Source organism: Colwellia hornerae (assembly GCF_007954355.1).
Lineage (GTDB): Bacteria > Pseudomonadota > Gammaproteobacteria > Enterobacterales > Alteromonadaceae > Colwellia_A > Colwellia_A hornerae.
Genome location: NZ_VOLR01000002.1, coordinates 115,343 through 173,013 on the forward strand (window position 1 = coordinate 115,343; position 57,671 = coordinate 173,013).

At 38.6% G+C, this 57,671-nt stretch carries 45 protein-coding genes and 5 tRNA genes (2 of these 50 running past the window's edge); 10 read left to right on the forward strand and 40 right to left on the reverse strand.

Features of this window, described 5'->3' with window-relative positions; all coding sequences use genetic code 11:
• Nucleotides 1–311, forward strand: partial view of a DUF2947 domain-containing protein gene (locus tag ESZ26_RS01650; RefSeq protein WP_146797344.1) — the 3' portion only. It extends 163 nt beyond the left edge of the window; only the last 311 of its 474 coding nucleotides appear in the window; its start codon lies off the left edge, out of view; the stop codon is at nucleotides 309–311.
• A gap of 28 nt (nucleotides 312–339) precedes the next feature.
• On the opposite strand, the gene ESZ26_RS01655 is transcribed toward ESZ26_RS01650, so the two are convergent.
• The 3 genes from ESZ26_RS01655 to ESZ26_RS01665 all read right to left on the reverse strand — a co-directional run bounded on the left by ESZ26_RS01655 (nucleotide 340) and on the right by ESZ26_RS01665 (nucleotide 4,814).
• Nucleotides 340–1,398, reverse strand: a complete 1,059-nt coding sequence (locus ESZ26_RS01655) for an AI-2E family transporter (RefSeq protein WP_146797342.1) — start codon at nucleotides 1,396–1,398, stop codon at nucleotides 340–342.
• A gap of 108 nt (nucleotides 1,399–1,506) precedes the next feature.
• On the reverse strand, nucleotides 1,507–4,077 hold the full coding sequence (locus ESZ26_RS01660) for an ABC transporter permease (RefSeq protein WP_146797340.1): 2,571 nt from the start codon (nucleotides 4,075–4,077) through the stop codon (nucleotides 1,507–1,509).
• 2 nt (nucleotides 4,078–4,079) lie between these two features.
• Nucleotides 4,080–4,814 (reverse strand): ABC transporter ATP-binding protein, encoded by a 735-nt coding sequence (locus ESZ26_RS01665; RefSeq protein WP_146797339.1) that lies wholly within the window; start codon nucleotides 4,812–4,814, stop codon nucleotides 4,080–4,082.
• Here ESZ26_RS01665 and ESZ26_RS01670 point away from each other — a divergent pair.
• On the forward strand, nucleotides 4,813–5,451 hold the full coding sequence (locus ESZ26_RS01670) for an arylesterase (RefSeq protein ID WP_146797337.1): 639 nt from the start codon (nucleotides 4,813–4,815) through the stop codon (nucleotides 5,449–5,451). The genes ESZ26_RS01665 and ESZ26_RS01670 overlap by 2 nt on opposite strands.
• Nucleotide 5,452: 1 nt before the next feature.
• A complete protein-coding gene (locus tag ESZ26_RS01675; protein ID WP_146797335.1) occupies nucleotides 5,453–7,027 on the forward strand; it encodes a cation:proton antiporter family protein in 1,575 nt (524 codons plus the stop codon).
• Between the two features lie 374 nt (nucleotides 7,028–7,401).
• On the opposite strand, the gene ESZ26_RS01680 is transcribed toward ESZ26_RS01675, so the two are convergent.
• The 5 genes from ESZ26_RS01680 to ESZ26_RS01700 all read right to left on the reverse strand — a co-directional run bounded on the left by ESZ26_RS01680 (nucleotide 7,402) and on the right by ESZ26_RS01700 (nucleotide 8,611).
• Nucleotides 7,402–7,477, reverse strand: a tRNA-Glu gene (locus tag ESZ26_RS01680).
• A gap of 269 nt (nucleotides 7,478–7,746) precedes the next feature.
• Nucleotides 7,747–7,822, reverse strand: a tRNA-Glu gene (locus ESZ26_RS01685).
• A gap of 185 nt (nucleotides 7,823–8,007) precedes the next feature.
• Nucleotides 8,008–8,083 (reverse strand) — tRNA-Glu (locus ESZ26_RS01690).
• A 270-nt stretch (nucleotides 8,084–8,353) separates the two neighbouring features.
• Nucleotides 8,354–8,429: transfer RNA gene (locus tag ESZ26_RS01695), tRNA-Glu, on the reverse strand.
• A 106-nt stretch (nucleotides 8,430–8,535) separates the two neighbouring features.
• Nucleotides 8,536–8,611: transfer RNA gene (locus ESZ26_RS01700), tRNA-Ala, on the reverse strand.
• Nucleotides 8,612–9,023: 412 nt separating this feature from the next.
• Between ESZ26_RS01700 and ESZ26_RS01705 the strand changes: the two genes are divergently transcribed.
• Nucleotides 9,024–9,932, forward strand: coding sequence for a gluconeogenesis factor YvcK family protein (locus ESZ26_RS01705; protein ID WP_146797333.1), 909 nt, complete (start codon nucleotides 9,024–9,026; stop codon nucleotides 9,930–9,932).
• Between the two features lie 81 nt (nucleotides 9,933–10,013).
• Here ESZ26_RS01705 and dcd read toward each other — a convergent pair whose 3' ends face one another.
• Complete coding sequence (gene dcd, locus ESZ26_RS01710; RefSeq protein WP_070376602.1) at nucleotides 10,014–10,610, reverse strand: dCTP deaminase; 597 nt, start codon at nucleotides 10,608–10,610, stop codon at nucleotides 10,014–10,016.
• A gap of 51 nt (nucleotides 10,611–10,661) precedes the next feature.
• On the reverse strand, nucleotides 10,662–11,759 hold the full coding sequence (gene apbC, locus ESZ26_RS01715) for an iron-sulfur cluster carrier protein ApbC (RefSeq protein ID WP_146797329.1): 1,098 nt from the start codon (nucleotides 11,757–11,759) through the stop codon (nucleotides 10,662–10,664).
• 105 nt (nucleotides 11,760–11,864) lie between these two features.
• On the opposite strand from apbC, the gene metG reads away from it, so the two are divergent.
• From metG to tsaA, 4 genes are all read left to right on the forward strand, one after another.
• Nucleotides 11,865–13,982, forward strand: a complete 2,118-nt coding sequence (metG, locus tag ESZ26_RS01720) for a methionine--tRNA ligase (protein ID WP_146797326.1) — start codon at nucleotides 11,865–11,867, stop codon at nucleotides 13,980–13,982.
• A gap of 128 nt (nucleotides 13,983–14,110) precedes the next feature.
• Entirely contained in the window at nucleotides 14,111–16,234 is a 2,124-nt protein-coding gene (locus tag ESZ26_RS01725) for a cation:dicarboxylate symporter family transporter (protein WP_146797323.1), read from the forward strand.
• Between the two features lie 11 nt (nucleotides 16,235–16,245).
• Nucleotides 16,246–16,683 (forward strand): Rcs stress response system protein RcsF, encoded by a 438-nt coding sequence (gene rcsF / locus ESZ26_RS01730; RefSeq protein WP_146797320.1) that lies wholly within the window; start codon nucleotides 16,246–16,248, stop codon nucleotides 16,681–16,683.
• Complete coding sequence (gene tsaA / locus ESZ26_RS01735) at nucleotides 16,683–17,414, forward strand: tRNA (N6-threonylcarbamoyladenosine(37)-N6)-methyltransferase TrmO (protein ID WP_146797317.1); 732 nt, start codon at nucleotides 16,683–16,685, stop codon at nucleotides 17,412–17,414. The genes rcsF and tsaA overlap by 1 nt, the downstream gene beginning before the upstream one ends.
• Before the next feature lie 87 nt (nucleotides 17,415–17,501).
• Here tsaA and ESZ26_RS01740 read toward each other — a convergent pair whose 3' ends face one another.
• Together ESZ26_RS01740 and ESZ26_RS01745 are read right to left on the reverse strand one after the other, a co-directional pair.
• Complete coding sequence (locus ESZ26_RS01740) at nucleotides 17,502–17,993, reverse strand: FKBP-type peptidyl-prolyl cis-trans isomerase (RefSeq protein ID WP_146797314.1); 492 nt, start codon at nucleotides 17,991–17,993, stop codon at nucleotides 17,502–17,504.
• A gap of 66 nt (nucleotides 17,994–18,059) precedes the next feature.
• Entirely contained in the window at nucleotides 18,060–18,971 is a 912-nt protein-coding gene (locus tag ESZ26_RS01745; RefSeq protein ID WP_223271544.1) for a DMT family transporter, read from the reverse strand.
• A 133-nt stretch (nucleotides 18,972–19,104) separates the two neighbouring features.
• On the opposite strand from ESZ26_RS01745, the gene ESZ26_RS01750 reads away from it, so the two are divergent.
• Nucleotides 19,105–19,518 carry a hypothetical protein gene (locus ESZ26_RS01750; protein WP_146797312.1) on the forward strand — a complete coding sequence of 138 codons (414 nt, stop codon included), beginning with the start codon at nucleotides 19,105–19,107 and terminating at the stop codon, nucleotides 19,516–19,518.
• Nucleotides 19,519–19,550: 32 nt separating this feature from the next.
• On the opposite strand, the gene pyrD is transcribed toward ESZ26_RS01750, so the two are convergent.
• From pyrD to ESZ26_RS01850, 20 genes are all read right to left on the reverse strand, one after another.
• Nucleotides 19,551–20,561: a quinone-dependent dihydroorotate dehydrogenase gene (gene pyrD, locus ESZ26_RS01755; RefSeq protein ID WP_146797309.1), complete on the reverse strand. Its 1,011-nt coding sequence runs from the start codon at nucleotides 20,559–20,561 to the stop codon at nucleotides 19,551–19,553.
• A gap of 135 nt (nucleotides 20,562–20,696) precedes the next feature.
• Nucleotides 20,697–25,547: an NAD-glutamate dehydrogenase gene (locus ESZ26_RS01760; RefSeq protein WP_146797306.1), complete on the reverse strand. Its 4,851-nt coding sequence runs from the start codon at nucleotides 25,545–25,547 to the stop codon at nucleotides 20,697–20,699.
• Nucleotides 25,548–25,857: 310 nt separating this feature from the next.
• Nucleotides 25,858–28,167, reverse strand: a complete 2,310-nt coding sequence (locus ESZ26_RS01765) for an efflux RND transporter permease subunit (protein WP_190278367.1) — start codon at nucleotides 28,165–28,167, stop codon at nucleotides 25,858–25,860.
• A gap of 58 nt (nucleotides 28,168–28,225) precedes the next feature.
• Entirely contained in the window at nucleotides 28,226–29,236 is a 1,011-nt protein-coding gene (locus ESZ26_RS01770; protein WP_146797303.1) for a WD40/YVTN/BNR-like repeat-containing protein, read from the reverse strand.
• 135 nt (nucleotides 29,237–29,371) lie between these two features.
• Entirely contained in the window at nucleotides 29,372–30,748 is a 1,377-nt protein-coding gene (locus ESZ26_RS01775; RefSeq protein ID WP_146797300.1) for a DUF1329 domain-containing protein, read from the reverse strand.
• A 23-nt stretch (nucleotides 30,749–30,771) separates the two neighbouring features.
• Nucleotides 30,772–32,820, reverse strand: a complete 2,049-nt coding sequence (locus ESZ26_RS01780) for a DUF1302 domain-containing protein (protein ID WP_146797297.1) — start codon at nucleotides 32,818–32,820, stop codon at nucleotides 30,772–30,774.
• A 323-nt stretch (nucleotides 32,821–33,143) separates the two neighbouring features.
• Nucleotides 33,144–33,359, reverse strand: a complete 216-nt coding sequence (locus ESZ26_RS01785; protein ID WP_146797294.1) for a DUF2835 family protein — start codon at nucleotides 33,357–33,359, stop codon at nucleotides 33,144–33,146.
• Nucleotides 33,360–33,365: 6 nt separating this feature from the next.
• Nucleotides 33,366–35,930: an aminopeptidase N gene (pepN, locus tag ESZ26_RS01790; RefSeq protein ID WP_146797291.1), complete on the reverse strand. Its 2,565-nt coding sequence runs from the start codon at nucleotides 35,928–35,930 to the stop codon at nucleotides 33,366–33,368.
• Between the two features lie 113 nt (nucleotides 35,931–36,043).
• Entirely contained in the window at nucleotides 36,044–37,546 is a 1,503-nt protein-coding gene (nhaC, locus tag ESZ26_RS01795) for a Na+/H+ antiporter NhaC (RefSeq protein WP_146797288.1), read from the reverse strand.
• 236 nt (nucleotides 37,547–37,782) lie between these two features.
• On the reverse strand, nucleotides 37,783–39,819 hold the full coding sequence (prc, locus tag ESZ26_RS01800; RefSeq protein WP_146797286.1) for a carboxy terminal-processing peptidase: 2,037 nt from the start codon (nucleotides 39,817–39,819) through the stop codon (nucleotides 37,783–37,785).
• A gap of 17 nt (nucleotides 39,820–39,836) precedes the next feature.
• Nucleotides 39,837–40,640: an RNA chaperone ProQ gene (proQ, locus tag ESZ26_RS01805; RefSeq protein ID WP_223271545.1), complete on the reverse strand. Its 804-nt coding sequence runs from the start codon at nucleotides 40,638–40,640 to the stop codon at nucleotides 39,837–39,839.
• A gap of 28 nt (nucleotides 40,641–40,668) precedes the next feature.
• Complete coding sequence (locus ESZ26_RS01810) at nucleotides 40,669–40,959, reverse strand: hypothetical protein (protein ID WP_070376584.1); 291 nt, start codon at nucleotides 40,957–40,959, stop codon at nucleotides 40,669–40,671.
• Nucleotides 40,959–41,435, reverse strand: a complete 477-nt coding sequence (locus tag ESZ26_RS01815) for a GAF domain-containing protein (RefSeq protein ID WP_146797283.1) — start codon at nucleotides 41,433–41,435, stop codon at nucleotides 40,959–40,961. Before ESZ26_RS01815 ends, ESZ26_RS01810 begins: the two co-directional genes overlap by 1 nt.
• Before the next feature lie 145 nt (nucleotides 41,436–41,580).
• Complete coding sequence (locus ESZ26_RS01820) at nucleotides 41,581–42,369, reverse strand: SIMPL domain-containing protein (RefSeq protein ID WP_170246285.1); 789 nt, start codon at nucleotides 42,367–42,369, stop codon at nucleotides 41,581–41,583.
• A 46-nt stretch (nucleotides 42,370–42,415) separates the two neighbouring features.
• Nucleotides 42,416–43,033, reverse strand: coding sequence for a DUF2057 family protein (locus tag ESZ26_RS01825; protein WP_146797277.1), 618 nt, complete (start codon nucleotides 43,031–43,033; stop codon nucleotides 42,416–42,418).
• Between the two features lie 110 nt (nucleotides 43,034–43,143).
• Entirely contained in the window at nucleotides 43,144–44,040 is an 897-nt protein-coding gene (locus tag ESZ26_RS01830) for an FAD:protein FMN transferase (protein WP_223271546.1), read from the reverse strand.
• A 79-nt stretch (nucleotides 44,041–44,119) separates the two neighbouring features.
• On the reverse strand, nucleotides 44,120–45,445 hold the full coding sequence (locus ESZ26_RS01835; RefSeq protein WP_146797274.1) for a DUF3570 domain-containing protein: 1,326 nt from the start codon (nucleotides 45,443–45,445) through the stop codon (nucleotides 44,120–44,122).
• Nucleotides 45,436–45,660: a DUF4266 domain-containing protein gene (locus ESZ26_RS01840; RefSeq protein ID WP_146797271.1), complete on the reverse strand. Its 225-nt coding sequence runs from the start codon at nucleotides 45,658–45,660 to the stop codon at nucleotides 45,436–45,438. Before ESZ26_RS01840 ends, ESZ26_RS01835 begins: the two co-directional genes overlap by 10 nt.
• 32 nt (nucleotides 45,661–45,692) lie before the next feature.
• On the reverse strand, nucleotides 45,693–46,256 hold the full coding sequence (locus ESZ26_RS01845) for a TlpA disulfide reductase family protein (RefSeq protein ID WP_146797268.1): 564 nt from the start codon (nucleotides 46,254–46,256) through the stop codon (nucleotides 45,693–45,695).
• A 47-nt stretch (nucleotides 46,257–46,303) separates the two neighbouring features.
• The gene (locus ESZ26_RS01850) at nucleotides 46,304–46,984 is read right to left on the reverse strand and encodes a glutathione S-transferase (RefSeq protein WP_146797265.1); all 681 of its coding nucleotides are present in this window, start codon (nucleotides 46,982–46,984) and stop codon (nucleotides 46,304–46,306) included.
• 111 nt (nucleotides 46,985–47,095) lie between these two features.
• Between ESZ26_RS01850 and ESZ26_RS01855 the strand changes: the two genes are divergently transcribed.
• A complete protein-coding gene (locus ESZ26_RS01855; protein WP_146797262.1) occupies nucleotides 47,096–49,408 on the forward strand; it encodes a peptidase U32 family protein in 2,313 nt (770 codons plus the stop codon).
• Between the two features lie 104 nt (nucleotides 49,409–49,512).
• Here the strand turns inward: ESZ26_RS01855 and ESZ26_RS01860 are convergent, their stop codons facing one another.
• The 8 genes from ESZ26_RS01860 to ESZ26_RS19540 all read right to left on the reverse strand — a co-directional run.
• A complete protein-coding gene (locus ESZ26_RS01860) occupies nucleotides 49,513–50,142 on the reverse strand; it encodes an RDD family protein (RefSeq protein ID WP_146797259.1) in 630 nt (209 codons plus the stop codon).
• A gap of 18 nt (nucleotides 50,143–50,160) precedes the next feature.
• Nucleotides 50,161–50,700, reverse strand: coding sequence for a DUF924 family protein (locus ESZ26_RS01865; RefSeq protein ID WP_146797256.1), 540 nt, complete (start codon nucleotides 50,698–50,700; stop codon nucleotides 50,161–50,163).
• Between the two features lie 46 nt (nucleotides 50,701–50,746).
• Nucleotides 50,747–50,998 (reverse strand): hypothetical protein, encoded by a 252-nt coding sequence (locus ESZ26_RS01870; RefSeq protein ID WP_146797254.1) that lies wholly within the window; start codon nucleotides 50,996–50,998, stop codon nucleotides 50,747–50,749.
• A gap of 20 nt (nucleotides 50,999–51,018) precedes the next feature.
• Nucleotides 51,019–51,276, reverse strand: coding sequence for a DUF2999 family protein (locus ESZ26_RS01875; protein ID WP_146797251.1), 258 nt, complete (start codon nucleotides 51,274–51,276; stop codon nucleotides 51,019–51,021).
• 165 nt (nucleotides 51,277–51,441) lie between these two features.
• Nucleotides 51,442–52,356: a hypothetical protein gene (locus tag ESZ26_RS01880; protein WP_146797247.1), complete on the reverse strand. Its 915-nt coding sequence runs from the start codon at nucleotides 52,354–52,356 to the stop codon at nucleotides 51,442–51,444.
• A 255-nt stretch (nucleotides 52,357–52,611) separates the two neighbouring features.
• Nucleotides 52,612–53,073, reverse strand: a complete 462-nt coding sequence (locus tag ESZ26_RS01885) for a nuclear transport factor 2 family protein (RefSeq protein ID WP_170246286.1) — start codon at nucleotides 53,071–53,073, stop codon at nucleotides 52,612–52,614.
• Nucleotides 53,074–53,268: 195 nt separating this feature from the next.
• Nucleotides 53,269–55,938 carry an EAL domain-containing protein gene (locus ESZ26_RS01890; protein WP_146797241.1) on the reverse strand — a complete coding sequence of 890 codons (2,670 nt, stop codon included), beginning with the start codon at nucleotides 55,936–55,938 and terminating at the stop codon, nucleotides 53,269–53,271.
• Between the two features lie 269 nt (nucleotides 55,939–56,207).
• A protein-coding gene (locus ESZ26_RS19540) for a S8 family serine peptidase (RefSeq protein WP_146797238.1) crosses the window boundary here: on the reverse strand, nucleotides 56,208–57,671 show its 3' end. 2,079 nt of this gene lie beyond the right edge of the window; 1,464 of the gene's 3,543 nt are visible here — the last part of the coding sequence; the start codon falls outside the window, past its right edge; it ends in the stop codon at nucleotides 56,208–56,210.

Below are 57,671 nucleotides of genomic sequence, written 5' to 3' on the forward strand. Positions count from 1 at the left end.
TTTTCAAAAAAGGTGATTGGCCCTTTGAAGAAACAACTTGGCAGACAACGCTGGCCTGGGAAAGTATTTGGGATAGCGAGCAGGCAGAGTTGCCCACAGAAGTTATTGCTCATTTAGCATGGGACAATAATACCGTGGTTTATTTTTGTAGTGCTAAGAACAATGTTATTGAGACAACGTGGGCTGTTTTTCAACGTTGTTGGAAGAACTTTCTCTTTATGGATGATGGACCACTTCTTATTGGCAAAAAGCGTAAAGAAGCGGTGCAATTTTTATCTAATGGTCAGTGTAAACTGGGTTTAAAAAAGTAAAAACAGATGCGCTAAATTAAATTTAGGTTTAGCGCTCAACATGTTCAAGCTCGTTGATATCATCTTCACCTGATAATAAAATAGCAAACCAACGACCTTCTTCTGCGTTTTCTAAGCCAATTTTAATGATCATGGTTAATGGCACTGAAAGTAACATCCCCACGGAACCTAACAACCACCCCCAAAAGATTAATGACAGAAAAATAACCAAGGTTGATAGCCCTAAGCCTTTACCTAAATAACGGGGTTCAACAATATTTCCCATCACCATGTTAATGGTGACATACCCCAAGCCGATAAGGCCTGCCTCAGGAAGACTCAATTGCAATACTGCAAGCGACATTGCCGGAACTGCGGCGATAATGGAACCAATATTAGGAATATAGTTAAGCAGAAAAGCAAGTACCCCCCAAAGTAAGAAAAAGTCTAAGCCAAACGCCCAGAGCATTATTGACACGATAATACCGGTTGCAATACTCACTAAGGTTTTTATCGCTAAATAGTTATTTACCGAAGTAAGAAAGCGATCGATTTGCTTTAAGCGCATTTCGGGGTCCGCTAAGGCAAAATGTAATTTTTTAGGTAAAGACGATGCTTCAAAAAGCATAAAGATAACCGTGATGATAATAAGAAATAAATTAGCCATTACGCTGCCTAATCCACTCAGCATGTCTGCCGCTAAGCCCATTGCTGCTGCAGGGTCAAAGTATTCCATTAACAATGCTGATGATATTATAATATTTTTATCGGCTAACTGCTCTGTTACCCAAATAAACTGTACTCTTAATTGCTCGCGATATTCAGGTAGTTTAAGGGATAGTTCAGTGAGTGACTTTCCAACTAAACCCGCAAGAGATAAAGCAACAATAACAAACAAGGCTATCACTAAGAGTACTGCTACTACTTTTGGTATTTTATAACGGCTAGCGCGGGCAATAAGCGGGTTACAAATAATAGCAATGAAAACAGAAAGTAAAAAAGGCACCAAAATATTAGCCGCCGTTTTTATCCCTGCAAAAACAATAAACAGTGCTGCGGTGACTACCAGCATTTTTACTGCGCCGCCTGATTTTTCTATTAATCCCATAGTGCTAACTTTATCTTTTAAAAAACATTACTGTAATAATAACGATACCCGAAACTTAAATCTAGTATTGATAAACTTAAGTTTCGGTAAAGTCGAAGTAAACTGGGCTTACATTGTTCGACGGATCAAGGTCAAACTAGACATATTCAATAATCGCCAACAACTTAGCATGCCCATGATACCGACAAAACCCGCACCGGCAACGATACCCACTAACCAATAGCTGAAATGAAAGCTCGCAGACATTTCAAACACTTGCGTTTGCAAGAAAAACACCGCTATTTCCATCGCAATACTTGCCATTAACCCAGCAACAGCGCCAAGTGCAACAAACTCAAACAAGACACTGTTTCGCAGTAGTGAACCTTTTGCACCTAAGGTACGCAATATCGCTAACTCTCGCTCTCGCTCTTCCATACTTGCTTGCACTTGTGCAACCAACACTAGACTACCCGCTAAAATAACTAACACTAAAATAAGTTCAATCGCGATTGAAACCTGCTCAATCATGCTGGTCAGTTGTTTCATAATCGCACCAAAATCCATAATTGAAATCGTTGGATACTGGCTTAGAAAGCGATAAACTTCATTTTTTTGTTGGTCTGATATCATCCACGCCGAAATAGAAGTGGTTGCTATATCGATAACAGCGGCTTCATTGAAAATCATAATAAAGTTTAACTGTCGACTCTTCCAGTCAACATCGCGAATACTGGTAACCGGCACCGTAAACTCGTCAGTACCAATAGTAAAAGTTAATTCATCGCCAAGTTTAATATCTAAACGTTCAGCCATGCCCTTTTCCATAGAGACTTGCGGTAATGTCTCCTTTATTTGCCACCACTGCCCTTCGACAACTTCATTGGTTAAGGGCAATTGCTCTTGCCATGTTAGGCTTAATTCACGGCCAGCACCTTTACGCTCTTTCGGCTTATCTTGCTCTTCCTCCTTCGCTTCATCCGTTTCTGTAGTTGATGAACCTTTATCATCATCGTCAACACTGACTGTTTTTTCACCATTAATCGCGGATAAACGACCTCGAAAAATAGGATAAAATCCCTGATTATCGAGATTGAGTTCTTCAGCAAAAGCTTGCAGTGGTGCAATTTCTTCATTGGCAATATTAAGTAGATAATGATTAGGGGTGTTTTCAGGAAACTGTGCTTGCCATTCATCAATTATTGAACTTTTCATTACCGTTATCAGCAGTAATAACTGAATAGCAATGGTAAAACTAACTAATTGCACACTATTTTCATTGGCACGCCGTTTTAAGTTTGCTAAAGCCAAATGCCAAGCTTTACCCGCTTTAGCGCCAGCACTTCGACCCGCGCCCATAATTAATCGCCCTAACAGCAATAAAATACCTGAAACTAAAATGCCACCCAATAACAATGACAAGCTCATGATCAGATCGCGACTGAACAACATCAGCAGTGCAAAAAGTGCCAGTAAAGGAATAACTTGATGCCAACCAAAACGCGGTAATTTACTTTGGCTAAAACCGCGAATAACATCGAGCGGTTTAGTTGAAATTAATTCAGTGATCGGATGAATAGCAAAAGCAATCGCGCAAAGCAGGCCTGTTATTACTGCAGTAACAAATGGCTTAAACGTTAACTGACTTTCATCTAATGACAAATAGCTTTCTATAGCACTTACACCCGCAAGCATCAGCATATAACCAACAATAAGACCTACGATGATGCTAATTAAACTCAGTAAGCCCCAATGCAACATATATAATTTTTTTACGTGTGATGTTGAAGCGCCTAACGCTTTAAATACGGCAACCATAGGTTGATGGCGTTGCCCATATCGTCTACTTGCTACGGCAACAGCGACAGCAGCGAGTACAATACCTAACATACTGGCTAATGATAAAAATTTCTCTGAGCTATCTAAGACCTTTGATAAACGATTCTTCGCTGATTTAGCATCGTACCAATTTTGAGTTTCGTTAAGTTGCGGTTTTATCCATGTTTCAAATGTTTCAATATCATCGCGTTCTCCGGCAAATAAATATTGATAATAAACGCGACTACCTGGTTTTATTAACTGGGTTTTATCGATATCTTTAATATTAAAAAATATTGCGGGTCCAGCAACAAACATGCGATATGAACGGTCAGGGATCTCAACGATAACACCGGCAATAGTGAGCGGGAGAACACCCACTTCAATCGTACCACCAATTTTAACATTTAAACGACTGAGTATACTTTCTTCAACATAAGCTGTGCCTTGCTTCGGCGCACTAACAGAGGTCGGCACTTCTTGATCTAACGACATTTTAACCAGAAACTCGCCGCGCAAAGGATACTTTTCAGAAATAATATCAAGTTCAGATAACAGCATGTTATCGCCTGAAAACACCATAGAATCGAGTAATATTTTAGAAGCAACGTTCAGTGATAAACTGTCACTTTTATCAAGATATTCGGTCGGGATTGCTCGGCTCGAGCCCAGCACACGATCGGCCGCGATAGTATTAGCGCTGTTGGTGATAATGGCTTGTTTAATTTGTTCTGAAAAACCGGTTAATGAAAATACCGTGCCGACAGCGAGAACAATCGCTAAAAATATAATGGTTAATTCGCCGCGGCGAAACTCATGATGTAACAGACGTAATGATTGTTTAACCCAAGTCTTTGATGGTTTGATCCTTAATTCACTCATCGTTAACCTACTTTCATATGAGCAGGAAGTTCATCTTGATTGACATTATTGAGCTTAACTTCTTTTAGGACACCACTGTCCATTTCAACTTGACGCTGACAGCGCTGGGCTAATTTGGGATCGTGGGTAACCAAGACTAAGGTAGTGCCATGTTTTTCATTTAATTGAAAGAGTAGATCAGCAATGTGAACGCCTGTTTTGGTATCTAAATTCCCCGTGGGTTCGTCAGCAAATAATACATCGGGCTTAGTAATAAAAGCGCGAGCGATAGCAACCCGTTGTTGTTCACCACCCGATAATTGTGACGGATAGTGCTCAGCTCGTTCGCCCAGCCCTACAGCGTCGAGTAAGGCCAGTCCTTGCTGTTTCGCATCAGGTAGATTAGCCAATTCTGCGGGTAACATGACATTTTCAAGGGCAGTTAAACTACTAATTAATAAAAATTGCTGGAAAATAAATCCAACGTGATCTGCTCGTACTTGGCTACGTTGTTCTTCATTAAACTGGTGCAATGGGTGGTTTTTAAGATAAACTTCACCTGATGTAGGTAAATCTAAGCCAGCTAAGATAGATAACAAGGTTGTTTTACCTGAGCCTGATGAACCAACTATCGCTAAAGTTTCACCTGTATTGACCGTTAGGTTAACAGGTTGAAGTAGCTCAAGAGTTTTCTCTTCTAACTGCACAGATTTAGTTAACGCACTTACTTTTAATATGGCTTCGGAATTTGACTTCATGAATAAACATCCCATTTATATTTTATTTTTAAGCTTGATAGCTTTAATTTCTACATCTTTTTTGACATTGGCTAACCCTTCAGCCAAGCATGCTATTTTACTACTAGGTGATAGTGTTAGTGCAAGCTATGGAATGAAACAAAACCAAGGCTGGGTTCACCTATTAAATCAACAGTTAATTACGCAAAAAAGTACTTATAAGATCACTAATGCTAGCATTAGTGGTGAGACTACAACAGGCGGTTTATCAAGGTTACCGGGGATATTAGCCAAAGAAAAAGTGGATCATTTAGTGATAGAACTCGGTGGCAATGATGGCCTTAGAGGCTATGCGCCAACGAAAATTAAAAATAATTTGTTACAAATGATAAAGCTCGCTCAAGACAAAAAAATCCCCGTGACGCTCTATCAAATAAAAATCACGCCAAATTATGGGCCTCGCTATAATAAAATGTTTGAACAAGTTTTTATTGATGTTGCCACTGAAACTAACAGTAACTTGTTACCTTTTTTTGTTGAACCATTAGTCACCGATGCCAGTTTAATGCAAAAAGATGGCATTCACCCAAGCATTAAAGCTCAGCCTATTATTGCTGAATTTGTCGCTAAACAGTTTCAACAAATCATGGAAAATTAACATGGACTTTATTTGGATTTTATTTGCCTTCGGCTGTGGCATGGCGGCAAAATCATTTTCATTACCGCCTTCAATCGGTTATTTGTCTGCAGGGTTTTTATTAAATTTTTTAGGTTTTCAAGCAGACGACAGTATTAATACTTTAGCAAACTTAGGCATAACATTAATGTTATTTACTATTGGTTTAAAACTCAATGTTAAAGACTTATTAAAAAAAGAAGTTTGGTTAGGCAGTTTGTCTCATAGTGTCACTTGGGTATTGTTAGGCGCGCTGTTACTGAAATTATTCGCGCTTGCTGCTATTGGCTATTTTGCTGACTTATCTTTTTACACCTTAGGTTTAATTATTTTTGCCTTAAGCTTTAGTAGTACGGTTTGTGTGGTTAAGCTGATGGAAGATCACGGCGAAATGCGCACTCGTCACGGTAAATTAGCCGTGGGTATTTTAGTGATACAAGATATTGTCGCGGTAATATTTTTAGTGGTGGCGACCGGTAAATCTCCAACATTATGGGCTTTACTGCTGTTGAGCGCCTTTTTGATAAAACCGTTAATCAATAAACTTATCGACCAAGTAGGTCATGGCGAGCTTATTCCGCTAACCGGTTTTTTCTTAGCCTTTGGTGCCTATGAACTTTTTGAGTTAGTGAGTATTAAAGGCGATTTAGGCGCCCTGCTCGTTGGTATGTATTTAGCTTCGCACAGTAAAGCGAGTGAAATTAATAAATCGCTGATGGGCTTTAAAGACCTATTTTTAATTGGTTTTTTCTTATCTATTGGCTTTACCGCATTACCCACAATAGAAATGCTTGCTATGGCAGGTCTACTGACCTTACTTATCCCAGTAAAATTTTGTTTGTTCTTTTTCCTATTTACACAATTTAAATTACGTGGCAGAACCTCTTATTTAACCGCGCTAGCATTAAGTAACTTTAGTGAATTTGGTTTGATCATCGCTTCGCTATCAACAAAAAATGGCTGGTTAACCAATGATTGGTTGGTCATTTTATCTTTGGCTGTTTCTTTATCCTTTATTATTACCAATATCACTTATAACTATGCTCATCAGATTTTTACTCGACATAAATCGTTTATTTGTAAATACGAAAGAAAAAGTAAACTTAGCGAAGATAACTTCATACAACCTTGTGATGCACCTATCGTTGTTATTGGTATGGGACGTGTTGGTATGGGCGCTTATAAAGCTTTAGATAGCCAGGCTGCTGGTCAAGTATGGGGGTTAGATGCAGACCAAGGTAAAATCGCCTGGCTAAATGATAATAACGTGCAAGCATTTTGTGGTGATGCAGAGAACATAGATTTTTGGGAAAATATAGAAATAGAGAAACTAGAGTTAATCTTACTCGCTTTGCCACAAATTCAAGATATAAAAAATATAACCTTGCAATTAAGACATGCAAATTATCAGGGACAAATTGCGGCTATTGCACGATTTGATGATGAGCGCCAAGAAATTGAAACCTTTGGCGTAGATAAAGTATTTAACTTCTATACCGAGGCCGGTGTTGGTTTTGCTGAGGAGAGCTTAGCGATGATGAAACCCAATAAGCAGTAATACTCTGGCTTACTCTACAACTCAGGTCGCTAAATATTGAGAGCTAACAAGTAACAGGTATAAACTGTTACTTTGCTCTTACTATAACCTCTGGGATGATGAGCAAACTAATAACGTCGTCATATAACAAAATATACCTACCATCAACGCAAAAGGTAAAGCGCCTTAACAGACAAAACCTAGATAGGATAACACTTAGGTCACATTGTCTGTTCTAAGCTCAACAAAGTAACATTAGACAGCTTAGAATAGCCTTAAGGCAATGTTGTGATTGAAACATCAAATTTCAGGCATAAAAAAACCGACAATAGGTCGGTTTTTTTATATCACTTATAGCACTGACTCTTTAGTAAACTCGTTACATAAAAAATAAGTGGCATCCCTAAGGGGATTCGAACCCCTGTTACCGCCGTGAAAGGGCGGTGTCCTAGGCCTCTAGACGATAGGGACACTTAAACTCTATAACGGAATAAATTCCGTTGTTTCAGTGTTGAAGAGTCTTGAGCTTGTGAAAGCGAACGACCTACTCCAAATACTAAAACTATTCAGTAAGTGAACATTGAATAAACAAGGTTCAGCTACTTAGAAAAGCATCAAACAAGACTTTTATCTCGCTTTTATGATTGAAACGTTCTTCAATCAAAGGAAACAACAAGACCTAGTTTGTTATACCCTTTTTACTTATTTATTAACGTCCAATAAAGGAAATAAAAAATAAGTGGCATCCCTAAGGGGATTCGAACCCCTGTTACCGCCGTGAAAGGGCGGTGTCCTAGGCCTCTAGACGATAGGGACACTAAAACTATTGAGTAAATGAACATTGAATAAGCAAGGTTCAGCTACTTAGAAAAGCATCAAACAAGACTTTCATCTCGCTTTTATGATTGAAACGTTTTTCAACCAAAGGAAACAACAAGACCTAGTTTGTTATACCCTTTTTACTTATTCATTAACGTCCAATAAAGGAAATAAAAAATAAGTGGCATCCCTAAGGGGATTCGAACCCCTGTTACCGCCGTGAAAGGGCGGTGTCCTAGGCCTCTAGACGATAGGGACACTTAAACTCTATAACGGAATAAATTCCGTTGTTTCAGTGTTGGAGAGTCTTGAGCTTGCGAAAGCGAACGACCTACTCCAAATACTAAAACTATTTAGTAAGTGAACATTGAATAAACAAGGTTCAGCTACTTAGAAAAGCATCGGACAAGATTTACATCTTGTTTTTATCATTGAAAATATATTTCAACCAAAGGAGATAACAAGACCTAGTTTGTTATACCCTGTTTACTTATTTATCCACTTCCAATAAAGAAAACAAAAAATAAGTGGCATCCCTAAGGGGATTCGAACCCCTGTTACCGCCGTGAAAGGGCGGTGTCCTAGGCCTCTAGACGATAGGGACACAAATACTATCGTGAAAAGTAAACTTTTCTATTTTAAGTGATAAAAAAACACTTAAAACCAACATTGCTTAAATAAAGATTAACTTATTAAAACAACTTAAAACTTGGTGGAGCTATGCGGGATCGAACCGCAGACCTCTTCGCTGCCAGCGAAGCGCTCTCCCAGCTGAGCTATAGCCCCACTACAAATCAATAACATGGCCTAATATGCTACAAATTCATTGCCAAACAAATGATTAATCACTCGTTGAAAGCGAGGCGCATTCTAAGCACCCGTCCTAAAACTGTCAACTGTTATTTTAGATAAAAAGGTATTTTTTGCAAAGTTTTTAGTTAAGTGTTTACTTAAGCGTCAAGTTGACTATTTTTTGTTTAATCAGTGATTTATCAATACCAACTTTTTGAAAGCGCTTTCATTTATCTGCAATGAACCGATGTCACTAATGTTAAACGATTATTTATTTACCTGGTTATATTTATCAGCCAACTTTAGATAGTACATCTAGACAAGCTCAATGAATTAAGGGTTTATAGTTTCATTATGACCAGATTGGGGGTAAAGTTGTATTAAGATATAATAATAAGAATTTTTCATGCAGCTAGAAAAGCTAAATGTTGTCGCTATTGGTGGCGGACACGGTTTAGGTCGAGTGTTATCTACTCTTTCTTTTTTAAAGAAGCAGTTAACCGGCATAGTAACCACAACCGATAATGGTGGCTCTACTGGTCGCTTACGTAGACGAAGTAGCTCTATTGCTTGGGGCGATCTACGTAATTGCTTAACCTTACTTGTTGATGAGGATTCTGTTGGCAGTCAGTTGTTTGACTTTAGATTTGATGGCCAAGATGAACTCGGTGGTCACAACTTAGGTAATCTTATTTTATATGCGCTGGGGAAGCTACAATCTCGACCCCTTGATTCTATAAAGCTGGTTAGACGTTTATTAGGCGTTAGAACACCCTTGTATCCGATGTCAGAAACACCGACTGATTTAATGGCGTTTTATCCGAAAGGACGCTGTAAAGTCGGTGAGCTTTCAGTTGATAAAATGCCAATCATGCCAGAAAAATTATTGTTGGCTCCTTTGGTTAAAACTTTACCCTTATGTATTGAGTCAATAAGGTCTGCTGATTTGATTATCTTAGGTCCTGGGAGCTTTCTTACCAGCGTTATTCCACCACTGTTAGTGCGAGACATCACTAAAGCAATTCAAGCAAGCTCTGCTCATTGTGTGTTTATTGAGAATTTAGGCCCAGAAGACAGCCCCGCCGCTGCGCTTTCATTAGATGAGAAGCTCAATTGGATCAAAGAAAATATTGGCTGTTTACCTATTAACAGTGTGATTTGTCACGATGAAACAGTAACATCAACAATTTTACCTATTATTCACTGTGACCTTTCAGATGGTTCAGGCAGTCATTATCATGATAAAGAGAAACTGTTACAGGCATTAAAGCTTTGTATAAGTGGTATCGATAAACAAAACAGTATTTCTGCCTAGTTTTGACGTATCTGGATAAAAAGCCGTAAAATGATCGCTCATTTTACGGCTTTTTAGTTTTTAGTTTTTAGTTTTTAGTTTTTAGTTTTTAGAAGCCTCGTCTTGACTAATCCGGCTAGCAACTGCACCGGTTTGATTTTTATATTTAGCATCTTCACGTTTATTGTATGGGCGTGCCGCGCTTGAAGACATGGTTTCAAAATTTAGTGCCGCTATTTTCATTTTAGGACGAAGCGCTAAAGGAAGCTTGCCACTATTATAAAATTCTAAAACTATCTGTCCAGACCAACCGGGATCGATACGATGCGCCGTGACATGCACCATTAAACCCAAACGTGCTAATGATGAACGACCATCTAACCAACCGACGATATTATCAGGTAAAGTGACCGACTCATAAGTAACCGCTAGCGCTAATTCACCTGGGTGTAAAAAGAAAGCTTCGCCATCAGCGATAACAATCTCATCGCTCATCACTGAGTCCATCGCTTTTTGCATTTCAGCTTTGGGACCACTTAAATCAATGTAAGGTGCGGTGTGATCTTGAAAAACGCGAAATTCATTACCTAAACGAATATCAACACTTACCCCTGAAATCATACTGCTATCGGGTGCAGGTGTAATAATAATCTCACCTCTTTCAAGCGATGTTTCTATGTCTTTGTCGGACAATCTCATGTTAGTTCTTCTTACGTTATTACTTTAAGGTTAGGGAATTAACTATAAAAGCTAATCTTCAATCAATAGTTTTGCGGTATTTGGACTACGTGAATCCAACTGCAGATATAACTGTGCAGCGATAGTTCGCGCTATCTTACGGTATTGCTCACTAATGTTACTAGTGTTATCTGTTAATAATGGCGAAACCCCTTGGTCTGCATCGCGACGAATATTGACATCAAGCGGCAGTTGCCCTAGGAGTTGCGTGTCATATTTATCGGCAACACGTTGACCACCACCTTCACCAAACAAGTGTGAATGATGGCCACAATTTTCGCATTGGTGATAACTCATGTTTTCAATAATACCGAGCACCGGCACTTTGACTTGCTCAAACATCGCAAGACCCTTTATCGCGTCAGCCAGTGCGATATCTTGTGGTGTGGTAATAACAACAGCAGCAGCAACCGGTACTTGTTGCGACAACGTCAATTGAATATCACCAGTGCCTGGCGGCATATCGACAATTAAGTAATCTATGCCTTGCCAATCAGTTTCATTTAGTAATTGGCTAAAAGCTCTGCTAGCCATTGGGCCTCGCCAAACAGTTGCATCATCCTCATCAACTAAAAAACCCAGTGACATTGCGCTTAAACCGTTAGCATTTATCGGCGTGAGTAACTTACCATCATCAGAACTTGGCTTGGCTCCTTTTAAACCAAGTAAAGTTGGAATTGAAGGACCATAAATATCAGCATCTAAAATTCCAACTGAGGCTCCTTCGGCTATTAACGCATAAGCAAGATTTACTGCTGTTGTCGACTTCCCTACCCCCCCTTTTCCAGAAGCAATCGCGATAATGTTCTTTATACCAGCGAGTTCATGACGGCGAACCGGCTGAACATTGTACTTAATCGCAAAACGAACGGTTTGCTTAACTTCTTTAGTAAGTGCTTCACTTACTAAGTGTAATTCGCTGTTACAGGGAAAAGGTAAAGACAATTTAATCACAATATCATTACCTTTTTCTAAGGTAATTTCAGGGTCAATATCAGGATATAAGATTCCTTGTGGGAAAGTTTCACTGCGATAACGATTTAAGCTATCAACAAGTGTTTGTTTAGCGTCACTAGAGAGTGTTTTTGAGGAAAATATCTTTGAGAACATTTTAAAAGGCACTTTATCGCGTTTAGGCAATAATTATTAATGAAAAGTAGTTACAAATTCTGTACCATTCCCCCCATAATTACCACCAATAAATGTAAACTTTATATGTCGTTATCAGAGTCATCATCAACCGCTAAAAATAAACGTAAAATTCTTGTAACTTGTGCGCTGCCTTATGCCAATGGATCTATTCATTTAGGCCATTTACTTGAACATATTCAGACCGATATTTGGGTGCGTTTTCAACGTATGCGCGGCCATGAAACTTATTTTGTTTGTGCTGATGATGCCCATGGCACGCCTATTATGCTTAAAGCGCATGAGTTAGGGGTAACACCAGAAGAAATGATCAATGGTGTTCGTGAAGAGCATATGAAGGATTTTGCAGATTTTCATATTAGTTTCGATAACTATCATTCAACGCACAGCCCAGAAAATGAAGCGTTTGCTCACGAAATTTATAATCGTTTGCATGCTAAAGGTCATATTAAAACCAGAGTTATCTCTCAACTTTACGATCCAGAAAAAGGCATGTTTTTACCTGACCGTTTCGTAAAAGGCACTTGCCCTAAATGCCAAGCAGCCGATCAAAACGGCGATAGCTGTGACGAGTGTGGCGCGACGTATTCGCCAACAGAAGTACTTAACCCACGTTCAGTTGTTTCTGGCGCAACTCCGATATTAAAAGACTCTGAGCACTATTTCTTTGACTTACCTGCTTTTAGTGAGATGTTACAAGACTGGACACGTAGTGGCGCATTACAAGATGAAATGGCTAATAAGTTAGCGGAATGGTTTGAGTCTGGTTTACAACAATGGGATATCAGCCGCGACGCCCCTTATTTTGGCTTTGAAATACCCAACGCTCCGGGTAAATACTTTTATGTCTGGTTAGATGCTCCTATTGGTTACATGGGCAGTTTCAAAAACTTATGTGATAAAACCGGTATCGACTTTGATGCGTTTTGGGCGCTTGACTCGGCAGCTGAGCTTTACCATTTTATTGGCAAAGACATTATATATTTCCATAGTTTATTCTGGCCAGCCATGCTTGAAGGCGCAGGTTTTAGAAAACCAACAGCAGTGCACGCCCATGGTTTTGTTACCGTTAATGGCGCAAAAATGTCTAAGTCTAAAGGCACATTTATCAAAGGTCGCACTTATTTAGAACATTTAAACCCTGAATATTTACGTTATTACTATGCCGCTAAATTAACCCATAAAATTGATGATTTAGACTTAAATCTGGAAGATTTCGCGCAACGAGTCAATTCAGACTTAGTCGGTAAAGTGGTTAATATTGCCTCGCGTTGTGCCAGTTTTATCACTAAACGCTTTGACGGTATGTTGTCAGAAAACATCGATAACCCAGCTCTGGCTGAAGAAGTTATGGCAGCCGGTGACTCTATAGCCGCTCATTATGAAGCGCGTGACTTTGCGCGTGGTATGCGTGAAATAATGGCATTAGCCGACAAAGTTAACGAATATATCGCGGTAAAAGAACCTTGGCAGTTAGTCAAAGATGAAACTAAGCAGCAAGAAGTACAAGACATCTGCTCGCTAGGTATCAATATGTTCCGCACCTTAATGATTTATTTAAAACCAGTATTACCGGTATTAGCCGATAGCACAGCCACCTTTTTAAATGATGAATTAACTTGGGAAGGTCATAAAACGTTATTGACGAGCCATAAGATCAACAAATTTAAAGCCTTACTACAACGTGTCGACATGGATAAAGTTAACGCGATGACAGATGCTTCAAAAGACAATTTACTCGTTAAAGATGACGCTGAAAAACCCGCTAAAAAAGCGAAAAAAGAAAAAGTCGTCGATAATAGCGCGGCCCTCAATGATCCATTAGGGTGTGATCCTATTAGCGAAGAAATTCAATTTGACGATTTTGCTAAAATTGATTTGCGGATAGTAAAAATTATTAATGCCGAACATGTCGAGAAAGCGGATAAACTGATACGTTTAACCCTAGCACTTGATTCAAAAGAAGAAGGTGGTGAAACACGCCAAGTATTTGCCGGTATAAAGTCAGCCTATCAACCAGAAGATTTGATTGGTAAGCATACTGTGATGGTTGCTAATTTAGCACCAAGAAAAATGCGCTTTGGTATGTCTGAAGGCATGGTACTTGCCGCAGGGCCTGGTGGTAAAGATTTATGGATATTAAATCCTGAAGACGGTGCACAGCCTGGTATGCGAGTAAAATAATAACGCCAATCAGCTGTTAATATCGAAGAAAAAAAGCAGTGAACCTTCACTGCTTTTTGGTATTATAATTTTTAAATAGTTCGTTATAATTATTATCATGGTAAAAAACTTATGGGTACAATATTTTAATGTCGTTTGTTAAACCGCCGTTATTAGTACAAATTATCTTAGCGATGATTAGTGGCTTGCTGCTGGGTTATTACTTTTCAACCGCATATTCAGTGATAGATAACACCGCGAATGCTTTTGTTACTGCCCTACAAATGACCGTACTGCCTTATATTGTGCTGTCACTGGTTGTTGGCATTGGCGGGCTAACCCCCAGTAAAGCTAAAAAGGTCTCTCAGCAAAGTTTATTGATCATCTTAATGATGATAGCGATTGTGCTATTTTTTATTTTTAGCACCCCTTTATCCTTTCCTCATTGGCAACATGCCGAATTTTATTCTAATAACACTATACAATCTGTGCCTGAATTTAACTTGGTTGACTTATTTATCTCGGCTAACCCGTTTCATGCTTTAGCGAATACCTTAATTCCGGCGGTCGTTTTTTTTAGCATTTGTATGGGGCTTGGCCTAATGCAAATCAAATCTAAACGGCAAACCTTGTTAATGCTGACGAACTTACAACAAGCTACGGCAAATATTAACGGCTTTATTATGAAATTTGCCCCTTTGGGTATTTTTTGTATCGGTTGGCGTGCCGCTGTTACTTTAGATGCGAGCCAACTCGATGGCTTAGTGGTTTATATGCTTAGCGCGATTGTCTTGGTTATTCTGCTTTGTTTTGTGGTTTTTCCCGCTATTGTCGCCACGATAACGCCTTTTGGTTATCGAGAAATAGTTAGGGTGTCTCGCGAACCTATGATCACCGCTTTTGCTACCGGCAGTTTCTTTTCAGTGTTACCTGTTATTGTTGAAAACACTAAAAAATTACTCAAAAATAAGTATCCTCAAGATAACGATCTTGAAAAAATATCAGAGATTATTGTACCAATATCTTTTAGTTTACCGGTCGGCGGTAAGCTACTTGCGTTACTTTTTGTGCTCTTTGCTGCCTGGTTCTCTGGTGCTCATATTTCTTTTGCTGACCATGTCAATTTAGTTGTTGCTGGCTTGCCACAGTTATTTGGTAGCACCACATTAGCGATGCAAAACTTACTTGAACTGTTTAATGTTTCAGGGGCTATGTTCGACTTTTATTTAGTGGCAGAGAACCTGATTGGTGCTCGGCTAAGTGCTGTTTTTTCGGTGGTTTTTTCTAGCTGCTTACCGTTATTAATTGCCACCGCAATGTTAAAACGCTTTACTATAAAATGGCGTGCTCTGCTGAGAAATCTAGCGATAATTCCACTTGTTTCAGTACTGGCGTTTCTTTCATTACGTTTTAGTTTCGATTCTATAAGTCACCAGTATCAAGGATATACAAAGTTTATTGAACGTGACTTTTTGTTTAATGATGTAAAAAGTAGCCATCTTGAAAACAGTCCTAAAAACGTTGAGACTCGTCCATCATTTTCCCCGGTATTGAAACGAATTCAACAACGCGGTTTTATTAGAGTTGGTTATTTCAGAGATGACTTACCTTACGCCTTCCATAACAATAACGGTAAGTTGGTCGGTTTTGATATTGAAATAATGAACCAACTCGCCATTGACCTAAATGTCAGTGTTGAATTTGTAAGAATATTCCATCATCAAGCTGAAGCATTGTTACAATCAGGCTATTTAGATATCACTACAGGCATTCCGGTTATTCCTGACAATATGACTAAATTTACCCTGACGGTCCCCTACTCTCAGCAGTCTTTAGCTTTTATTGTTAAAGACGAACGCCGTATAGAGTTTAAGAAATGGTCAAAGATCATAGAGAATAAAACACTTATTATCGGCATCCCAGAAACTTTTTTCTACCAAACGGCGGTCGAGCGTAATTTTATTCATAATAAAGCCTGGGAAATTTCAACACCGAGATTATTTTTTAAAGAAAAGTATCAACATATTGATGGCATGCTATTTGGTGCGGCGGCAGCCTCTGCTTGGACATTGTTACATCCTGAATACACGGTTATTGTGCCTAAACCTGTGTTAGCACCGATATCCATGGCATTTCCAATTAATCATAACGATCAAGCTTTTGAACTGTTTATGCGTAATTGGATCAATATGAAACAGCAAAGTAATGTTATTGATAAATTATTTAATTATTGGATCAGTAATAAATCCCCCGTTAAAACAAATAATAAGTAAGTAACCTAGTGATGAAAAAGAATAAACAGACTACCGATAACAACGCCAACAATATATTAATGCGAATACTTACTCTGGTTTTAATTGGATTATCAGCCTGTTCATCTGATTACACGGTTTCGACAAATTTGGATAAAGAGAACTTTCAAACCTACTTTAGCCATGCGCAAGTCAAGGTTTTTCAAGATGACAGTGAGTTTCCTGGTCGTTATAAACTTATTGGCCCGGTTGAGGGGGAAGATTGCCAAGCAAAGAGCCATCATGCCGCACCGGATAAAATAGCGGCAAGAACTGAGGCGCGTAGACAGGCAGCTCAGCAACAGGGCAATGCGATAATTTTTAGCGGTTGTGCGCTGATTGATGACGACCAAGCAAATAAGCAATGTATCGCAACGGTTGTTTGCTATGGTATGGCTTATCAAGTTGAACCGCTGAAAAAGATTAACTAATGACTGTATCACCTGACAACCAAATCACCTTCAACTTTATCGGTCGTGTTAATTCTCCCTACAAAGAAAAATTTGCGATTCCTCGTCAACCCGGCTTGGTGAGTGCTGCAAAAGGCTCAATTTTACTGCTTGAAGATGCCAACAACGAAGAACTACTTCGTGGTATTGAGCAATTTAGTCATTTGTGGGTCTTGTTTATATTTCATGGTACTGAGCAGCAAGGTTGGAAACCGCTTGTTAGACCGCCTCGTTTAGGTGGAAATAAAAAACTGGGGGTATTAGCGACTCGTTCTACATTCAGGCCTAACCCCATTGGCATGTCGGTGGTTAAGCTTGAAGGTGTAGAGCAAAAAAACAAACAATTAATCATTAATATTTCAGGATTAGACTTACTTGATCAAACGCCGGTGGTTGATATTAAACCTTACCTTCCTTATTCTGACAGCATTGATGATGCTCGGGCAGGTTTTGCACAGCAACAACCTTATCAGGCGTTAACGACACGATTTTCTTCGCAAGCACAACAAGATGTGCAACAGTATCAACGAGAATATCTAGGGTTAGCCCTTTTTATTGAACAAGTGTTAGCTCAGGATCCGAGACCAGCTTACAAAAAACGACAAGATGATGATAAGATCTATGGTATGAAACTCTATGATTTAAATATACGTTGGCAAGCAATTTCAGATAATGAGCTCAAGGTACTGTCAATACATAGAGTTAATGATTAGCTTAAAAAATTGCCAAGCTAAATATAAAAAAGGTCAGCAGAGCTGACCTTAAACCTTCAAATAAATTACCGCTTAGATCAAGCGCGTTTAGTGGTGATGGCCGCCTGCACCATGTGCGTGACCATGTTCAACTTCTTCATCTGTGGCAGCGCGGACATCAATGACGTCTAAATCAAAGGTTAAAACCATACCAGCAAGCGGTGGATTAATATCAACTGTCACCATAAACTTGCCTGCTTTAACAATAGTCACTTGACGTTGACCTTGCTCTGTTTCCACGGAAGCTGTCATACCTGCTTGCCACTTAGTTGTCCCTTGCCCATCTTGTAGGTGTTTTGCCGGGACACGCTGGATCATGTCTTCTTTACGCTCACCATAAGTGTCTTCAGGTTGTAACGTTACTGAAAATTTATTACCCACTTCTTTATCAGCTAAAGCATTTTCAACACCGACTAACATATTTTTATAGCCGTGAAGATAGGCTAAAGGATCGCCCGCGTATGATGATTCAATTTCATTACCTACTTCATCTTTTAAGGTGTAGTGAAATTGAACAACGGTTTTATCTGCAATTTTCATTTTAAATCCAATTTAATTAATACAATAATAATTTTCTGCGAGTGTAGCAAAAACAGACGCTAGCCACTATGCCCAAAGCAATAAAATAACCACACTGACAATAATTAATAGCATGCCTAGATATTCAATTCGGCTGATACGTTCCTTAAAAATTCGGTAAGTTAACAATAAAGTAATAAAAAACTCTACTTGTCCCAATGCCTTCACATAGGCTGCATTTTGAAAACTTGCCGCTGTAAACCAACCAATTGAGCCAATGACACTGGTTATGCCAACAAATAAGCACAAACGCCAATGTTTAGCCATTAACGTTAATTGCCTGATATCTTGTATGCAAAGATAAATAATTGAAATCACGGATTGTACACCAATCATAAAAAACAAAGTAAAAGCGGCACTTACCATTAAATCTGTCTCTAGGGCTAAGCTTGATTCGCGAATTAATAAGGTAGTAATGGCAAGGGCTAAGCCTGATGCTAAACCAAAGCCGGCGCCAGGATTTTGGAAAACATCAGCGAAAGTAAACTTTACTCTTGAGACAATTAACACCCCAATCACGCCGATAAAAACAGAGAACCACGCTAACAGTGATAAAGAAACTGAAAAGAATAAGGCGCCAACGACAGCGACTTGAATAGCTTCAGTTTTTGCTAAACTGGTTGCCACCGCGAAATTTCGATATTTAAAGGCCGCCACTAAACAAAATGTACCGATTATCTGCATGACACAAGCAATGAGTGCGTACTGTAAGAACGTGGCATTAAGCCCAGGTAAAGTGACTGACTGTTGTTCGGTCATAACGAGTAAATATAAAAAAGCAAAAGGTAGCGCATAGATATAACGCACCCCTGTCGTTGCCATTGCACTTAAATGGGCCGATAGTTTTTTTTGTCCAGCGGTGCGAATAGCCTGCATAACAGCGGCGAGTATGGTGAAATAAATCCACACGTGTAAAGAAAAAGCAAAAGTGAAGTCCAAAAACAACCCCTAATATTAAAATGTGACCGATTGAAAATGATAGGAAACCACAATAAAAAAATCCATTATGCTTTATGTTATTAATTAATATTGATAATGTCTAAATACTGAAATTCAAAGTAATCTTAAAACTATGACAGAACAACTACCGATTTCTATTATGCCGAGTAACGATTTAATAGAAACATTTAATCAGATAAAGTCAGTGTGTAATAAGCTTGAAGCACAGTTTAATTTTCAAACATTGACAGCAAATTGGTATGGTGATGAAAATAATATTTTATTAATCAATCTCTACCTAGAAACTCAACAATTTGTTGATGAAGAGATAACTAAAGCGCATCAGGGAGAGATTAGCTATTTTGCTGATGATGTTTTTAGTGTTTACCAAAAAGAGCGTCAACAAATAACATGTTTTATCGCGGTAACGCCTACTGAGCTCACGCTATTACAACAAGAGAGAAAATTATTACCTAGCTATATTCAAGCAAAACTTCAAAAGGTACTTAATTTAATCGCCGATAAATTAACGCTATTTCCTATTTAAGCAAGGATAAAAAATAGCGTTAAACGATAAAATTAAAGTGTATTCACTATGTCTTTAACCAGCTCGGGACCTTGATAGATAAAACCGGTATAAACTTGCACTAATTTAGCACCGGCAGCAATTTTCTCTTGAGCATCACGGCCACTCGAAATACCACCAACACCGATAATAGGTAATTTATTATCTAACGCTATCGCCAACAAACGAATAACTTCGGTGCTTTTATCTTTTACTGGCTCGCCGCTCAGCCCGCCCTGCTCTTCACCGTGCTCGAGACCGACCACACCTTCACGTGAAAGTGTGGTATTGGTGGCAATAACGCCATCTATATCATTGCTAATCAAACACTGTGCTATCGACTCAATCTCTTCTTTACTTAAATCAGGTGCTATTTTAACGGCTAACGGCACATATTTACTGTGTTGCTTGGTCAGTACTTTCTGCTCAGCTTTAAGCACGGCTAACAGTTCATTTAATGCATCACCATATTGTAATGAACGTAAGCCTGGGGTATTGGGCGACGATATATTTATGGTGATGTACGTTGCGTAGTTATAAACCTTACGCATACAAATAAGGTAGTCGTCCTTAGCATGCTCATCTGGGGTATCTTTATTTTTACCAATATTAATACCGAGTACGCCTTTAAAGTTTGCTTTGCGCACTTGATCAATTAAGTAATCAACACCTTTGTTATTGAAGCCCATGCGGTTTATGACCGCATTCGCTGAGGGTAAACGAAAAATACGCGGCTTTGGATTACCCGGTTGTGGCTTAGGCGTCACGGTACCTATCTCAACAAAACCAAATCCCATGGCAGCAAAAGCATTAATACATTCGCCATTTTTGTCTAATCCAGCCGCTAAGCCAACAGGATTTGGAAAAGTAATCCCCATGGCTTCAACCGGTTTATCAGTAATGTTTTGCTTATAAAGTAAATTTAATGGTGTTGAACCCGAGGCTTTAAAGCCTTTAATCGTCAGTTCATGAATAGCTTCAGGATCAAACTTGAATAATACTTTACGAATTGCGGAATAAAACATATTGCCTCTGGACGGGTAAGTTAACACGAAAAAATTTTAATCAAAGTCGATAACGACCTAAAAAAAATCCCCACTTAATAGCGGGGATTTTATCAGTTAAATCAATCTCGTTAAAGCTTGATTAGTTGCTTTAAATTATTTTGCTGGATCGCAATTTAAGCTCAACAGCATTAACTCTCTTAGCGCCACAGAGAATTTTGCAAACTCATGCGTACGACCAATTCTAAAGTCAGCTAAAATTTGGTTCCAGCGCTCAAGTGGTTGGGCATTGGTCTCGATCCAGTTATTAAGTAAAGTTTCAATTTCAGGCTGTTCAACACTACAATCACAGCGTAAGACCACTTGTGCTAATGAGCGTTGCTGCCAATCAAGTTCTTCCCTAAATGAAGCTCTAGCAAGCGCTTGCCAATGATTAGATACCGGTTGGCTGGTGATCTGGTCTAAGAACCAATGTAAGTCTAAACGAACACCTAGCTTGAAGTATAAATCAGCAACTAATTCAATCGGACGGTCATCGGCGATTGAAATATCGGCAATATCCATCACTGGAAATAGTGAACTTAACTGTGAAATACGTTTAGCGATTTTAACCGGAACGCCCGTTCTGACTAAGTCTGTTTCAACACGTTGTAATTGCTCTACTTCTTCTGTAACTAATAATTTATCTAAATTATTGGCTAAATTTTCAAACGTTGGACGATACATAGCAATTGTTTCTGCAATACCTAAGGCTTTATTACGATGACGTAAGAACCAACGTGTTGCGCGTCTTACCGTACGGCGCATTTGAAATAACATTTCTGTTTGAATGGAGGTAGAAATTTTATTATCTAATTCGGTAATTTCGTTCCAAACAGTTGATAACTCAAAAACTTCACTGGCCATAACATAACAATTGGCAATTTCAGCAACCGTTGCACCTGTTTCTTCATGCATACGATTAACAAAATTGAAACCCATATCGTTGCCAATATCATTGGCTAGTTTTGTCGCTATAATTTCAGCACGCAATGGATGCAGTTGCATTTGGTCTTGATACTTAACCTGTAATTGTGGAGGAAAAGCCTCAAGTAATAATCGGTCGTGGTAAGGATTATCAGTAATACCAGGACAAACTAAGTCTTCTTTCAAAACCATTTTACCATAGGCAAGTAGCACTGAAAGTTCAGGACGAGTTAAGCCCTGCCCTTTAGATAAACGCTCAGAAATTTCGTCATCCGTTGGAATAAACTCTAAGGCACGATCTAATTTACCCGCTTTTTCTAAACCATGAATAAAGCGTTCTTGTTCTTTTAATTGTTTAACGCCACGCATTGCGGTAATTGACAATGAATGTGTTTGACGATAACAGTCTTCAATAACAATTTTGCCAACATCATCAGTCATATCATAAAGTAACTGGTTACGTTGTTTAACGGTTAAATCACCATTTTGTACTAGGCTATTCAATAATATTTTAATGTTGACTTCGTTATCAGAGCAATCAACACCACCGGCATTATCAACAGCATCGGTATTAATTCTTCCGCCACGTAAACCAAACTCAACACGGCCCAGTTGGGTGAAACCTAAGTTACCGCCTTCCCCAACAACTTTTGCTTGTAATTCTTTGCCATTAATACGCAATGAATCGTTCGCTCTATCACCAACATCAAGATGGCTTTCTTTAGAGCTTTTAACATACGTACCAATACCACCATTCCACAATAAATCCACTTTCATTTTTAAAATGGCTTGCATTAAGTCTATCGGTGACATGGTTTGTTTTTGCGTGCCAAGCATTTTCTTAATTTGTGGTGTTAACTTGATAGATTTAACATGACGACTGAAAATAGCGCCACCTTCAGAAATTAACTCTTTGTTATAATCTTCCCAAGTACAGCCCGGCATATTAAATAAACGTTCACGCTCTATATAAGAACTTGCTGCGTCAGGATTGGGGTCAATAAAAATGTTCATGTGATTAAATGCGGCTTGTAAACGGATATGCTTTGACAATAGCATACCATTACCAAATACATCGCCCGCCATATCACCAATAGCAATACAGGTAAAATCAGTTGTTTGACAATCAACATCCATTTCGCGGAAATGACGTTTAACAGACTCCCAAGCGCCTTTCGCTGTAATACCCATAGCTTTATGATCATAGCCAACACTACCACCAGAAGCGAACGCATCACCCATCCAGAAGTTATATTCGTCTGAGATGGCATTAGCAGTGTCTGAGAAAGTTGCGGTGCCTTTATCGGCTGCAACAACCAAATAAGGGTCATCTTCATCAAGACGGACCACATTGAGTGGTGGCACAATAACACCATCAATAATGTTGTCGGTAATATCTAACAAACCGCGAATGAAAGTGCGGTAACATTCTTTACCTGCTTCAAATATTTCTTGTCTAGTACCGCCTACAGGTAGTTGCTTACAAACAAAACCACCTTTAGCGCCAACAGGAACAATAACCGTATTTTTAACTTGTTGAGCTTTTACTAAGCCTAAAACCTCAGTGCGGAAATCTTCTTGTCTGTCTGACCAACGTAAACCACCACGCGCGACCTTACCGCCACGTAAATGAACACCTTCAAGTTGCGGTGAGTAAACGAAAATTTCAAATTCAGGCAATGGTAGTGGTACGTCACTGATCTGGCGAGGTAAAATCTTAAATGAGATGTAAGATTTTTGACCGGTTAGCGCATGAGGTTGGAAATAGTTAGTACGAATGGTGGCACTTATCATTTCAACAAAGCGGCGGATGATACGGTCATCATCTAAGTTGGCAACATTATCGAGAGACTTCTCAATATCCGCACTGACTTTATTCAAGGCTTTTTCTGAAATTTTCGTGGTTGGATCAAAACGGAAAATAAAGAATTTAATCAGTAATTCGGCAATATTAGGGTAGCGAGCAAAAGTATCTTCAATATAGCTTTGGCTAAAAGTACCACCGATTTGACGCTCGTAACGAGCATAAGCACGTATAATAGAGACTTCGCGACCACCGAGTTCAGCGCCTAAAATTAAACGGTTAAAACCATCGTCTTCTAAATCACCCGCCCAAACTTTTGCAAAGGCGTCTTGGAATAAGTTTTGTACTATTTCTAGGGTGAACTTACCTTGTCCAGTAAGTAACATCGAAAAGTCTAAGATCCAACAAGGTTCGCCGGTTGATGTTTTAACCAAATAAGGGCTTTCACCAATAACACGTAAACCAAAGTTTTCAAGAATAGGTAAAATATCTGATAAGTGGATTGGGTCGCCAGTATGAAACAGTTTTAATTTTACATGACGGCTGTCAGCACTTTCTTCTTGTGGTTGGTAAAACAACATTTCAAGCGGGTTTTCCGCTGATAGTGATTCAAGTTTTTCAATATCAACGATTGCAGTACCTGGTAACACTTCATCTTTGTAAGATTGTGGAAAACTACAATATTTGCGGCTTAACGTTTTACCTTTCGCTTCACCTTTATGAGAGTTCAGAGATGCTGCGAGTTTATCATCCCAGCTTCTTGCTGCTTCATTTAAGTTCTTTTCAATTTGTTTCACGTTGATATCTGCTTTAGTTGATTTAACACGAACAATATAATGCGTACGCGCTTGTGCTGATTCAGAAAAGTAAGTGGTAAACTCGACTTCTTGACCGCTACCAAATGCTTCTTTGAGTAACTTTTGGGTATTAACACGTAATTCGGTGTTGTAACGTTCTCTGGGCACATAAACCATGCAAGAGTAAAAACGATCAAAGGCATCTCGGCGAACAAAGAGTCCAGAGTAATCACGTTCTTGCATTTGAAAAATGCCTAAAACATTTTTTAATAATTCATCGGTACTACTTTGTAATATTTCATCACGTGGGTAGGTTTCTAAAATATTAATCATCGCTTTGTACGCGTGGGTACCACGAGCAAAACCAGAGCTTTCACATACGGTAGTCACTTTAGATTTTATTAACGGTAAATCTAAAGCACTGTTGGTGTAATAAGCAGAGCCAAATAAACCAACAAAGCGTTCTTCACCAATAACATTACCTTTAGCATCAAAACGTTTTACCCCGATGTAATCGAGATGAGCAGGACGGTGAACACGTGAACGAGAATTGGTTTTGGTCAAAATTAACGGATTAACCCCCAAAGCAAGCTCGCGAGCTGAACTAGATAAGGTTGAAATTAAACGTTCTACTGTACCATCAGAGCGCTTCATTAAGCCTAAACTTGATTCTACATTGGCGGATAAAGCCATATCACCGGTTAAGGTTTTAACATTGTATGAACGATAACCTAATAAAGTGAAGTTATCGTTTAACATCCATTTTAAGAACTCTAGTGCGTCATCATGATCATTAATGGAACAAGGTAACTTTGCTTCAGCTGTTTCAGTGATCACTTCGCCAAGGCGTGCGCGCATTGCTTGCCAATCGTCGACAGTTATCGCGATATCATTAACCACGGAATGTAACTCTTTAGTAATTTTATCAAGCACTTTTTGATCGGTTTGACGGTCAACTTCGATAAAAAAAACAGCGACAGCCGTTGCTGATTTTAATGATTTATTAGCGGCAGCGGCTAAACGAGTAATTTGATTTTTGTCATCACGAATAATATTAATCGGACTATTTAACATTAAATGTGGGGATAAACCTAAGCGGTTAAGGGCAATTCGCAATGAATCAACCAGAAATGGCATATCTGCAATAATGACTTCAATAATGGTATGACTTGATTTCCAGCCATGCTTAGAAACTTGTGGGTTAAAAACTTTGATCACCGGTGCATTATCTTGGTGACCGTTTAACGAATTCCACAAACTTAATGTCGCACCATACATATCACTATCGTTACGGTGGTCTAAATCAAGCGTGGAGATATTACTGTAAAGGAGATCTGCAAACTGCTCAACAAGAGGAGCTGTTTTAGCGGGAACTTTTTGCTGAATTAACTGTGCTACATTCGAGAGTATCACTGAGGGTAAACCGTCTACTAACGCCATGCCGTTTTCCTTTTTGGATAAAACGCTGTTGTAGTGAATCATTTCAAAATTGATTATTTAAAACAATTTACTGTCTAATTTGTATAATTTTTTATATAAATATTTATTATTGTCTAAAAGAATAGACTATATATGCGATTTTATTAAGAATTTTAGGCTATTGCGAGGAATATTTTACTATTTGTGGTGATTAATTATTTATTGTCGCTTGTCAAAATTACTGAGAGTAATTGTTTATTCACTTGTTATAAATAGAAAATGACCTTTCGGTCATTTTCTTGTTTATTTATGCAGGATTAACGTATTAACTTTATTTTTTATTAGGCCATAAAAAAGCAGCAATTGCTGGTAGGACCAGTACTGCAGCGATCATATTAACCAAAAACATAAAGGTTAACAGTATTCCCATATCAACTTGAAATTTCAAATCTGACCAAAACCAGGTCGAAACACCAATAGCTAAAGTAACACCGGTAATTAATACTGCACTGCCTCGTTCTTTTAAAGCGAGTAAATAAGCTTCTTGAACTTGATAACCCTCACGCAATTTTATGCTCATGGTTGATAAGATATAAATACCGTAATCAACACCAATACCAACACCTAAAGCGATAACAGGAAGAGTAGAAACCGTTAAGCCAATATCAAGTGCGGTCATTAACCATTGCGCCAACGTCGACACTACGTAAAGCGGTACAATAACAACAATCGTGGCACGAACACTTCTAAAACTAATGAAACACAATAAAGTTACCGCGCCATAAACGTAAAGCATCATCGGCGTTTGCGCTTCAGCAACCGCTTCATTAGTCGCTGCCATAACACCGACGGGTCCAGAAGCGAGTTTAAATTTAACCTCGTCTGTTTCCAATGCCTGAGCAACAACTTTTACTTTATCGACGACTCGGTTAATGGTTTCAGCTTTGTGATCTTCTAAAAACAAGATAACAGGCATAACACTACAATCACTGTTTAATAAGCCACTCGTTGAAGGTACGCGAGCAATTGATTGCACTAAAGTTTGTTGATTGCGTGATAAGACTCGCCATCTAGCGTTACCTTCGTTATAACCGGCATTAACAATTTTAGCGACTGACGCTAAACTGATAGCCGATTGCACACCAGCAGTATTTTCCATCTGCCATTGAAAGGTATCTATTAAGTCCATTGTCTCGTAAAAAGTACATGAATCAGCAGGGCTTTCAACGATCACTGACATATAATCAACGCTGATCGCATAACGGTCAGTAATTAAGAAAGTATCTTGGTTATAACGTGACGTTTCATGTAAAGAAGGAGCACCCGCATGAAGCTCTCCTATTTTCATATCTTGTGAGTAATAATAACCAGCAACATATAAAACAGCGGTTATTACCAGAATGACCGTCGCAATACGTTTGGTGGCAAATGAAGACATTACGTCCCAGACAGTGACCTTGTTTTTATCCGCTATCTTAGGCTCTACTTTAGCGACATGAATAAAGGAAACCAATAAAGGGAGTAAAATTAAATTGGTTAAAATAATCATCGCCACACCCAGAGATGCAGTGATAGCCAATTCACGAATAATACCAATATCAATAGAAAGTAATGTTAAGAAACCAACCGTATCAGAAAGCAAGGCGATACCGCCTGGTATCAATAACAAGCGAAAGCTCATTTGTGCGGCTTCTTTCGATGTTGCTCCCTTACTGACCAGTTTGGAGACCGAGTTAATCATCTGTACGCCATGGCTAACACCAATGGCAAACACTAAAAACGGCACCAAGATCGACATTGGATCGAGTCCAAAACCTAAGGTTGATAACATACCTAGCTGCCAAACAACGGCAACCAGCGAACAAGCTATCGGTAAAAGGGTCAAAGAAATAGAACGGCAAAACCAGAACACCATCAGCGTGGTAATAACAATCGCAATAGCAAAGAAAGCCACAACGCCTTTGGCGCCTTCTGCAACATCGCCAACCATCTTGCTAAAACCAATAATATGAATACTGATGTTATCTTTTTCGAATTTTCCTCTAATTTGCTGCTCAAGTTGCTCAGCAATCACAAGCGTATCTAAACGTGCACCCGTTTGTGGGTCAGTATCCATTAACGACGCTTTTACCATCGCACAACTGTAATCGTCTGCAACAATACTGCCAACGATACCGGCTTTCTCAATATTTGCTTTAACAACAGCTAAACCTTGCGGATCAGGCTGGAAATTGGCCGGGATAACCGGACCACCAGCAAAACCGTCTTCAACAATCTCAACAAAACGGGTACTAGGTGAATACAATGATTTAACTTGAATACGGTCAACACCAGGAATAAAAAACAACTGGTCATGAACCCCTTTTAGCGCGCTAAAGAAGGATTCATTAAAAATATCACCCTCTGTGTCACACACTGAGATGAGCACATTATTGGCGCCACCAAAGTTTTCTCGATATTCGAGATAGGTTTTCATGTAGGCATGATTAAGGGGAATATGCTTTTCAAAAGCCGCATCAAGCTTTATTTGGCTGGCTTGAAAAACAAGAAAAATACTCGCTAGTACGAAAGCAACAAGCACCATGATTCTTTTACGGAACATGGTGGCTTCGATAACATTAATAAGGGATTCTATTTTCATTTAGTTTACTTCATCTGCTTCAGTGGAATTGGCGGTAATGGTATCTATCGATTTACGTTTATTTTAACTTAGTCAGTGCAACGACTTTAAGACCAACTTCAGAAACGATGACCAGCTGATTATTAAACCAAACACCGCTAATTAACGCTTTACCGTCAGCTTGAATATTTAAAGAAAAGCTAACGCCGTCATCATCACTTTTTAAAATAACACCATTATTTCCTAAGACAAAAATACTACCGTTATCACCGAGCACTATCGAATTTAATAAGGCTTGGGTTTTGGTGTTAATATGTTGCCAAGGTGCGCCACTTTTTAAACTGCGAAAAATATTACCACGCAAGCCAACAACTAATAAATTTCCTTGCTGAGTACGAGCAATGTCATTAAATGAACCTTGATATATTTTATCAAACGGCAACCATTTTTCGGCAAAATCATTACTCTTGGCGATTAAGCCTACTTCGCCGACCATATAAAGGGTACGACCGTCTTTAAAGATACTGTTAAAGTGGGCAAGAATACTGCCTTGCTCATCGAGGTAAGCCTCTTCATCTTGTTCTTTTAATTCTTCGAGGTAAGCTAAGTCTTCGGGAAATAAAAACTCACCATGAAATTCAAAGGTCCAATTTTCACCACCATCATTGGTGCGGTATTGCTGACCATATGCGCCTATCGCTATGCCTTCATTTTTATCTTTGAAGGTTATATCAAGTAAAGGTTTTTGTTGCGCGGGTAAATATTGTTGTACTTGCCAGTTCTCACCGCCATCTCCAGAAAATAATATCGTCGCGTCATGCCCAACAGCCCAACCATGGGAAGCATCAATAAAATATACTGCAGTTAAGGTCGTCCGAACGGGAACATTAGCTTGACGCCAAGTAATTGCGTCATTTGAAAGTAAAATATGACCACGTTCACCTACAGCAACCAGCTGTTTATCGTTGATTTTAAAAATATCAAGCATAAGTGATTTACTGGCTAAGGGTGCTTGCATAGCAGGAAGTTGCTGTGAAAAAGCATTGAGGAAGAATAAAGCGCTAAAAAGGAAAGCCAACAAACGTTGCATAAAAAAGGTTTCTCATTCGTTAATAATTAAAGTGTTACTTTGCTCACATCATCCATGACATCGTTAAAGTTTCTTATCTCTTAATGTATAACGACTGACCGTTGTCAGCCGTTATAAGTTTTTAAAACCTAGCGGTTATCTACGCCCTTCACGTCTTAATGCTGAAGAAGTAAATGATATATCATCTAATTCAGCTGAGAAGTCATACATTTTAGCTTCATTATCTAAGCCCATAGCTATGTAGCGACGCGACTGTAAATCATGGAACACTTCAAGTGTAGACCATTGTGTAGGAACTTCGTAATAATTCAAACCATGAGCAACACCAACACGGTATAACTCGTCACGGTTATCATATATATCGGTTACCGCAATTTGCCAGCTATCTTCGTCAATAAAGAAAACACGTTTTTTGTAGGTATGACGTGTATCTGATTTCAAGTTAGCTTCGACAACCCATACACGATGTTTTTCATAACGAACATGTTCAGGGTTAATGTGACCTGGCATTAAGATATCAGCATATTTTAATGAATCACTGTGTAAACGGTAATCATTGTAAGGGATCAATAATTCTTGTTTCCCTTTTAATGTCCAGTTATAACGGTTAGGAGCGCCGTTAAACATATCGAAATCATCTGTGGTACGTAAGCCATCAGACGCTGTGCCTGGCGTGTCATAGGCAACATTTGGCGCACGACGAACACGACGTTGTCCGGTGTTATATGTCCAAGCTTGACGTGGTGTCTGTATTTGGTTCATTGTTTCATGAACTAATAATGCGGTACCCGCTAAACGTGCCGGCTCAGTCACTTTTTGCTTAAATTTAAACAAAATATTAGTTTCTTTAAGCTTATCTGCTGAAGCGCCTTTTACCCCATATGGGATCATTAGCTGATCATCAAAACCTAAATAAGTATAATCACCAGAAGCGGTAGGAGCTGCTTGACCACCTTCACGTGTCAAGGCTTCGCCACGATAACGTAAAATATGATTCCAAATAGCTTCCAAACCATCAGATGGGACCGGAAATGGGATACCAACAGCCGCGTTAACAATACCATTACCGCCTTCAACTAATTCTGTACGTCCGGCATTATCAATACTTGCTTGATAAACATGCTCAGGGTAAGAAGCTGAACGTCTTGATTGGTAAACGTGCATTTTATAAGTATCAGGATAAGTTTCAAACAATTTAACCTGACCTGGGGTTAACATCGCTTTATATTCACCGACGTTAGCCGCCGTAATGGTGTATTTAACTTTATCTGTTGAAAATGGATCAATGTGGTGATCACCCACAGTATATCCAGCAGGAACAGAGGTAATACCACCGTTCCACGCAGGAATAGAACCATCTTTATTAGCAGTACGAACTGCGCCAATTGGCGTTAATTCTTTACTTAACTTTGCGACCTCAGTCGGCGAAACTTTAGCTAAAGTTGCTGTTGACACCATAGCCAAACTTACTGCAACTGAGGCTAATGTTAATCTTTTAAGTGAAATTTTCATAATATTGCTCATTAACTTAGCCCTTATATTGAATATTTAATGCTGAATGAAATGTAATCGCGGTCTTCCATTTGATTGGTTGTACCTACGCCATCCCAAAAACCGTTATAGTTTATGTCTGCTGACCAGCGACTTTGATAATTAAAGTTAATACCTAAAGCGACTGACTTACGTTTTTCAACAAATAAGAATAATGGATCAGGTGTCGTACCTTTAACATCATGAGAAAAAACCACACGTGGCGAGATGTTAATACCGGCGATAACATTATTAAAGTCTAACTTAGCAATAGCGCGGTAACCCCAAGCAAATGCATCTGGGAACGGGTTAGTTTCAACACCGTCTTGTACAGCCATTTCTAAACCTTCTTTACCGGCAATGCCACCATTACGTGCAGTACCTGGACCATTTAATCGTAATACATCTTGGTCTGGCATATCTTGAATATTAATACCACCCACTTCAACTAAGGTAGTTAATTGACTGGCGCCAAATGTAGGACCCCAAAGATGGGTTAACGTTGTTTGTGCTTGTAAGGTATCTGATAAAACAAAACCATCGGCACGTTGGCCACCTTGAAATACTGGCATTTGAGAAATACCATCAAGCTCGCTGCGACCTTGGTCATTCGCTAATTGCTGTGGCATAGCGGCAAATAATAACTCAACATCATCAATTTGCAATGGCTCATCTTGACGGAAAGTGACTTCACCAGCAACAGAGGTGGTGCCTAAAACCGTGTTAAAGCTCATCGCGTAAACTTTAATGTCTTCGACATAATCAAGTTCTACACGTGAGAAGGCTTTTAAGTTTGTGTAATTTTCTTCAGTAATAGCACCTGAAAGTAACATACCGATATCATGGCCAATAGCTTCATTACTAAAATCTGCAGTGACACCGGCAAATATTGGACGACGGCTGTGGTAATTCATGTGGTAAAGGCTAACTTCAGTATCATTGAAGTCAGGTAAGAACCAAGATAATTTCAGTCCATATTGGCCACCATCTTCAGGCTCATTCTCTGCATCAGCTTGACGAAGTGTCAGCTTCGTTGGAAAGGCACCTAAATATGCCGAACCGATACTTTCAGGAGGAACAGCACCTGCTTTAATTGCAGCACTGAGTTGATTTAGACCTGAAATAAGATAATCTAAGTCCATATCAGGGTTACCAGCAAAGCCTAATTGAACATTGTTAAATTGACCGCCATCACCAGCAAAGTCATTAGTTGAGAAATAACTACCTGGCGCTGGTAATACTGTCTTTTCCCAGTTGTACTGATAGAAAGCTTCTATATTGAAGTTCTCAGAAACACCGAGTGATCCCCAAATAGCACCGAAAGGGATAAAGGCTTCTTTTAATTCTGAGCCTGGAGCGCGAAGGCGTGCGATGTCAACTGGATTTAGTTCACTGATACCGTGAGAAATTAGCGTACTTTCTCCCCAGCTGATCACTTGTTGACCGACGCGAATTGAAAGCGGCATGTCGCCCACTTGAAAATCACCATAAACGAAAGCATCAAGTAATCTTACATCATTACATAATTGGTCACTTGCTTCGCCGTCACGGCAAGGATCGTTATTCACCCCAGATAAAGGATTAGTCCACGCTCGGTCGCCGTCACTCATTTCTAAATCATAGAAATACATGCCACGGGCGAAAAAACCAAAATTTTCATAACGAACTTCTAGTTCGTGTGAACCTTTGATTATCTGCGAAAAACTATCACCTGAATCATAGTTAAGGTTAGCGTTATCACCATTAGTTGAATAGCCACCTTTTCCGTTCCATACAGTTGCCTGATCAGGCGTTGGATTTAATGATGGATGATAACTACTAAAATCAAAACCATTATTAAAGTTATTTGCTTTACCAACATTATCATTCCAGTTGCGATCTTCTACACGCCAACTTTGACCGTAACTAAACGTTGAATCAAAAGTAACGTCGAAGTTGCCTAATGTAAAATTCTCTGCTTGTACTTGGCTTACTGTCGCTAAACAAACAAGTGCAGCGGTTATACTGGCAGCTAAAGGTTTTTTGTAAAACCGATTGCGAGGGCTATATTTCATTTATTCTCTCCCCAGAGCGTGTAGATTATATTTTATTTTTATCATCGCTACTTACTATTTGAAATAAGTGGTCTAAAACAATAATTGCATCATTTTATCAATGGTGCAAGAGGTAAAAACAATTGATAATACCCTGTGTTTTAATGACTTCTAATCAATAAAAAGCGAATCAGACACTCCTGTTTTAAACAAGCGTTTAAAACAAAAAATTCTTTATATAGATTTTAACAAGTAGTTACTTGTATTAAGTGTTACAGCGAAACAGGTCAATAGCCTTCAAACGCATCAAATGGTCCGACCACTGTTTAAAGCTAATACTCTAATCATGCCATTTTTGTCACAGATAAAAATTTATTATTTTTAGTTTCCAGACAAAATCCTCCCTTAATACCAGTAGATAATAGATATTTTCGCATATGCATTGCTGGAAATTGCACCCGCACTCCTTGAGTTGTCGTGACAACCATCTGCTGAGCTTTACCTTCGTAATAGGGATAAAACTCAGCAGCGGTCATATTTATTGAAAAGAAATATTTCATAAAAAATTAGCCCGCTAAGGCTGCATCAAGCTTTTCTTTTAAGTCTTTTGATAAGTTTTTAAGTGTAGTCAACTTCTCTAATTCTGCCCGCATCAATTTCTGTCTAGGTAGATCAAATGATCTAAATTGAATAAGGGGAGTAATCAGCCTTGAAGCAACCTGCGGGTTTATCTCATTCAACAAGGCAATTTGCTCAGCAAGAAACTGATACCCCTGCCCTGACTGACAATGAAAATAACGCGGGTTATTGACGCTGAAATTGCCGACTAATGAACGAGCCCGGTTTGGATTCTTCAAACTAAATAACGGGTGAGCTAATAAGCGATCGAGTGAACTGAAAATATTCGTGCTACATTGCTGGGCTGCAAGACTAAACCACTTATCCATAACTAACGCAGTACTATGCCATTTTTGTTCAAAATGTTGTAACTGCCCAGCTAAGTCAACTAAATTATTGTCTGCTGAGCAGGCTAACGCCGCTAAAGTATCGGTCATGTTATCTGAGGATTGATACTGTTCTACTACTTTGCTCTGCTGCTGTTCGAGTAGCGATAAATAAGACAAACAAACATTCTTTAGTGCGCGTTGACCAACTTCTTCGCCGCTGTATTTATAGGCAGAGGCTTTATTATCAATAAAGGTTTTCTCAAAACTAGCGGTTAAACCTGTCACTAAAAACAACTTCACCGCGGCAATAGCATTAACCACTTTAATGGGATCAACCTGTGCTATTTCGGCAACGACTTCATCAAAACTAGGCAGCGATAGTTGTTCGGCTTTAAAGGCATTGTCGGTATTTGCATCAAAAATAGCTTGGTAGGTGGTTAACAAACTGTTTGGCAGCGCAAAGCTACTGTCATCGATTAACGCTTTAATATAATTCAACATCAATTGCTGACCAGCGTCCCAACGACAAAACTCATCATCAGCGAAAGCCATAACGGTTGCCAGCTCTTGATCTGTTTGGTTAATCGACAGTTTAACTGGAGCAGAAAAATCAGCCAATACGGCTAGTACAGGTTTTTCGACAAAATTGTCAAAAGTCCATGTTTGCTGCTCGGACGTTAACTCAAGTAACTGACGTCGAATAACTTTATTATTTTCAATGAGTTCAATAGCAACAGGGATATGTAATGCTTTACCCTCGCTGCCGTCTTTTTGACTGGGGTTTGTCTGAGTCAACGTCAATTGGTACTGTTCGTTTGAAAAACCTTCTTCAACAGATAAAATAGGGGTACCCGACTGATGGTACCAGGCTTTAAATAAGACTAAGTCAACACCCGAAGCATCAGACATCGCATTAATAAAATCATCACAAGTGACGGCCATACCATCGAAGCGGGCAAAATATAAATCCATGCCTTTTCTAAATTTGGCTGCTCCTAATAGGGTATTGATCATGCGGATGACTTCAGCACCTTTTTCATAAACGGTTAAGGTGTAAAAATTATTCATTTCCAGTACTTTTTCAGGGCGAATAGGATGAGCCATCGGTCCGGCATCTTCAGCGAACTGTTTTGAGCGTAACAATCTTACGTTTTTAATGCGGTTTACTGGTGCACTGTGCATGTCAGCGCTAAACTGCTGATCGCGAAATACTGTTAAGCCTTCTTTTAAACTTAATTGAAACCAATCGCGACAAGTGACTCGGTTGCCTGTCCAGTTATGAAAATATTCATGGCCAATCACAGCTTCAATATTAAAGAAATCTGTATCAGTGGCACTCTCATTATCTGCTAAAACAAATTTTGAATTAAAAACGTTCAAGCCTTTATTTTCCATAGCGCCCATATTGAAGAAGTCTACAGCTACAATCATGTAAATATCAAGGTCATAAACTAAACCAAAGGTTTCTTCATCCCAAAGCATCGATTTCTTTAGTGATGCCATGGCATGATGAGCTTTAGGCAAATTGCCTTTATCAACAAATATTTCTAATGCGACGTTTCGCTTATCTTGGGTGGTAAAGCTACCTTCAAGTAAGTCAAAATCACCGGCAACTACAGCAAATAAATAACAAGGTTTTGGGTGCGGGTCTTGCCAGCAAGTAAAATGTTTACCTTGTGGTAGATCACCCGCTGCAGTTTTATTACCGTTGGATAACAAATAAGGATAACTTTTTTTATCAGCGATAACTTTGGTTGAAAAGGTCGACATTACATCAGGGCGATCTAGATAATAAGTTATCCGTCTAAAACCTTCCGCTTCACATTGCGTACAAAAAGCGCCGCCCGACTTAAATAAGCCTTCAAGTGAGGTGTTATTAAGTGGGTCAATTTCAGTCACTATCGTTAAAATAAATTCATCAGCGCTAATATCTAGCGCTAACTGTGTGTCACTGACCTGATAATAACTTTCAGGTAAGTCTTGTTGATTAATTTGTAGTGAAACAAGTTTAAGTTGCTCACCATCAAGTACTAATTGCTTAGCGTTTTTATTTTCACGTTTTATCGCCATAGTGCTGGTCACTATAGTCGCGGTGTCAGCAAGTTCAAAGGTCAGATCGACGGTAGCAATAGAGAAATTTGAAACTTGGTAATCAGATAAATACCGTGCGGTGAAGTCAGTCATAAGAGTATCCTTTTAAAAAGTATAAAGCCTGCAAAAACAGGCTTTATATTAAGTCGATATTAAGCGTAAATAAAGGATGAATCATCCTCTTTTTATCACAATTGTCTTTGATGTTAGCTCTTTAGTGCTTCATCACTGGTTGTTGCTAACATTTTAATTTTAAAGCCGGTGTAACCATAAATAATAGCTAGTACTGGGTTAATTAAATTAAAAAAGCAGTAAAAGATATAATCGTATGATGTTAATGCTAATGCCGCAAACATGAAGGCACCACAGGTGTTCCATGGAATTAACGGTGAAGTAATGGTACCTGAATCTTCTAACGTACGGCTTAATAGTGTTGGATGAAACCCTCGGCGTTTAAATTCAGCTTTAAACATACGACCAGGCATAACGATCGCCATATATTGATCGGCTGTAATTAAATTAGTACCAATACAGGTTGCAACGGTACTGGCAATTAAACTGCCCGTTGATTTAGCGGTTGATAAAATCGCCTTAACAAATTTATTCAGCATACCTAGATGCTCTAACACCGCACCAAAACTTAACGCGCACATCACTAACCAAATGGTGTTGAGCATACTCGACATACCACCACGACTTAGCAATTCATCAATTTGTTTATTGCCGGTATTGACTACTACGCCATCAAAAAATGCCGTCCAAACCACCATAATGTAAGCTTTAACACCACTAACACCTTCTGCAGCCATGTTCAAAATAAGCTCTTGTTGAAAAATTAACGCCCAAACAGCGCCAATCAAGGCACCAATTGCCACAGCTGGAAATGCGGGGACTTTCTTAAAAGCTAAATAAAGTAAGATAAAGAGTGGGATAAGATTCAGTATCGAAATATTATAAGTGGCATCAAGTGTGGTTAGCAAAGCGTCAATACTTGCGGTATCGCCGGTTACGTTTGAAGAATGATCAAAGCCAATAATAAGAAACAACACCAGCGCTATGCTAATAGAAGGTATGGTGGTCCACAACATATAACGAATGTGTTCAAATAATTCACTGCCCGCTACCGCTGGAGCAAGGTTAGTCGTTTCAGACAATGGCGATAATTTATCACCAAAATAAGCACCTGATATAACAGCCCCCGCCGTAACAGCAGTCGACATTTCAAAACCGTTAGCTATGCCGATAAAGGCAACACCTACCGTTGCCGCAGTAGTCCAAGAACTACCAATGCTCATGGCCACAATACCACAAACTACACAAGCGGCGGCGTAAAACCAACTTGGGTCAATAATTTGTAAACCATAATAAACCATCGTTGGCACGGTCCCGGAAAGTAACCAAGTCCCTATTAATGAGCCAACCGCTAATAGTATTAAAATGGCTCCCAGAGAAATAGAAATACCGCCGACAATTGACTTCTCAATCGACTGCCACGTATAACCATTTTTGATACCAATAACAATCGCTATTCCCATCGCGAGTAATAAAGCAATTTGGTTAGGGCCATAAGATGAGTTGTCGGCAAAGTACAAAACGGCTGTCGTTAACATAACAACTAATGCAAAAAGAGGAATTAAAGCATCAAGCATACTTGGTTCTTTATGGGTGTTGGTTACTACTGTTTGGTTATTTTTTTCTAGCTCTGTCATGTGCGATGCTGACCTTAAGTTTTTTATAGTTATAATTTTTAATGTTTATACCGCTTTAATTAAGTATCAGAGCTATTTTTCATCAGGAAAAATAACACAACACTAATCAAGTTGATATTAATCACAAACCCCTAAAAGTCAGGGTAACGCCTAAAGGCTAATCTATAGAGAAAATTGATTTAGCCTTTTTTCTTACATAAAAGCCGCAATTAAGCGGCTTTTTGAGTCGGTGCTAATTATTTTTTAGCCACTTTACCCAAGGAAATCAAATCAAAAGTAATCTTAGCTGTTTCATCTAAAAACGGATCTAATTCTTCTAATTCGTCGGGTAAATCTTCCAGTGATTTCACTTTCTCTTTGCCCATAACAACCAGTCGTTCGTTAACACGTATGAGTTGCTTGGCTTTTCGATCTTCACGTTTTGCTTTACGTTCATCTAACTTAAGAGAGATCGTTTTATCATCTTTCTCCTTTTGATAAACCGCAATATCATCAAGCAAATAGTTAAACTCCCGATTGACTTTAACACGTTCACTGTGCAGTGAATTTAGGTAAGTTAAGTCGGCCGATAAGTTGCCTAAAGGTTGATAACTTGCTTTAGGGATTTGATCCCAAGGTAAAGCATTTTTTTCACGACTTTCTCCCCAGTCTTCTGGGTCAACGGCCGTTGGAAAAGAAATATCGGGTAAGACGCCTCTATGCTGAGTGCTACCACCATTAATACGGTAAAACTTAGCGATGGTAAATTGGATACTACCTAATGGATTATCATAAAGGTCATACACTCGCCCTAGGCCACGGTGTTGTTGAACAGTGCCTTTACCAAAGGTATGTTCGCCAACAATTACGCCACGGCCATAATCTTGAATCGCCGCGGCAAAAATTTCAGAGGCAGAAGCACTGTACCTGTCGACCATCACAGTTAATGAGCCGTCATAAGAACTGACACCGTCTTCATCGCTATTGACTTGTACTCGGTTTGCGCCATCGCGTATCTGCACAACAGGGCCTTTATCAATAAACAACCCTGTTAATAATGTTGCTTCACGCAATGAACCACCGCCATTACCACGTAAATCAATAATAATACCAGTAACTTGTTCGGCTTTAAGTTTATCGAGCTCTTTGTTCACGTCACGTGATAAATTATTGTAAAAGCTAGGTATAGTAATAATGCCTAATTTTTTTGACTTTTCATCACCTTTCGTTTCGAAATATACTTCAGACTTTGCGGCTCTGTCTTCAAGGACTATTTTATCACGAACAATAGTAACAACCTTAATAACAGCGTCATCTTCAGCTTCTGCTGGCAAAATTTGTAAACGAACTTTGGTGCCTTTAGGCCCTTTGATCAAATCAACAACATCATCTAAACGCCAACCGATAACATCTTCAAATTTGTCATCGTCTTGCGCAACACCGACGATTCGGTCTTTAGGTTTAACTTCTTTTGACTTGTCTGCAGGACCACCAGGAACAACACTATTGATAACCGTATAGTCTTCTTCGGCTCTAAGAACCGCGCCAATACCTTCAAGAGACAGATTCATGTCCATTTGAAATTTTTCAGCATTTCTTGGTGATAAATAAGAGGTGTGAGGTTCAACAACGCGAGCAAAGCTATTCATAACGACTTGAAAAACATCTTCACTTTCACTTTGTTTTAATCTTTTAATCGCATAACGGTAGCGCTTGCCTAAAACTTCTTGCACTTTAGGCCATTCTTTACCCGCCAAAGTTAAATTCAGTGCGTCGTACTTGACCTTTAATCGCCATAATTCATTTAATTGTGCGATACCTTTTGGCCAATCAGCTTCTTCACGGTCGAAGTTATAAACTTCATTTATGGTAAAGTCGAAAGGTTCTTTTGCTAAAAGGCTTAATGCATATTCATAACGCTCGGCACGTCTTTGTAAGTTTAAGTTAAAGATTTCGTAGGCGACGTCTAACTTACCACGGGCAATGATTTGATCAAATTCAAGGCGATATTTTTGAAAGTCTTCTATATCGGTCGCTAAAAAAACATTTCGAGCATAATCAAGTTGCTTTATATACCGATCAAATATTTTTTCAGAGAGCGCATCATCCATGTTAACTTTAGAGTAATGAGCTCGAGTAAACTGCGCAGTGACGCGTTTACTCGATGTGGCATGCTGGCTTTCAGGCGCCAATATGGGTAGCGTTTCTACCTTATCAAGATTTTCGACAGCAAATATGTTTATTGCTGATAGCGACAAAGAAACGGCAATTGCGATACGACAAATTTTTAGCATGCCCAAAACACTCCAATTTATTCAGTAAATATATTTTTAATTTGCGTCTTAACAACCATTCCTGAATTTAATTGTACACTCACATCCTTACCAGCAACTTCAGTGATAATAGCGTTCATAGGCGAATTGCCTAATTTAACTTTAACGCTTTTACCAACAACGACTGCGCTGTCTTCAACAGGAACAAGTTTAACTTCTGCTTTGGTATGCGTCGATTTAGTTGATTTAACCGACTTAAACTTAGCTTGTTTTTCTTGCTTTGCTTCTGGGTTGTGAGCAGACGGTTTTGCTTCGGTTGGATTGTCTGACTTATTAAGCTTAGATCCTTTATAAGGCTTTTTGCTTGCTTTGTCGTGTTTGTTTTTGTTACCAAATTTGTCTTGGCTTTCTTTTAGTGTCTTACTGGCGTAGTCAGCTTGCTCTTGATCGATCTCAGCAGAGTCGTTACCATCGATATCGACACGAAAATTACCCAACTTAACCGCTTTCAAATAACGCCAGCTGCTGGTGTAATGTCTTAATGCTTGGCGTAAGCGAGTTTTACTTACCGTGCCATCTTCTGCTAAATTAGCAGACAAATCTTGAAAGATGCCAATTTTAAGCGCTTTAGCAGGACCATCAACCGAAAAACACTTAGGAAATTTATCCGCTAAATAAGCAATAATTTCTTTTGTGCTTAACCGTTTAACTTCAGTTTCTTGCTCTGCTGCTACTGGTGTTTGTTGTGCAACGTCAGTATCAACTGCAACGTCAGTAGTTACTTCAGTTTCAGTATTACTCATTTCTGTTTTGCTCACTTCGTTTACTATTTTAGTGTCCATAAATACAACTTTTTAAAAATTCTTAAATCTAAGAGGTTAAATCTTGAAGGTACTGTTCACGGTTATCCAACAAATGTTGGCACCAGTCATAAATATCTTCACTATCTATATCAGGTAGTGATTCTTGGCAAATCCAAGTGTCCCAAACCAAAGATAATAATTGCGCTAATATCTCTGGTTCAATATCTTCTTCGGCTAAATCATAAATCAGATGATAAATTTCATTTATTCGTTCGGCAACGAATTCTTCTTGGCCATCCCAGTCACCGACAATACTTTCGCTAACGAGATAATCATGAATAACGATAATTTCTTTCATTAGTTTAACACGCCATGCTTGATGATCATATTTTCAAATAAATTAATTATTGCTTCCAAACCTTGTTGATCAATTTCATCAAAATGATCATAGGCTGTGCTATCTATATCAAGAACAGCAATGATATTGTCACCGACTTTTACCGGAATAACAATTTCTGAATTACTGCTTGCATCGCAAGCAATGTGACCATCAAACGAATGAACATCGGCAATACGCTGTGTGGTGCTTTGACTAACTGCAGTACCACAAACTCCTGTGCCAACAGGAATACGAATACAAGCCACTTTACCCTGAAACGGACCCAAGACTAGTTCATTATCAATTAAACGATAAAATCCAAGCCAGTTCACTTGTGATAAGTGCTCAAAAAGTAACGCGCTAATATTTGCCATGTTAGCAATAATATCAGGTTCATCACTGATTAAAGCATCAACTTGTTGGTAAAGTTCTTGATATAAATCATTTTTATTCATAAATACCGGTATTCTTCTGTTTATCAAAGATAAGTGATGGTCAAAAAACGCATAACATAACCCGATAACCCGCGAAGTTAAAGCAATTATTACAGATTTTATGCACTTTTAACTTATATTGCTGCTATTCACCTCAACTGCCGGGTTATTTTTCGGTTTTTATCGCAAAAGTAACACTCACTTGTGCGGTAACATTATTTTCTGCTACCAGTGAATTAAAGCCGGCGTTACTTTTACCTGCCATAGCATAAGAGCTTGGCGTGTGGTAGGCAGACTCGGTCAAATTTGAAATTTCACCTAATGTAACGCCTATTTGCTCGGCAATAGTAATGGCTTTTTGATGAGCATTTTTTAAGGCATTTATCAGCGCTTGTTGATACAAAGCTTCAGCGTTTATTATTGTAGTTTGCAGGGGAGAAATACGGCTAACACCTATTTTAACAACATTATCGAGTAATTGATCATAGCGCGAAAATTCGCTAAAAGTCACCTTAATGGTACGAGACACTTCAAAGTAAACTTTTTCTTGCTCAGTCAACGCGTTATCTGCTGATTGGTTGCCATTAATAAACGCTTCCGCCTTGTTATTTTCGAAAAACTCTTGGTTAGGCAGCCTCTGATGAACGATTATCGCTGGCACGTTAGCTCGTATTTCATAGCGAGGAATTAATTCTAATCGAGCGGATTCAATAGCAGACTTAGCAATACCCATTGATAAATACATTTGGGTCACTAACTGGCTTTTTTGGTCAACCAAGGCTTTGGCTTTGCTGGCAACATTGCCACGTTGGCTAATCGTCACAGTAAAAGTAAACTTGTCAGGCTTTGCACTTGCCGACCCTTTACCAATAACGTCAATACCCTGAGTAGGGTATTGTTGTGCCGTGATACATAATGAAAATAAACTGATGATAATTACGAGTAGGTATTTCATCTTATCTCTCAATAATGAGTTATTTATAAAGGGTTTGTTAACTATTCTATTTCTGCTCAATAAATTCAACAAATTGTTTTTGTTGTTCTTTATCTGCATTTCGCCACCAAAACTTTAATTTATTTAAAGCATCGTTTGATTTTTTAATTTGTCTGTCATTTTCAGACGATGCAGCAAGCTGTGATGAATGTTCTGCTATTTTTTTAAATGCTAAACCGGCTTTAAATTCAGTTAAACTTTGATTAAGCACAAAGATAGCGTCTTGTTGAACTGAGTTTTCATTCAGAGACTTTATTTCAATTGTTGGTGATTGAGCAAATTTACGTGCATTAAGGCTATCAGCTATAATTGGCGTGACCATAATGTACTTTTGATGGGATGTCTCTTTTAAAGTAAATATAATGACTTGTGAAGCAGACTTTATCGTTACGTGGTCGTCATCATCGTAATTTTCAAAAAGCTCGCTATATTGAACGATCAAAATATTTTCACCACGTTTTATATCAACAACAGTATTTTGGCTAAAGAAATCATTACTTGCGGCTTCGCCATTAACTTTTATCAATTTATAAACATCAGGTACCACCAATTGCACAGCAGCATCGCAAACATTAATAAAAAAGAGCAAGAAACAAGCCAGTAGATTAAAATACCAAGCAGTCATGAGCAGCACCAACGATGAAAGAATGAACGTAAGCACAGCTTATCGTTAAATCATACTATTTGCGATTTAACTGATGATCAATTCAGTTATGGAAAGGTTTTTTGAAAAAACTAACGAATAGCCCAGTGCTTAATGCCTTGTTCCACTAAAAACTGCTCAGCATTTTCGCCCTGCATTTGAGCAAGTGTCGCCAATATACCCGCTTGAATACATTGTGGTGCTGAAACAGTCATCGACCTTGGTGCATGCTCGATGGGCCAGCCCGTTTTCGCATTAAGAATATGGCTGTAACGTTGACCGTTTTTCTCTAAAAATCGCTTTGCATCGCCGCTCGTTGCCAATGCACCTTTAAATAATGACACGACTATGGTTTTCTTGTCGACAAAACCAGGGTGCTCTACCCCAACTTGCCAAGGTTGACCATTTTTTCTTGATGAATTTGTCGCTAAATCGCCGCCTAAATTCACCAATACCGGTTGTTCGGTTACTGAATTTATTAAGACTATGGCGCGATCAACCGCATACTCTTTACCAATACCACCGAAATCAATTTCCATATTTATCGGTAAAATCATTTGGCGATTATCGTATTTTATTTTATGCCAGCCTACATTCTCCATTACTTTTGCAATCGCTAGCGCTGTAGGTATATTATCAGAGCAATCAAAACACCAAACCTTCCTTAATACCCCTGACGTTATATCAAATACCCCATCGCTAAGTTGGTAACAAGTATCAGCAAAGTTTAATAAAGCAAAAGTCTCATCGTCAATAGCGATGGGTTTACCCTGACTTTGATTTATCTGGCTGCAAAGGCTATCTGAGGTGTAACGGCTATACTTGTCTTCTATACGCCAAACTTCTGTACTGACTTGTTCACCAAGTTGTTTGGCAAGCGCAGGATCAGAGGTTTCAATAATAACCTCACATTGACTGGCCATAGCATCAAATTGAATACAGAATCCGTCTGCGCGCTTAGCCAGTTTTATTTCTCTAAGTTTCTTCAATTGTCACCTTGATAAAAAGATAAAGCCCTTATTTATATGATTAAATAAGGGCTTGTATTATTTAGATTATTACTACATTTTAGAACGAATAACTAACCTGCGCAATTATTGCATCAATGCTTTGATATATTTCCATATCAGCTAAAGCACCTGGCGCTTTATGTCCGGCACTTTTAGGATCTTGGCGATAATATTCAAGTCTAAAAGACAAATCATTACCATCTGCTAACTTCATACCATATTTTAAACCTACCGTATAAGCGGTCATTTCACCAATCCGGTAATCGGCACTGGCAAACTCAGGTGTTGCATCATCTTCCATTAAGAACGGTTGATAAAACTGGGCTGCGCCTTGTTGATAAAAACGTAAATGTGGCTCTAAATAGCTACCGTTACCTAATGGAATATAAAAGCGAGTATCTACCGTATGAGACTTTATCTCCCAGTCATCCCACATATAACGATATGACACATCTAAAATAGTTTCATCAAAATGATATTTTGTTTGTGCAAAAACACTTTGTTTGGTGCGCTTATCAGGGCGGTTCTCATATAAATAGTCTTGTGCAAGACCTTGGTTATTTAACAAACTTAACACTTTAAAAGGGTCTGTTAAATAGCCATCAACAACCGAATAGGAATAGTTAAACTGCGTAACCATACGGCGATTAATCACTTGGGTAAAACCGACCATAATATCAGAGGTGGTTTTATCATCATCACTGCCCATTCGAGTAGCATCATGGCCGCTTTCATCATCGCTGTCATGATAAGCCAAAGGCATAGAAGCAAAAGGCTTAGGTAAGCCCCCTTCTGGGGTAAAGGTATCTTGAAAATGACTTAAACCAAAAGAAATCGTCGAGTTTTTCTTATTAAAATCATAAGCAATATTGCCATTTATCCCTAAAGATAAATAATCATATTCTTTAGACAGATGGCCACCGACACTGCCTGTAACATTCGGCGCTAGTGCTTGCGTCCACTGAGCATTAAGCTGTACACGGGTATCATGAAAAGTGTCATCAAGCGGTGTTTCACCTGCTTTAATTTCATAATCCCCTTTACCCGAGGGTCGAGTAAACGTTTGAACATCGGGCTGGGCAACCGCGCCATTGGCTGAAGCCCCTGTTAACGCATCAACCGTTAATTTTAAATTTAAAATACTATCGTCGCTGTAAGTTTTTTTAGCATTAAAAACAGCTTCTGCTGCTGAAACACGATCAGCTTCACTGTAATATAAAAACGCAGAATCAAAAGACCAAGTATCTTCTTCTGCGGCTACTGATGTAGGGGTAGCACTCACTTGAACACTGCCTAACAAAGCAGTAGTTGCTAAGGTTAACGCAGCCTTAAGGTTCTTTTTGTTGACGGTTTTTTTCGATTTACTCTCGTTAATTAATTGCATCCACAACCTCCGCCACCGAAGCTTTTACCGCCGCTTGACGCTTCTTTGCTGAAATAAATATGGTCATCAAGTGCCGAATCAATTGGCGAAGATGTTAAGGCCATTTGCTCTGTTGCTAACAAATCACGCTCCCAAGGTTCGACTCCTAAACTTGAGCAACCCGATGCTAAGGTTACCGCAGCAAAAACTAGTGAATATTTAAATTTATTGTTCATTGAAAACCTCATTATTCTCTTTATATTATTCGTTAGAGAGCAAGTAACTGTTGAATTTCTTGTTGGTATTGTGAAACTTTGTTGGTAAAAAAACCACTATGTGCGTATTTAATCTCACCTAACTTGTTGATGATCAAACTACTGGGCATACCCTGAATTTTAAAAAAACGCGCCAGCTCACCTTTAGCATCATAAATTACCGCAAAGTTGGCTGGATTCTGTTGTAAAAATGTAGCCGCTAATGCTTGTTCAGTATCGAGGTTGATACTAATCACAGTAAAGCCTTGTGCTTGATGATCATTCTGCATTTTATTCATCCACGGGAACGACTTACGACAAGGACCGCACCAAGACGCCCAAAAATCTAGATAAATAACATCACCGTGGTGCTGAGCTATTAGGGTATCTAGTTGCGTTTTAGCTGAACTTTCAAATAGATTGTTCGCTTGGGCATGACTAAGTAAGGCTAAAGAAGTTAGTATCAAAAGGAAAAAAAATTGCAATCTTTTAATTACCAAACTTACTGTTAGGTAGGGCTGTTTTGCGTTGAGTATGTTCACTGAAATACCGTCAAGAAATATAATTGTCACTATCATAATTAAGTTTTCTTAAGAAAAGCTTAAGGAAACTTAATTAAGACTTTTTAATGGTCGTTACCAAAAGTTATCACCGCTTTATTTTCCAACCACAAGGGGTATTGGGTCATCACTTTACTGAACATCCGGCTTTGTAAGTAGTTATTTAGCCATGCCCTAAGTTTCGGATAGGGGGAGTGTAAATACCACTGTCGCTCTACTTTTGAAAACTTGCGAATAAAAGGCAATAAAGCGATATCAGCCAAACTGTTTTTGTCTGACACAAGAAATTCAGTAAGTTGTAGACGTTGCTCTAAATCGGCTATATATTTTTCACACGCAGCTCTGTCGCTGACCAGTGAATCTTCATGATAACGTTTTGCACACTGATATTTATCGAAACATTGTTTAAATTCATCATCAAATATTGAAATTAGCGATAACATTTCGGGTAATAAATGAGGGATATCACTATGCAAAAGATTATCGGGATCGCTTTTATCTAATGCCCACAGCATAACCTCTAAGCTTTCTTCAATCACCCGTGGCTCTCCATTGACAAGTTCGGTGACTAAAACCGGCACCGTACCTTTGGGTGATACCGCAATCATTTCAGCGGGTTTGTCAGTTAACACCAGATCACGTAATGCAACTGTCTGTTTTGCATAATATATTGCGATTCTTGCGCGCATTGCATAGGGACAGTTTCTTAAGGAATAGAGTACAGGTAGCGACGAGTTTGGCTTCATGGGCGTTTATTTATAGCAAATATAAAATAATAAGTTACTTTAACGGTATTCATTAAGGAAATATATCGGTAAAATCGCCACCTTTAAATTTAAGTGAAGATAAGTGACCCCATGGATCAAAAAATAGAGTTATTAGCACCCGGCGGTGATGTCGAAGCAATTAAAGCAGCGATTATTGCTGGAGCCGATGCCGTTTACTGTGGCCTAGATACTTTTAACGCCCGTAATCGTGCGACTAATATCTCCTTTGATCAACTTGTCGGCGTTATTCGCTTAGCTCATCAGTATCAATGTGAAATATTTTTAACCTTAAACGTGGTGATTTTAGAGCGAGAATTTGCTTCACTGGCTAAATTATTAACTAAACTAGCCAACACCACCCTTGATGGTGTTATCGTGCAAGATATTGGTATGTTCTATCTGCTTACCAAGCATTTCCCGACCTTAGATATTCACGCATCAACACAATTAACCACCCACAATGTTGGTCAAATACCTTTCTTGAAAAAACTCGGTGCGTCACGGGTAAATTTATCAAGAGAGTTAGACTTACGTGAAATCACCGCGATGGCAGCAGCAGGACGAGCACACGATACCTTAACAGAAGTTTTTGTGCATGGTTCATTATGTGTTGCCTTCTCAGGTCTTTGTTATTCAACCTCAGCAAGTGTTGGCAATTCAGGAAATCGCGGTCGTTGTAGCCAAGCCTGTCGTGAAGAATATCAACCAACCGCAACCGGTAATAAATTTCCGTTAAATATTAAAGATAACTCCGCCTTTTTTGATTTACCTGCGCTAATTGAAGCCGGAGTGCATTCTTTTAAAATTGAAGGACGTATAAAAGGTGCCAGCTACGTTCATACGGTTGTTGATAGCTTTCGCAAACAAATTGATGGTTTCCTTAAAACAGGTGAATTACTTGAAGACGGCGAACGCCTTTATAAAGTCTTTAACCGCGACTTCTCCAACGCCTTTTTACGTGGTGATTTAAATCAGTCAATGTTTATTGAAAACCCGCGTGATAACTCTAAATACCACGCTGTCGATAAAAGCAATGCGATATCAATTGTACAAATCCAAGAAGTTGAACAAAAACTTAATGATGAAAAACAGCTGATCAATGCCTCTGTTGACGATAAAATAAAACATTTAACCATAGGCAAAATACCGCTAACACTGGCTATTTCAGGTAAATTAGATCAACCTCTTACCTTGACAGTAACGACAAAAGAACTTTCTCAACAGCAAGCTTTTGCTGATGCTAAAGATAGCGAGAAAGGGCTTGAGGTTAAAAGTTACACACTTAATTCACAAAGCCACTTAGTAAAGAGTGGCAAACTGAGCATTGACCGAGAAACCCTTGAAAAACGTTTTAAAAGTTTTAACAATGCCCATTTCGATTTAATTGAAATAATCACCGATGACTTAGCAGCTGGCTTAAGCATTCCTTTTAAAGAATTAACCGTGTTAAAAAATGAAGCCGCTTTTTTGTTAAATAACTCAAAAGCCGTGTTACCAGAAGTTCAATTACCTAAGTTAGCCAATCATCCTAAACACACCACCACTGGCGATGCAAAAGCCGAGTTATCCATTCTTATTTGTGATGAAAGTGATGTCGAATTAGCAAAGTTAACCTCGGCAGATATTTACTTTAAATTACCCGAAGCTTATAAACGCGGTTGTACTAAGTATGTCGGTTTTCTTAAAGAAAACCCTCGTTTGATCCCTTGGTTTCCTTCGGTATTAATTGGCAAAGATTACGACGTTGCGGTCAATATTTTACAACAAGTCAAACCTGCGCTGATTGTGACCAATAATACCGGTATCGCCTATGAGGCAAACCTTTTAGGTATTCAATGGATAGCTGGGCCGTTCTTAAACACCACTAACTCTTACGCCTTGCTTGCTATGCAAGAAGGCTTTGATTGTAAAGGTGCGTTTATTTCTAACGAAATAAACCGTCAACAAATTAGAAATATCGCTCGTCCTGAAAACTTCAAACTTTTCTATAGTATTTACCACCCTATTTTATTGATGGCCAGCCGACAATGTTTCTTCCAACAAAGTGTTGGCTGTGAAAAACCACGTATTGATAACGGCTGTATGCTGTCGTGTGATAAATCAACCAGTATCACTAACTTAAAAGGTGTTTCGTTTGCTATCGACAAACAAAAAGCAGGCTATCCAAGTATTTATAATCAAGACCAGTTTTTAAATACTGAAATTATTGAAGACCTAAGTGATTTATTTGACGGTTTTATGATTGACCTGACTAACATTGGCTCAGGTGATAAAGAAACACCGGACAAAGCGTTATTGATTAGCCAATTTGAAGCCTTGCTCAAAGGTAACATCAACGTTCCTGAGACACTTAATATCATGGTGCCTGAATCAACAAACAGCCAATATCACAACGGCTTATAAAGATAAATCACGAGCAGATAATAGCAAAGTGATTATCATAAAATAACTGCATGTTTATTACCAAACTAAGTTAGTAAACATGCAGACTTCATCATTAAATAAGTTTAGTTATTGGTATAACAGACTTTTGTTTTTGCGACATAGTCATGTAGACAACGCTTTTCTTTACCAAAGATAAAGAGAGGATTTACAAGACCTGAGATAATTTGCCCCCCAAAAGGAACAAGTGAAAGTAGTTGCATTGGTATCATACGCTTAAGATAAATTGTTGTTAAACTTGCCTTACTATCATCTAAATTTTCAATACGAATGGACATAAAATTCTTGCCTATGGTTTGTCCATAATGGTAAAGCAGGTAACCATGTAAGACAAGACCAGCAATAAGTCCATAAGCAAGTAACATTACGGTTAAAGAAAAAGTAGGTTCTGCTAATTTATCAAAACCGACAGTGATAAAAATAGGTACAGCGGCAAATATACCAATAAGACCATCAATTAATGCCGCATAAAAGCGGTCTAAACGTGTTGCTTTTTCGCCCACTCTTTTCACATTGTCTACTGTTACAGGCTCAACGACAGCTTGCTCTGCTGGCACAGATGCAACGACAGCTTGCTCTGCTATCAACTTATTAATTTCTCCAGACTGCTCTGGGTATTGCTCACTGTCGATATGCTCTGCTGCTGAGTGTAATTCTGCTAAGGTGTATGAGGTAAAATCTATTTTTGGATCCATGAAAACTACGCTTCCTTTTTAAAAAGATGAATTGGCTTGTGTTAAAAACTCACGTTCTGCTTGACTAGATTCCCGGTTAAGAATTTTATTGCGGTGCGGATAACGACCAAACTTTTCGATGATTATTTTATGTTTATTTTCAAAATTGATACTTGAAGCAACGCCATTCTCGGCAAAGAGTTTAACAGCGATTTCATGTATCACTAAAGACTCACTATGCATAAACGGCATATACAAGAAATTTCTTTCTATGTTATTCAAAGCTTGGTCAGCGCCAACTGCTATTGCTTCTTGAGCAAGCCCTAAAGCTAAAGGGTCACAAGCAAAAGCACCTGGCGCATCACGATATATATTTCTAGAGAACTGATCTAAAATAATAATTTCAGCAAGTCGCCCTTTAGCTGTAAGTCGCCATTTGAATAACTCACCACTATTTGCTGCCTGATGTACAGCCGAAAACTTACGGCTAATGCACGCATCAAACGCCAGGTCTTTTAGCCACCACTGTGATTGTTTGACTTCTTTAAACCAAAAATTTAAAACGTTATCTGCATTCATTTATCCAACCTCAACCGCTGTAATTAAGCTATCGGCTAAACAACTTTTATTTAAAGGTCACTTTGCCACCAATCATTTTAAAGGCTGGCATACCACGAATTAACGTCTCCCGAGCAAAGACAGCTGCACAGTTTGGGCACACACAAGATATCACGGTAAAATCTTTAACTATGCGAGCTTTAAAACATTTAACCAACGCCCCCTTGCCACCTTTTTTGTATTTATACAGAGGTGCTCGGCACTTACTGCAATAAATATCAACAGACTTTTCAGGGGATTTTTTATTGGGCTTAGCCATCAATAACTATTACTAAACTATTATTGATTTTCTTTAAGTTTAGCTTTAGCCGCTTCAACTTTAGCAAAATCTAAACCTAACTCTTCAACCGCTTCTTTAATCAGCTCAGGGCTAGACATTACCATCATCATAATGGCTTGCAGTTTCTCTGGCGGTAAACCCAATGACTGAATATTCATCATCGCCATCATCGGATTTTCGGTGAGTACTTGAAAAAGTTCTTTAATTTTGTCTTCACTTACATTTAATTCTTTTAGTGCCTGAATAATTGGGTTCATTACCTTTCCTTAAAATACAAAACTTAGCTAAATAGCATTGTCGCTATTTCAACTGACATTTACCAATCTATTTTATCATTCACTAACGCTATTTTTGAGAATGTCATTTACCTGACTATTTTTATTATTAAACATAGTTGATATCGGTAACACTATTTAGATAGCTCAATCACTGAATGATTGAACGGGTACTTTTCTTCGTTCATCAAGTTTAATTAAATAGGCATTCCTGCCTATGCCCATAAACTCTTCGTCAGTATAAACAACCGTATTGTCATCATAAAAAGTCACTGACTCTTTTTGGGTAATGGTGCCTAGATTAATTTGATAGGCATCACCTGAAAAAAAGTCATCTCCTTGCCAGTTTTCAAATAACCATAATCTTTGTGAGTCTAATAACACCAGCTTCTTTTTATTGGGGCTTAACGCCGCAGAAGTTACCCAACAGAGTTTTTCGTGGTGAGTACAGGTAGTAAAAGAGCTAAGTTTTTTTGCCTGGTGATTAGCGGCATAGGCCCCTATTCGATATAAATTCGTTTCGCCATCAAATGGCACTGATCTGTTTTTGGTGAATAAATACAATTTCTTCTTGTAAAAAACAAAGGCTTCTAAATCATATTTTTTCTGATGTTCTTTTGGTGGATAACTATTTTGCTCTGGATACATAAATTTAATTATCTCAGCACTGGTACTATCGCCCTTAATATCAATAGGGTTTTCTATTTTATAGATGGTGAGCCATTTTCGCTTATTGTCGTTGTTGCCAAAATCACCTAAAAAGAAATGGCCAAAATCGTCTTGGGTCATATCTTCCCAATCAATATTTTTAGCGTTAGTGATCAACACCGTTTTACTTATTTTTCCATCGGGTTCAACACGATATAGATTTGGCTCATCGCCACCATCATTGATTGCCCAAAGTTTACCTTTCTTGTCAAATTCAATACCCGAAACTTCCGTAAGCCTCTCATCCATTGAAACCAGTTTATTGTGATAATGATGTTTAATTGATGAACCGAGTACAATAAAAATAAACAATAATACAAATACAGTTAGCCAGCGTAAGTTTTTCTTGAGCATGTGCTTTTCAATTTTCCAATAATATAAATCAACGTGTTAAAACAAATGCTTATTTTAACTCGAGAAAAAGGGAATAAAATTTAAGGAGATACTTTGAATGTTCAAAATCAGCTGCCAATGAAATTTTTCGTCGTTATTTTCGATGCGATTATAAACTGTTTTAGCAGCTTAAGGGAAAGACAGTTTTATTCGACTGCCGGTCACTATTTTATCCAATTTTACCACTCAGTAACATCTAAGTCTGTTGACTACACGTTAGTCAACATATTCAGACAATAAAATGCTTTTAGGAATATCTTTCGCTTTGATTTTTGTTGAATGCAGCATTTGCATTTTCCATTGCCCCGCCACTTTTACCATGACTGCACTTTCTAACCAAGCTACTGTACTTTCTTTTTTTCCATTATTAAAAGTTGCTTTGTTCCAGTAACTCACCCACGCAATATCGCCATACACCCTTGTTTTAATAACGCCAAAGTAGTTTCTTCGTTTATATTTCGAGGGTTTAACAACTTGAATTAAATCTTCAATGTTCCAATCTTCACCTGCTTCTAACAACTGAAAATCATCGGTAACCACCGCTCTCATTTTAAGATGATCAACGGCTGACATCGCTGAAAAAAGTGCTTCAACCGGCCTAAAAACCGCTTCATTGCCAAGTGAACTAAAGCTCACCAGTAACGTCATAATAAAAACAACTAAATTTTTCTTGTGCATAAACTTCTCCATACAATCAGTAATTTTATAATTGTGCCTAGCTACATTGATAAACACTCTGTTGATAAACTTTATTCGAAAGTCCGTAAACTATCATTAACTTTCTGCGCTAGTCTTTAGTAAAACAATTAAGCGTTACTTGCGAAAGTTAGTAATTGTCTTACGATTTCCCTAGAAAATTAATGACTATCCTTGCTAGATATTGCCGTTAAGGTAGTCAATAAAGGCATCTTCTTCTAGCGGACGACTAAAGAAATATCCTTGAATATAATGGCACTGATGCTTTGTTAATAATTGACATTGAGCAAGATCTTCAACCCCTTCAGCAACCACTTTTAAACCTAAACTTTTCGCCATCGACAAGATAGCGCAAGCCAAAGCTTCATCTTCTGAGTTAAAGGTAATGTCTTTAATAAAAGCGCGGTCTATTTTTAATATACTAATAGGAAAACGTTTTAAATAGCTAAGTGATGAGTAACCGGTACCAAAGTCATCAATAGAAAGCTCTATACCCATAGCTCTTATAGCTAACAATTGAATTAAAGTTTGATCATCTTCTTGAATTAATAAGCTTTCAGTCATTTCAAGAATAAGTGAATCTGGAGCAAGCTGGGTTTTTGCTAAGATAGTTTCAAGTTTACTGATAAAATCCTGACGTTGAAACTGTACACTCGAAATATTAACTGATATTTTTGGGGCATGGTCAAATTGGCTTTGCCAGCGTTTAGCTTGCTTACAAGCTTGTTCTAAGACCCAGTCACCAATCTCAATAATAAAACCAATATCTTCTGCTAATGCAATAAACTCAGCGGGTGGAACCAAGCCTTTTATCGGATGCAGCCATCTAACTAGGGCTTCAGCAGAAACAATTTTATTGGTACTGACTTGATGAATCGGTTGGTAATGTAAAATTAACTCATTGTTGACAATAACCTTGCGCAACTCAACTTCTAAATATCTTCTTTGTTGGGCCTTAACATCCATTTCTTTGGTAAAAAATTGCACATTATTCTTACCTTTTTCTTTGGCTTTATACATAGCACTATCAGCCTTGCTTAATAGCTCTTCGTATGTGCTGCCATCGTCTGGAAATATCGATATACCTATACTTGCGGTAACATAAGCTTCTCTTTCTACTAATTGAAATGGCTTGGCAATTTTATCCAATATCTGACTGGCAATTTTTTCACAACTAAAGACACTATTGTCCCCCGACAAGATTATTGCAAACTCATCACCACTTAAACGACTCACGGTGTCTGCCTTTCTCACGGTTTCCTTGATGCGCTGTGTGGTTAATTTTAGCAGCAGATCTCCTTTAGCGTGGCCAAAGGTGTCATTGACATTCTTAAAGCCATCTAAATCAATAAAAAATATCGCAACCCTATTCTTGTCCCGTTGAGCAATTTCTAAAGTATACTCAAACCTGTCGACGAGTAAATTCCGATTGGCGAGACCGGTTAATGAATCATAATTGGCTTGGCGATATATTTTATCTTCGGCCTTTTTACGTTTAGTAATATCGCTAAATAATGAAACATAAGACTCTAATTGCCCAAACTCATCCTTCAAAGCAGTAACAGACAACCATTCATAAAAAACCTCACCATTTTTCCGTCGATTACAGATTTCACCTTGCCATTGTCCCAAGTTTTCTAGATCTGTAGTCATTCGTTGGTAAAACTCATTATCATGATGCCCTGAGCTTAACAAAGCCGGATTTTTACCTAAGACTTCTTGTTCCTCGTAGCCAGTAATTAATATAAAGGCTTGATTAACTGCAACAATATTATTATCTACATCGGTAACCATCACAGCTTCTGTCGCGGTTTTAAATACGGTTGAAGCGAGTCTGAGCTGCTTTTCATCTTGCTTAATTTGGGTAATATCTTCTTTAATACTCACATAACTAGTGATTTTATTTTTAGCGTCTTTTAGAGGATACACATTGGCTTTTTCCCAAATATTATCACCGTTTTTTCGCTGATTATAAAATTCCCCTGCCCAGTGTTTGCCTGATGTTATCGTTGCCCATAAGTTTTCATATAAACTGGTCTGATGAAATCCCGATTTAAGAATATTTGTTTTTTTACCAATCACTTCAGTTGCTTCAAATCCGGAACTGTTAATAAATTCTTTATTAACATAAGTGATAATACCATTGAGGTCTGTCGTTTGAATTGAGACCGGACTTTGCTCTACTATTTGGGCGATTAATGAGCGCTGTGCTTCGGCTTCATTTTTTCGTTTTAGCATAAAGAGTAAAAAGAAGGTCAAGGTAGATAATAATAAGATACCAATCACTAATAGTTGTATTAAGTCTTTTTTAGTTTTATCTATTTGGCTAACTTGTTTGTCGACCAGTTTTTCTAAATTACTTTGGTAATGCCATAGCGCTTGCTGATATTTCCTTTCCGCTGTTACGTCTTGGATGATGGAAAACAGTACCGCTTGACTATTAAAATTTATCGGAATGGAATACGACGACACTGTTTTGATATCACCATTGCTAATTTTATGTCTAAAGATGAAATAATTTCTATTTTCTGATTTAGCTAAGGCTCTTTCTGAAGCAACTTGCTCTGCACTCAACAAGTTAATATCTTGAATAGACAGTGACTCTAACTCTTTCTTTGCAAAACCATAAAAATGATGAGCCGCTGAATTTGCCTTAAGAATATTGCCGGTTTTAGGTTCAATAATTAACATAACCGCACTATGTTTTTCAAAAATAGCGGTAAAGTCACTATTTGACAATGTGTCGCTTGAAAATAATATCTGCGTTAACAAAAAGAAAGCATACCCATAGTTTTTGGGGATGATTTTTATCGCCTTTAACAGGCGGGAGCGCTTAACATCGAACATATGAACTCACTATACTTAACATGAAGATAACATCTCATTTGAAGTAAACACTGTATTAAGGTAGTTCGTTAAATTAACTTAATTCCATTTAATACAGCGATAGTAACATAGAGTGATATTAATAACAGAAAGTCAAAAACGCTATAAAAACAAACTATATCAACAATTTCACACTAGCCACTAAAAAAAAGCCACCCTACTAGGGTGGCTCTTAACTTAACAACATTATGGCTTAAACCATCGCTGTTGCTACTTAGGGTCGATGAAGTTTACGGTAAAGTATTAGCGGTATCATTTACTAACTCACTAACAACACTGCCCGTTAACGGATTAACTATCACCTGGATAACTTGCTGTTGTAAACTTGGCTCGGAAGCAACTTCTGCCGCTTGAATTTCTGCCGCGTTAGTGGTTGTCGATTGACGCTGTTTATAAGCTGTTACCTTAACTTTAAATCTAAACAGTTCAGTTGGAGTATTAGAAAACTGAAGCGTTCTTATTTCCGTCATTTCTTGCGAAGAAAAAACTTCATCGCTGCCAAGCTGTTTTGAGTAATCAAAATCGCCATGACTACCACCGCCACTATCCGCGTTAATCACTTTAACATTTCCGCTATTTGAATATATATCAAACACCGTTAACTCGATGTTAGGTATATAATCGTTGCCACTGTCGTTTGTCATCGATAAATCAAGACTAAAAACACCGGTTGTTAAGTTAACATTAGACATTGTTGTATGAATATCTGCAGTTATATCTTCTTGGCTTCGACGGTCTACTAGCACTGCCACAGATTCACTTGGCATTGAGACATAATAACCAATACGGCCATCAAACAAGGCACGCATGCGGTAATGATTCAATCCATTAGCGGCATTAACCACGTTATAGCTCGAGGTCATCTCATCAACCAATGCAATCGGCGAGAAGTCGACACCATCCGTAGAGTGTTCAATTTCAAAGCCAGACTCGCCGCCATTAGCGGTCCACGATAAAGTGATATTGCCATCGAAATCAACACTTTGATCATCATTATTAGTGTAGTCAGCAGCAGGTGCCGCTAAAGTAGGCGCTAAACCACCCAATGCTTTAGTGACCACTAAGTCATAATCAACCGGCGCGTTAGCCCAACCTGAGACACGAACGATATAGGTACCAGCCATAGAAACTGATGCAGTGATGTGCTCAGGCTCGCCACTATTCGTTGATTTGGCTAATTCGTTACCGGCTGGATCTAATAAAAACAAATCAATATCATCGACCCCGTTGCCTGTATAGTTTAAGTCAGCGGTTAACTGAAAAACAGAGCCATCTACATCAATTGGATAGTCTTGGTAAGTAACACCCGCAACGGCTGCTGCGTTATTATCACCGGCTAATAATGTCCCTTGATAAGCGGTAGACTGATTGCCAACAACTCCAGCAGGTTCTGACATGGTTGGTTTTAAATAGAATGGCATACGTAATGTTTCACCGCCATCGGCTCGCTCAGCAATGACATACCACATCATTTGCAAATGTGAAATATCATTGTTACCACGTTCAATCCAAGTATTACGGACTTTATCACCGTCGATAACCGCATTAACGTCAAAAGTAACTTCCCCATTCGCGTTAACGGTCAATGTATCGGTTGATAACTCAACAGCAAGCCCGTCAATTTCCAGCTCACGGTTATTAGCGACACTTAACTGGTAAGTTACCTCACCTGCATCTAGCCCTTTTAAGGTCAC

Coding starts and splice junctions, on each gene's coding strand:
- ESZ26_RS01655 (WP_146797342.1), bottom strand. CDS start 1,398: ATGGGATTAATAGAAAAATCAGGCGGCGCAGTAAAAATGCTGGTAGTC.
- ESZ26_RS01660 (WP_146797340.1), bottom strand. CDS start 4,077: ATGAGTGAATTAAGGATCAAACCATCAAAGACTTGGGTTAAACAATCA.
- ESZ26_RS01670 (WP_146797337.1), top strand. CDS start 4,813: ATGAATAAACATCCCATTTATATTTTATTTTTAAGCTTGATAGCTTTA.
- ESZ26_RS01665 (WP_146797339.1), bottom strand. CDS start 4,814: ATGAAGTCAAATTCCGAAGCCATATTAAAAGTAAGTGCGTTAACTAAA.
- ESZ26_RS01675 (WP_146797335.1), top strand. CDS start 5,453: ATGGACTTTATTTGGATTTTATTTGCCTTCGGCTGTGGCATGGCGGCA.
- ESZ26_RS01705 (WP_146797333.1), top strand. CDS start 9,024: ATGCAGCTAGAAAAGCTAAATGTTGTCGCTATTGGTGGCGGACACGGT.
- dcd (WP_070376602.1), bottom strand. CDS start 10,610: ATGAGATTGTCCGACAAAGACATAGAAACATCGCTTGAAAGAGGTGAG.
- apbC (WP_146797329.1), bottom strand. CDS start 11,759: ATGTTCTCAAAGATATTTTCCTCAAAAACACTCTCTAGTGACGCTAAA.
- metG (WP_146797326.1), top strand. CDS start 11,865: ATGTCGTTATCAGAGTCATCATCAACCGCTAAAAATAAACGTAAAATT.
- ESZ26_RS01725 (WP_146797323.1), top strand. CDS start 14,111: ATGTCGTTTGTTAAACCGCCGTTATTAGTACAAATTATCTTAGCGATG.
- rcsF (WP_146797320.1), top strand. CDS start 16,246: ATGAAAAAGAATAAACAGACTACCGATAACAACGCCAACAATATATTA.
- tsaA (WP_146797317.1), top strand. CDS start 16,683: ATGACTGTATCACCTGACAACCAAATCACCTTCAACTTTATCGGTCGT.
- ESZ26_RS01740 (WP_146797314.1), bottom strand. CDS start 17,993: ATGAAAATTGCAGATAAAACCGTTGTTCAATTTCACTACACCTTAAAA.
- ESZ26_RS01750 (WP_146797312.1), top strand. CDS start 19,105: ATGACAGAACAACTACCGATTTCTATTATGCCGAGTAACGATTTAATA.
- pyrD (WP_146797309.1), bottom strand. CDS start 20,561: ATGTTTTATTCCGCAATTCGTAAAGTATTATTCAAGTTTGATCCTGAA.
- ESZ26_RS01760 (WP_146797306.1), bottom strand. CDS start 25,547: ATGGCGTTAGTAGACGGTTTACCCTCAGTGATACTCTCGAATGTAGCA.
- ESZ26_RS01765 (WP_190278367.1), bottom strand. CDS start 28,167: ATGAAAATAGAATCCCTTATTAATGTTATCGAAGCCACCATGTTCCGT.
- ESZ26_RS01770 (WP_146797303.1), bottom strand. CDS start 29,236: ATGCAACGTTTGTTGGCTTTCCTTTTTAGCGCTTTATTCTTCCTCAAT.
- ESZ26_RS01775 (WP_146797300.1), bottom strand. CDS start 30,748: ATGAAAATTTCACTTAAAAGATTAACATTAGCCTCAGTTGCAGTAAGT.
- ESZ26_RS01780 (WP_146797297.1), bottom strand. CDS start 32,820: ATGAAATATAGCCCTCGCAATCGGTTTTACAAAAAACCTTTAGCTGCC.
- ESZ26_RS01785 (WP_146797294.1), bottom strand. CDS start 33,359: ATGAAATATTTCTTTTCAATAAATATGACCGCTGCTGAGTTTTATCCC.
- pepN (WP_146797291.1), bottom strand. CDS start 35,930: ATGACTGACTTCACCGCACGGTATTTATCTGATTACCAAGTTTCAAAT.
- nhaC (WP_146797288.1), bottom strand. CDS start 37,546: ATGACAGAGCTAGAAAAAAATAACCAAACAGTAGTAACCAACACCCAT.
- prc (WP_146797286.1), bottom strand. CDS start 39,819: ATGCTAAAAATTTGTCGTATCGCAATTGCCGTTTCTTTGTCGCTATCA.
- proQ (WP_223271545.1), bottom strand. CDS start 40,640: ATGGACACTAAAATAGTAAACGAAGTGAGCAAAACAGAAATGAGTAAT.
- ESZ26_RS01810 (WP_070376584.1), bottom strand. CDS start 40,959: ATGAAAGAAATTATCGTTATTCATGATTATCTCGTTAGCGAAAGTATT.
- ESZ26_RS01815 (WP_146797283.1), bottom strand. CDS start 41,435: ATGAATAAAAATGATTTATATCAAGAACTTTACCAACAAGTTGATGCT.
- ESZ26_RS01820 (WP_170246285.1), bottom strand. CDS start 42,369: ATGAAATACCTACTCGTAATTATCATCAGTTTATTTTCATTATGTATC.
- ESZ26_RS01825 (WP_146797277.1), bottom strand. CDS start 43,033: ATGACTGCTTGGTATTTTAATCTACTGGCTTGTTTCTTGCTCTTTTTT.
- ESZ26_RS01835 (WP_146797274.1), bottom strand. CDS start 45,445: ATGCAATTAATTAACGAGAGTAAATCGAAAAAAACCGTCAACAAAAAG.
- ESZ26_RS01840 (WP_146797271.1), bottom strand. CDS start 45,660: ATGAACAATAAATTTAAATATTCACTAGTTTTTGCTGCGGTAACCTTA.
- ESZ26_RS01845 (WP_146797268.1), bottom strand. CDS start 46,256: ATGATAGTGACAATTATATTTCTTGACGGTATTTCAGTGAACATACTC.
- ESZ26_RS01850 (WP_146797265.1), bottom strand. CDS start 46,984: ATGAAGCCAAACTCGTCGCTACCTGTACTCTATTCCTTAAGAAACTGT.
- ESZ26_RS01855 (WP_146797262.1), top strand. CDS start 47,096: ATGGATCAAAAAATAGAGTTATTAGCACCCGGCGGTGATGTCGAAGCA.
- ESZ26_RS01860 (WP_146797259.1), bottom strand. CDS start 50,142: ATGGATCCAAAAATAGATTTTACCTCATACACCTTAGCAGAATTACAC.
- ESZ26_RS01865 (WP_146797256.1), bottom strand. CDS start 50,700: ATGAATGCAGATAACGTTTTAAATTTTTGGTTTAAAGAAGTCAAACAA.
- ESZ26_RS01870 (WP_146797254.1), bottom strand. CDS start 50,998: ATGGCTAAGCCCAATAAAAAATCCCCTGAAAAGTCTGTTGATATTTAT.
- ESZ26_RS01875 (WP_146797251.1), bottom strand. CDS start 51,276: ATGAACCCAATTATTCAGGCACTAAAAGAATTAAATGTAAGTGAAGAC.
- ESZ26_RS01880 (WP_146797247.1), bottom strand. CDS start 52,356: ATGCTCAAGAAAAACTTACGCTGGCTAACTGTATTTGTATTATTGTTT.
- ESZ26_RS01885 (WP_170246286.1), bottom strand. CDS start 53,073: ATGCACAAGAAAAATTTAGTTGTTTTTATTATGACGTTACTGGTGAGC.
- ESZ26_RS01890 (WP_146797241.1), bottom strand. CDS start 55,938: ATGTTCGATGTTAAGCGCTCCCGCCTGTTAAAGGCGATAAAAATCATC.